Source organism: Bacillus sp. 3G2, from assembly GCF_044324725.1.
In the GTDB taxonomy this organism is placed as follows: domain Bacteria; phylum Bacillota; class Bacilli; order Bacillales; family Bacillaceae_G; genus Bacillus_A; species Bacillus_A mobilis.
Genome location: NZ_CP172246.1, coordinates 1,352,499 through 1,408,706, shown reverse-complemented (window position 1 = coordinate 1,408,706; position 56,208 = coordinate 1,352,499). Strand labels below are relative to the sequence as shown.

The following is a 56,208-nucleotide window of genomic DNA, read 5'->3' as shown; positions in this document are numbered from 1 at the left end:
CTTGCGCAACCGGGTCTTCATTCATTACTGTTTCTTTACTAAACTCTCCTTGATACAGTCTAACGCATCGTCCCTCTTTTAAATCGATAGCTGGGAAGATTTCCATGCTTCTACCACCCCTTTGAAATTTTTCAACATTTGCATCCCCATGTCACCACTTTTTTCAGGATGAAACTGTGCGCCGTATATATTTCCTTTCGCTACAAAACCCGGTACTTTCAATCCATATTCACTTATTCCATATACAATTTCATTAGGACAATCTGCGTAATAAGAATGGACATAATATACGAAAGAACCGTCCTCTACTCCATTCCAAAGTGCTATTTCTCCCTCTTTCTTTAACTCATTCCATCCCATATGTGGAATTTTATAAGGGACTTTTAGCTTTCGAATAACACCTGGCAATAAACTTAATCCGTTACAGTCTTGTAGTTCTTCACTTTTTTCAAATAAAAGCTGCATTCCTAAGCAAATGCCTAGAAGCGGTTTTCCTGAACGCCCGACTTCTTTTAATACACACACTAAATCTTTTTCTTCCAATACATCCATCGCTTTTGGAAATGCACCTACTCCTGGTAAAATCACTCCATCACTTTTAAAAATCTCTTCTTTATCACTCGTTACGATGTACGCTGCTCCAATATATTTTAATGCTTGTTCTACACTACGAATATTTCCCATTCCATAATCTATAATAGCAATCAATTACAACATCCCTTTCGTTGAATTTACACCAGTAATGTTGGCATTTCTTTCGACTGCTTCTCTAAGTGCTCTACCAAACGCCTTAAACAACGCTTCTACTTTGTGATGTGTATTATTTCCATATAAAATGCGGGCATGTAACGTAATATTTGCAGCATGAGCAACTGCTCTAAAAAATTCTTCTGTTAGTTCTGTATCAAAATCCCCTAGCTTTGGATTCGTTAATTCTCCTTGAAACACAATATACGAGCGTCCGCTTATATCAATTGCGACAAAACCTAAAGATTCATCCATCGGTACATAAGCAGAGCCATAACGGTTAATCCCCTCTTTATTTTGCAATGCTTCTTTCAAACAATTTCCAAGCACAATTCCAACATCTTCAACTGTATGATGTGCATCAACAAATACATCGCCTTCCGCCTCCACTTGCAAACCGAATCTTCCATGCCTTGCAAATAAAGTTAGCATATGATCAAAAAATCCAACTCCCGTTTGTACAGAAACATCCTTTCCTTCATCAAGCTGCAAACTTAATTTTATTTTTGTTTCTGTCGTCTCACGTATTTGACTAGACTCTCGCATTATTCTTCCTCCTCAAATCTTATTTGAATTGCTCTTGCATGCGCATGTAACCCTTCTTTATTCGCAAGTTCTACAATGTGATGTTGTACATCTCTTAACGCTTCCTCTGTATAAGACAGAAAGCTTGATTTTTTCACGAAATCATCGACTGATAACGGTGAGAAAAACCTTGCCGTTCCACTTGTCGGTAACACATGATTCGGTCCTGCTACATAATCGCCAAGTGGTTCCGGCGCATATGGTCCAAGAAAGATAGATCCTGCATGTTTCACGTAAGCTAGTGCATTCATCGGTTCTTTTATATGTAACTCTAAATGTTCCGGGGCAATTTCATTCGATAATTGTAGTGCCTCATCTAAAGAAGGAACGATACAAATGGCTCCATTTCTATTTATCGATTCACGTGCAATTTCGCTTCTTGGTAATGTTTCTAACTGTCTTTCTATCTCTTTTTCTACTTCTTTTGCTAACTCTATATTCGTTGTAATACAAATTGCTGTCGCTCTCTCGTCATGCTCTGCCTGTGATAATAAATCAGCAGCAATATATTTTGCATTGCCGGTTTCATCAGCGATAACTACAATTTCTGATGGTCCAGCAATCATATCGATATTTACTATTCCATATACTTCTCGTTTCGCTAGAGCGACGTACAAATTTCCTGGTCCAACTATTTTATCCATTTTCGGAATCGATTCCGTCCCGTATGCTAAGGCAGCAATTGCTTGCGCACCACCTATCATATACATTTCATCTACCCCTGCAAGACTTGCAGCAACTAAAATATGTGGATCAATTCCTCCTTCTCTCGGCGGTGTTACCATTACAATCTTTTTCACACCAGCGAGTTTCGCTGGTAATACATTCATTAATACTGACGAAGGATACGAAGCAGTTCCCCCTGGCACATATACTCCTACATTTTCTAACGGCCGAATAATTTGTCCCCTAATAATGCCTTTACTCTCGCAATCGAATATAGATTGCCTTTTTTGCTTTTCATGATACGATATAATGTTTTTCTTCGCCTCTTGTAACGCTTCTAAAAATGAATTTTCTACGAACATACTCGCTCGTTCTATTTCTTCTTCCCTTACACGAAACTCTTTCATCTTTACACCATCAAACTTGTTTGTATAAAAAGATAGGGCCTCATCCCTATTCTCCCTTACATTTTGAACGATCTCTCTTACACTTCTTTGAACAGTTTCTTCTATTATATTAGCGTTTTCCCGTAGCAATTTTATTTTCGATAACGCCTTTTGAAAATCTTCACAAACGATCTCCATTTCAAGTCCCCCTATTTTCCTGACAAAATTTCTTGCTCCATCACATTTATGATACTGAATATTTCGTCTTTTTTAGTTTTTAATGCAGCCTTATTTACAATCATTCGAGCAGATATAGAATACATTTCCTCAAATACAATGAGTCCATTTTCTTGTAATGTTGTTCCTGTTTCAACAATATCAACAATTGCATCTGCCAATCCAAGAATAGGAGCGATTTCTACAGAACCTTCTATTTTAATAATTTCTACATCCTCTCCTTTATCATGAAAATAGTTAGAAGTAATATGGGGATATTTCGTTGCAATACGTTTCTTCCGGTAGCTCTTCGGATTATAAGTAGGAATAGAAGCTACACAAAACTTACACACGCCTACTCCTAAATCCAACATTTCATAAATATCTTTCTCATTTTCCATTAAAATATCTTTTCCAACGACCCCAATATCCGCTACTCCATGTTCTACATAAGTAGCAACATCTACTGCTTTCACTAAAATAAATGAGATATCTGTATTTTTACTTTGAAAGACAAGCTTTCGCCCTTTATTTTTGAGCTCTGAACAATCAATTCCAATCTGCTCAAAGAGTGGAATCACATGCTTTTCTAATCTCCCTTTCGTTAACGCAATTTGAATGTTACGCATGAGGTTTCTCCTTCTTTCTGGACTACCCATTTCTCTTTCCATACATATTCCAATAATGATTCATTCTTCGCCTCAACAACCGTTACTATTTGATTTTTTCTTGCGAATTGAAAGGTGTCGTTTACATTAGAGAATAAGGATAGCTCTACTTTTTTCCCGTCCTTTTGAAGTAAACTTCGTAATCTTTCCGCTTCTGCTAATCTATTTAACTCATAATGAATGATTATATCTATTCTCTTTCGTTCATATGGTTCTTGCTGCTCTTGCAGCGCCTTCACAATTTGATTGACTTGCACCGCGAGTCCAACAGCCGGCAGCATTTCTCCAAAATTTCCAATTAACTCATCATATCTTCCGCCACTAACAATTTCTTCTCCAATTTCATATATATACCCTTTGAAAATAACTCCCGTATAGTAATCTAGATGTTGGATCATACCTAAATCAATTGATATGTAAGATCCATAGCCTAGTTTTTCAATGGCTACATATATTTCTTTCACTCTTGCGATGGCCATTTTCATTTCATTACTTGAGGCGAGTTTTTCTGCTTCCTCAATCACTTCTAAATTCCCAAATAGCCTTGGTAATTTCTCAAGTAATCTTACTGTTTCATCACATCGATCTAATTTCTTTTCTCTAATAAAATTTGATAGAGCAGCATAATTTTTACTTTCAATATATGTTCTAAGTACTCTCTCTTCTTCCTCATGAATGGAGAGCTTTTTGACAATACATTTATATAACTGCACTTGCCCAATCTCTATTGTAAAAGATTGCACCTTCACCTTTTGAAGTGATTGAATGACACTTATAACACATTCAATTTCAGCTCTTACATTATCAATCCCAATAATTTCAATACCACTTTGTACAATTTCATTATATTTTCCAGTAAGGGACTCATTCGCCCGAAATATATTCCCGCCATACGTCAGTTTTAGCGGCGTATCCCACCTCTGCGTTCCCATCACTCTCGCTAAAGGAATTGTCATATCTGGACGCAAGACGATAATCCGTCCCTTTTCATCAAAAAATTTATACATCTTTTCTTCATCTATCGGTCTATTTTGAAAGGCAAACACATCATAAAATTCTATTGTTGGTGTCCTTATTTCCTCATAACCTCGCTCTAAAAAAGTACGTCTTAATTTTTGTTCCACTTCTTCAATTAACGTACATTCTTCAAATAAATAGTCTCTCGTTCCATTTGGATTTGCCCGTTTCCATTTTGTCATCTAAATTCTCACACCTTTCCCTTTCTAATGTATGCCTATGTCATCCACCTAAACCGAAAATAAAAAGAGCCTTGTAGACAAAATACCTACAAGGCTCTTTAGTAGAGTGTAGGTACAACGGGAATAACCCTTGTGCCTACACGTTTTCACGCTAGGTTCAAGGGCTTTATGTATGATGATGTAGTTGTGTAAGCATTTCAATAGGTTGCACGATATTCATAATACTTACTCCCTTTCTCCTCTGATTTTTTACATAGTATATAATACTTAATTCTGAATGTAAATACATTTCGAACATTCCGTTATTTCTTAATATAAAGCTACTTCCCTTTCATATTCTACAATTTTTTGTTCATATTGCATTGTAATACTAATTTCATCTAGACCATTTAATAATTTCTCTTTCCACATTTTCTCGATTGTAAAATGAAACCTGTTCGTACTCGTTGTAATGACTTCATTCTCTAAATCTACTTCTATTTGTTCTCTCGCATCCGTTTTAGCAAGTTGTTCTCGCATTTCCTTATCCATTACAATTGGTAACATACCATTCTTCATACAATTCATATAAAAAATATCTGCAAACCCACCAGCGATAATAACACGGAAACCATAATCAGCAAGCGCCCACGGAGCATGTTCTCTTGAAGAACCGCAACCAAAATTATCACCTGTAATTAATATACTTGCTCCTTTTCTATCTTGTGCATTAAGTGGAAAATTAGGGTTTTCATGGCGGTTATTATCATAACGCCATTCATCGAATAAATATTTTCCAAATCCCGTCCTTTCAATTCTCTTTAAATATTGCTTCGGAATAATTTGATCTGTATCAATGTTATCATTCATCAGTACTGCGGCAGTACCTTTATGAATACGAAATGACTCCATCATAACTCTCCTTTCTAGTATCAACAAAATGACCATATAATGCAGCTGCTGCCGCCATTGCTGGGCTAACCAAATGTGTTCGTGCTCCTTTTCCTTGTCTTCCTTCAAAATTACGGTTTGAAGTGGAAGCACAATGTTCTCCTTCAGGTACTTGATCTGGATTCATTCCAAGACACATTGAACATCCAGGTTCTCTCCATTCAAATCCTGCTTCTTCAAAGATGTGATGTAGTCCTTTTTGCATCGCAGCTTCTCTTACTCTTTTCGATCCAGGCACAACGAGTGCTCGCACACCTTCTTTTACCTTTCTTCCTTTCACAACAGATGCAGCAATTTCTAAATCAGAGAGCCTGGAATTTGTACAAGATCCAATAAAAACATGCTGAACTGGAATGTCATACGTACTTTGTCCAGGGCTTAATCCCATATAAGAAAATGCTCTTTCGTCATTTGCATCATGCTTTTCTGGCAATTTTTCATCAATACGAACACCCATACTCGGGTTTGTTCCCCACGTAACGTACGGTGCTAAATCCGCCACATCAATTGAAATATGTAAATCATAAATCGCATCTGAATCTGTATACAGTTCAGACCATTTTTTCTCGAAAGTTTCATAGTCTTTCGGTGCATATTGACGTCCTTTTACATAAGCAAATGTTTTTTCATCTGGTGCTATAATACCAGCTTTCGCTCCTCCTTCAATTGCCATATTACAAAGCGTCATTCTCTCTTCCATCTCCATAGCTCCAATTGTCTCTCCATAAAACTCCATTACGTATCCAGTTCCAACTGCTACACCGTACTTTGATAGGAGATGCAAAATAATATCTTTCGCGTAAACACCTTTCTGTAATTTCCCTTTTAACTCAATGCCCATCGCTTTCGGTTTACGTTGCCATAACGTTTGTGTCGCCAATACATGTTCCACTTCACTCGTGCCAATGCCAAATGCTAGCGCGCCAAACGCACCGTGTGTTGCTGTATGACTATCACCACAAACAATTGTTTTTCCTGGCTGCGTGAGCCCAAGTTCTGGTCCGATAACATGAACAATCCCTTGCTCTTCATCTCCAATATCCGCTAACGGTACCTGAAATTGTTTACAATTTTCACGAAGTGTATCTAGTTGCTGTTTCGCAATGCGATCGGTAATATTCCAAACATCTTTCGTTGGAATATTATGATCCATCGTTGCGAATGTTAAATCTGGTCTACGGACCGTTCGATTTGTAAGCCGCAAGCCTTCAAAGGCTTGCGGTGACGTTACTTCATGGACAAGATGAAGATCGATATATAATAAATCCAACCCATTTTCGTTTGTCGTAACTATATGTCTTTCCCATAGTTTATCTAGCAACCTTTTCCCCATTATCTCCCTCTCCCTACTAACGCTTGCTCTTCCATTTCTTGCATAACCGCCTTCGTAAATGAAGTTGTCGTTTCAGTCCCCCCGATATCTGCTGTACATTTCCCTGATGTAAGGACTGCAGAAATTGCTTCTTCAATTGCACACCCTTCTCTCGTTAATCCGAACGATTGCCCAAGCATCATTGCAACAGAGCGCATCATTGCAATTGGATTCGCCTTATTTTTCCCGGCAATATCCGGTGCTGATCCGTGAATAGGCTCGTATAATGAAGGTCCCTTTTCCGCGTGACTTGCTGATGGAAGCATCCCTAATGATCCAGCTAATACGGAAGCCTCGTCACTCAAAATATCTCCAAATAAATTTTCCGTTACAATTACATCAAACCGTCCTGGATTTCGAATTAATTCCATCGCAGCGGCATCTACTAAAATATGTTCTAATTCAACGTCTGGATAACGAAGTGCTACTTCTTCTGTCACAGTCCGCCATAGTTTACTAGACTCTAAAACATTCGCCTTATCAATCGATGTTACTTTCTTCTTCCGCTTGCTCGCTAATTGAAAAGCATACGAAACGATACGTTCAATTTCATGACGATGATACGTAAGTGTATCTGTTGCTACTTCGTCCGTTCGTTCTTTCGGATAAGAAAAATAAATTCCACCTGTTAATTCACGAACGACAACGAAATCAATTTCATCAGCCTTTTTTAATGGCGATAAATGTGCCGTTGCGCTTTCTACCGTTACAGGGCGAACATTCGCAAATACGCCGAGTCCTTTTCTTAAAGCTAATAATCCTTTTTCTGGTCTTTCTTTCGCACTATCCCACCTTGGTCCACCAACTGCTCCTAGTAAAACTGCATCACTTGCTAAACAGGCGGCAAGCGTTCGCTGTGGTAATGGTTGCCCATTTAAATCAATAGCACTCCCGCCAAAGTACTCATCTTGCAAATGAAAACGATGCCCATATAATCTCTCTATCATATGCAATACTTCCTTCGCACTTTCCATAACTTCCGGGCCAACACCATCACCAGCTAAACAAACGATACGTTTTTCCAATTTCAACACTCCTTTTAACTGAATTTTCAGAACTTTAATTTGATAGGTGAGGAAAGCTTCTCTCACCTATCAACCACTTATTTCACAAGCTGGATAAAAGATTTTAATTTCCCCGCCGCATGGACATATGCTCTCGCCGACGCTTCCAATACGTCTTGCGCGACACCAAAACCTGATACTTGATGCGTTCCTTCTTTTAATTCAACATGAACATGAGCTAGTGCGTCTTGACCTTGTGTAATAGATTGTATGCGATAATCCGCCAATTCACATTCTAATCCTAAAATTCTTTGGATTGCATTATAAATCGCTTCAATACTACCAGAGCCAGTAGCTGCATCTTCGTATACATTTCCTTCCTCATCTTTTAGCACAACTGTCGCGCATTGTGTACTATTTGATACGAAATGTACTTGCAGTTGTGTAATGGTATATTGCTGAGCCGCAAATGCTGCTTCACCAAGCATAAGTGCACGTAAATCTTCCTCCGTAATTTCCTTCTTACGATCAGCTAATTTTTTAAACGCTTCAAACACCGCATCTCGTTCTTCCTTTGTAAATTCATAGCCAAGCTCTTTCATTTTTTCTGTAAACGCGTGACGTCCAGAATGTTTTCCAAGTACAAATAGATTTTGAGATTCACCTACTAGCTCTGGTTCAATAATCTCATACGTTGTCACTTCTTTTAATACACCATCTTGATGAATTCCTGATTCATGAGCGAATGCATTTGCTCCAACAATCGCTTTATTTTTCGGTACGACCATACCTGATAATCTGCTTACTAATGTACTCGTCGCTTTAATTTCTTTTAGCGTCATAGAAGACTCCGCTTTATAGAAATCTTTTCTAATATGAAGAGCAACTGCGACCTCTTCTAACGCCGCATTCCCTGCTCTTTCTCCAATTCCATTAATTGTTCCTTCTACTTGCAATGCTCCACCTTCAACCGCAGCTAATGAATTGGCTACAGCCATCCCAAGATCATCGTGACAATGACAAGAGAAAATTGCTTTTTCATATGAAGGAACGGATTCTTGTAAGTATTTAAAAAGAGAATAATACTCTTCTGGATTTGTATATCCAACTGTATCTGGAATATTAATTACATTTGCTCCTGCACGAATCGCAACTTCTACTGCTTCAGCTAAAAAATCTCTTGCTGTTCTTGTCGCATCTTCTGCAGAAAATTGTACTGTCGGAAATAACGATTTCCCAAGTGTAACCGAGCGATGAATACTATCTAACACATCTTCCTTTGACATACAAAGTTTATACTTCATATGAATATCACTCGTAGCTAAAAATACGTGTAGACGGGGAGATACAGCACCTTTCACCGCTTCATATGCTCTTCGAATATCACTTTCTTTCGCTCTAGCTAAACTCATAACTGTAGCATTTTGAATCGTATTTGCGATGCGTTTTACCGATTGAAAATCCCCTTCGGAAGCTGCTGCAAAGCCAGCTTCCATGACATGAATACCCAGTCTCTCTAATTGCCTTGCAATTTGCAATTTCTCTTGTTCATTTAAATTCACTCCTGGTGATTGTTCGCCATCACGTAGCGTCGTATCCATGAACAAAATCTGCTTCATATTATTTGACCCCTGCCTTTACTCGCGGCTGTACGAAAGGCATCATTTCACGTAATTTACGTCCAACTACTTCGATTTCATGTTCATTCTCTTTCTCATTTGTCGCATGGAAATTCGGTTTTCCTGCTTTATGCTCTGCAATCCAGCCTCTTGCAAATGTACCATCTTGAATTTCGGCTAGCACTGCACCCATCGCTTTCTTCGTATCTTCCGTTACAACGCGTGGTCCTGATACGAAGTCGCCCCACTGCGCTGTATCGGAAACTGAATATCTCATATTTTCAAGTCCGCCTTCATACATAAGATCAACGATTAGTTTTAATTCATGTAAACATTCAAAATATGCAAGTTCAGGCTGGTATCCTGCATCAACTAACGTTTCAAATCCAGCTTTTACTAGCGCAGTTACTCCGCCGCAAAGTACAGCTTGCTCTCCAAATAAATCTGTTTCTGTTTCTTCTTTAAACGTCGTTTCTAATACACCAGCTCTCGTCGCTCCAATTCCATCAGCATAAGAAAGTGCCTTTTCAGTCGCAACTCCTGTCGCATCTTGATATACGGCAAATAATGCAGGAACCGCTCCGCCTTCAGCAAACGTACGGCGTACAAGATGCCCTGGACCTTTAGGCGCTACTAGAAATACATCTACATTCGCTGGTGGTGTCACTTGATCAAAGTGAACATTAAATCCGTGTGCAAAAACGAGAGAATTTCCTGCCTGTAAATTTGGTGCAATTTCCGCTTCATATACTTCTGGCTGCAGTTCATCAGGTAGTAAAATCATTACTAAATCAGCCTGCTCTGCTGCTTCTGCTACTGTATATACAGAAAATCCATCTTCTTTCGCTTTATCCCAAGATTTCCCTTTTCTTAAACCTACTACTACATCAAATCCGTTATCACGCAAGTTTTGCGCATGTGCATGACCTTGCGAGCCATATCCGATGATTGCTACTTTCTTTTCCTTTAATACATTTACCGTTACATCTTTCTCATAATAAACTTTTGCCATTTTCATTTCCCCCTATATTTAAATGATTATTGAATTAACATAACTTGCTTATCTTGTTTTTTCATACTACGCGTAAATGCAGTTACGCCTGTTCTAGCAATTTCTTTCAAACCGTATGGACGAAGTAATTCAATTAATGCTTCTACTTTCTCCTGCGTACCAGTTACTTGCACAACTATGGAATCCTTCCCAACATCTATTACAGCGGCTCGAAACGGTTCAATTAAACTATATAATTCTGCTCTTGCTACTGATGTTGCGACTTTAATAAGTGCAAGTTCTCTTGCGATCATCGCTTCTTCTGTAATATCTGATACTTTCAGAACATCAATTTGCTTATGAAGTTGTTTAATTAACTGTTCAACTTGCTGCTTATTTTCAACGTGTACAACAATCGTCATCCGTGATATATCCGATGATTCTGTATGACCTACTGAAATACTTTCAATATTAAAATGCCTTCGTGTCATAACACCTGTAATTCGGTTTAACACACCACTTTGATTTCGAACTGTCGCTGTAACAATTCTCTTCACCCTTTTTCCACTCCCTCCATTTGGTGAACACCTTTCCCTGGCGCAACCATCGGCATTACCTTTTCTGATTGAAGTACACGGCAATCAATTACGACCGGTTCTTGTAATTCAATCGCATGCTGTATTTGCTTCTTTGCAAGAAGTGGATCATCTATGCGAACTCCTTTTATGCCATACGCATTCGCAAGAGCGACGAAATCTGGTTGACACGACAGTAAAGAGTGCGAATATCTTTGATTATAAAATTCATCTTGCCATTGTCTTACCATCCCTAAAGCTTCATTATTTAAAATAAATACTTTAACAGGTAAAGAGTGTTCTTTTAATACACTTAATTCTTGCAGCGTCATTTGAAATCCAGCGTCACCGACAATTGCAATAACTAGTTCCTCAGGCTTTGCAATTTGCGCCCCAATTGCTGCTGGAAATCCGAAGCCCATCGTTCCTAGCCCTCCTGAAGTTACCCATTTATCTGGGTTTTTCAGCGGATAATATTGTGCGGCCCACATTTGATGTTGCCCAACATCTGTTGTTACAATCGCTTCTCCTTTCGTAAGTTCATATAACATATCAATTGCGTATTGAGGCTTAATACTTTCCGAATTCCGTTTATAAGATAGTGGATATTTTTCTTTTCTACTCTTTAATAAGGAGAGCCAATTATGATGATTTTCTTTCCTTCCTTCCGGTTGAAGTAATACTTCCAACGCTTGCTTAGCACTTGCAACAATAGGAATTTCAGTCGGCACATTTTTTCCGATTTCTGCTGGATCAATATCGATATGCGCAACAGTCGCCTCTTTAGCAAAATAAGCTAAATTTCCAGTAAGCCGATCATCGAATCTTGCACCTATATTAATAAGTAAGTCGCATTCATATAACGCCATATTGGCTGTGTATGAACCATGCATTCCTCCCATTCCTAGAAAAAGTTCATCATCTGGCGGAAAGCCTCCAAGACCAAGTAAAGTATGCACAACTGGGATTTCATATTTACGAGCAAAACTTGTTAACTCTTTTGATGCTTTCGCATGCAATACACCTGCCCCAGCTAAAATTAACGGCTTACTTGCAGCACTAATTGCTTGTAATAATTTGTTTATTTGGAGTAGATTCGGTTCATAATTCGGGTTGTATCCTGGTAAATCCATTTGTACGTCATTACATCGTTCCCCTTGCTCTACCACCATATCTTTCGGAAGGTCAATAACGACTGGGCCTGGTCTTCCTGTTCTAGCAATATGAAATGCTTCTTTAATAATTCGAGGTAAATCTGAAGCTTTTCGCACTTGATAGTTATGTTTTGTCACCGGCATCGTAAGCCCCATAATATCCGCTTCTTGGAAAGCATCACTTCCGATTAACGTTGTTGCTACTTGCCCCGTAAATACAACAAGTGGTAACGAATCAATCATGGCATCTGCAAGACCCGTAATAACATTTGTAGCACCTGGTCCACTCGTTGCAATGACAACCCCTGGATTACCAGTAATTCTGGCATACCCTTCAGCGGCGTGAATAGCACCTTGCTCATGCCTTGTTAAAATATGCGGAATTTCACAGTCATAGAGTGCATCATAAAGAGGTAAAACAGCACCACCAGGATAACCGAAAATCACTTCTACTCCTTCCTTTTCTAGCGCTTCTAACAATAGCTGTGCACCAGTTGCCAGTTTCTCTTCCGTTTTTGAAGACATTGTTTTTGTAAGCCCCCTTTTTGAAAACTTTTATCAATAAAAAAAATCCTACGTCCACACTCCAGCTATGTGCTGAAGGGACGAAAGATTTCGCGGTACCACCCTTCTTCGCAAGAATACTCTTGCCTCAGTGACCCATTAATGAGTCTAGCTAATAACGGAGCTACCGTCTAAGCCTAGACAAATGCTTCAGCTTAGCACTCAAGGGCGATGTTCGTCGACGTGAACCATCGGTTTTCAGCAACCACCGACTCTCTGTGAGGCTTCACAATCAACTACTCCTCCCTCTCAACGCTTTCTTATGTTATAAAAAGTTGTTATCCAACTTTATTTTCTTCGTAAATTTTCTCTCCATCTTCTATAACTAACTTTCGGAATTCTTCTAATAAACGATTCGTATGTGGACCTGTTTGCCCTAAACCAATCGTTCTACCATCTACTGTCGTAACAGCAATTACTTCAGCAGCCGTTCCTGTTAAAAATACTTCATCAGCTACATATACATCATGTCTTGTAAATAATTCTTCTCTAACGTCATATCCAAGTTGTTCACCGATTTCTAAAATAGCGTTTCGTGTAATACCTTCTAACGCTCCAGCAGAACTTGGTGGTGTAATTAATTTATTTCCTTTTACGATAAACACGTTATCTCCTGAGCCTTCAGCTACGTATCCTTGATCATTTAACATAAGTGCTTCTTGTACTCCAGCTAATTTCGCTTCAATACGAACTAAAATATTGTTTAAGTAATTTAATGATTTTACTTGAGGCGACAAAACATCTGGACGGTTTCGGCGCGTTGCAACTGTTACAACCGGAATCCCTTTTTCATAATATTCTTGTGGGAATAAAGATAGTTGTTCTGCAATTACGACTACATTCGGTTTCTTACAAGAATCAGGATCTAATCCAAGATTTCCTGCACCTCTCGATACAACAAGGCGAATGTATCCATTAGATAATTTATTTTGTCGAATCGTCTCAACAACAATATTCGTTACCTCATCTAAAGAATATGGAATTTCTAACATGATGGATTTTGCTGATTCATATAACCGGACAAGATGCTCTCTCAAACGGAAAACATTACCGCTATAAACTCTAATTCCTTCAAATACTCCATCTCCATATAAATAACCATGATCATATACTGAAACTTTTGCTTCGTCTTTTGGAACAAATTCTCCATTTAAGAAAATCCATTGCTCATTCACTGGAAAGCGCCTCCTATGTTCTATGAATTTTTTATTGTTTCCTAGTTTACTCTCCTTTTTAAATAAATCAAGTGAATTTTTAGAAAATTTATAATCTTTAATCGTACGTACATCTTTGATTATATTGATTTAACAGCATTGTTAACGTTTACAAAAAGTCAAAAAATTTTTTTCGCCAAATTCCACTAAAAAAATATTTGTTTAAAAGAAGGATTTTCATCAATTGATACGAATCTATTGTATTCAATAAACGGACGTCCGTTTTTATAAATTCGGGAATATACAACGACTTTTGCTGAAAAAGGGGGAAAATAAGAAAACTAACGCTGTCTAAAAATAACATTCATATTTTTCATCTCGCAATCATAATCCTATTTTTAAAAAACAATTTGTCAAAATGAAGGAGGAAATCAATATGGCGTGTGTACAAATTAAAGGAACGAGACAAGAGGTAGTAGAAATGCTTCAACTATTTGATCTAATGGATACGAAAGGTTTTTGTAAATTCGATAATTATGTAGAGGTAGAACCAAATAATAAAGAACATAATAATTTTATTGCTTCAATCGACATTCATTCAAATACTTCTTCCGCCCAAGATACTTTAAACGATCAATTCGTAAGTCAAATGCTTACTGGTGTATATAACGACTAGATAAAGTGATACGTTAATTACGCTATCCGTCAATAGCAGAATAAATATAGGCTTCCTACCGTCTTTGCATAAATATATGCGATGTACTTGAGCATACTAGCAACTAGATGGTAGGAGGTGAGAATTATGGCTAGAATTGGCGTTGAAAACTCATTAACAGATGTTCAACAAGCTCTTAAGCAACAGGGACATGAAGTCGTTACCCTTCACTCCGAACATGATGCACAAGGGTGCGATTGTTGTGTTGTAACTGGGCAAGATTCCAATATGATGGGTATTGCAGATACATCTATTAAGGGATCGGTAATTACAGCTCATGGTTTAACAACAGATGAAATTTGTCAGCAAGTTGAGAGCCGTACTTAAAAAAGAAAGAGGACTCCTTTTGAAAAGGAGTCCTCTTTTTTATATTCACCTAACGGGAAAGTAACATATACTGGATGAAAGCCCTACCTCTCTCTCATCATTACGGTTCCAATGACCGCTCCTTGATTCACTAGTATACCTATAAAGCCTACAATTATAATTTATAGGGTTTGTTCACAAAAGTTGTTGGTAAGACTACCCGATCTTTCGCAAACTTTTCGTATTATATTTATAAGATTTATTTACTTTACACTAGCTGTAACCGAGACACGAATTAAAATTTTAACACCAATACAATAACTTGTCAACATTTTTTGCAAATTAAAAACAGACGGTAACGGTTTGTCTGTTTTAGAATGGAGCTTTTTCTTTTATTACATATACAACAAAACCGCTTACTAACATACATAAGCCAACTACTAAGTTTTTGATATTAATCATAAATTCCTCTCCCTTATTCCACACATCATATATATTTACAGTTCAATTATTCCGATCATCCTAAAGCGCACTTTTTCTAATATATCATAATTCCTAAAAAATGCAAGTTCACTTTTGGCGACCATTTACAAATTTATCTACAGTGCTTGGTACGGTATTTAAAGCCTTTTCAATTAAATGCGTACTACTATTGAGGTGCAATACTTGCACACCGTTAGAACCAACTACTAAAAAAGCAACTGGACTAATAGAAACCCCAGCCCCGCTTCCGCCTCCAAATGGATGACTTTGCTTGTTCTCTTTATGCTGCCCTTGTCCGTTATTATGTTTTTCAGAAATAAAATCACCTTTAAAATCACTTCCGCCGGCACCAAAACCAAAAGCCACTTGAGATACTGTTAATACTACATTTCCATCAGCCGTTGAAACTGGACTTCCGACAATTGTATTTACATCTACCATCTCTTTTAAATTTGTCATTGCTGTTTTCATTAAATTTTCAATTGGATGTTCCATTATGTATTGCACCCTTTCCTTCTTATTCTTTTTTATACTTTCCAAAATAGAGGAAGTCATACTAACTTTTCCTATTTCCAAAAAACATTTTCCACCTTTTAAATGGATATTACTCCCTGTACATACTCGGATAAAGTGAAACTTTAATCAGTGGGGATTTTACTGCCCATTAAAACGGGATAAAAAAGAAAAAGAGAAACATACTACTATTGAACCTTGTTATGAAAGGAGTCATGACTTTGACTGAGAAATTTGATGAGTATAAAAAAAGAGATAGAATAGATAGTGATTATAGTGACTATAACGAAGAATATGCAGCTGAGGTTGCACCACAGCGCATTGATTATGATTACGACGAGAAAGATCATAAAGATGATGTAAGATCGTCAGCCGCTGGATCAACTGCTGGCTTTATCGCTCTTGCTTTATCTATCTTATCACTCTTTACCTTCCCAACATTATTTGGTCTTGTTTCTGTATTACTAGGGATTTACGCTTATAATCGCGGAGCTACTGTAACTGGTGGTATCGCTGCGATTGTCGGCGGAATTGCAGCACTCATTGCAATTTTATTCCGAGTAGCACTTATCGGATTATTGTTCTCCCTTTTTTAAAATAAAAAAGGTATCTCGCTTATGCGGGATACCTTATCCTGTAAATACATCTTCCGATGGATATTTAATTTTTTGTTTTGCTGGTCGCGCTAAAGAAAACACAAGTGTTAACGGTCCAATTAATCCGCAAAACATAACAAACATAATAATACATTTTCCAAACGCTGATAACTTTGCAGTAATCCCCATCGTTAACCCTACTGTACCGAACGCTGAAATTGTTTCAAATAGTAACTGAATAAAGCTGAAGTTTTCTGTAAGCATTAATACAAATACAGCTGCAAAAATGAGGATTTGACTGGCAACAGCAATAGCTAGCGCTCTCGTTACTGTCGACATTTTTATTGTACGCTGAAATAATACGATTTCCTCTTTCTTTCTAAAGAAAGAAAGGACAGATGTAACTAAAATAACAAACGTTGTTAATTTAATCCCTCCACCCGTTGATACACTTCCTGCACCAATAAACATTAAAACCATCGTAAATAGTATAGATGATTCTTCCATACCCCCATAGTCAACTGTATTAAATCCAGCAGTACGAGGAGTAACACCTTGGAAAAAAGAAGCCCATAACTTTTCATTTAAAGGTAAATTCCCTAACGTCTTCACATTATTATATTCCAATACAAAAATCACAATCATCGCTATAACATTTAACGCTACTGTTCCAACAATCATAATTTTGGAATGAAGCGATAGTTTTCGAAAACTTCGGCTATACCATATATCAATTAATACAGTAAAACCGAGACCACCTATTACGATTAAAGAGCAAATCCCTATATTAATAATAGGATCTCCTACATACCTTGTTAAGTTATCCGGCCATAGAGCAAATCCAGCATTATTATAAGATGCAATCACGTGAAAAATACTATAGTATACACCTTTTCCAAAACCAAACTCTGGAATAAAGCGAAATGATAAAAAGATGACTCCAATCAACTCAATACAAATTGAAAATATAAAAACACGTTTTACTAATTTTACAAGACCACCTATATTTGTCTGATTAAATGCCTCTCCAATTAATAATCGATGGCGTAATCCGATTTTTTTACCTAATACCCAAACAATTAAAATGGCAATTGTCATAAGACCTAAACCGCCTGTTTGAATTAAAAACATAATAACAATCTCGCCAAACATCGTAAACGTACTTGCAGTATCTACTACTCCCAATCCCGTTACAGTTGCTGCTGACGTTGCCGTAAAGAAAGCATCTACCCAACTAATATGTACTTTCGTTGCGAATGGTAACTTTAATAACAAACCGCCAACCACAATTAAGCAGAAAAAACCTAATGCTAATATTTGTGGTGGATTTAATCGTATAAAACGATTATATAGCCCTTGTCTTTTTGTTACTTCCATATTCACTAACTCCCTTTTTCCCCTCATAACTAAAGGCTTATAACAAACCTTACATAGCGGGATAAACCTTATATTCTCATAATATAGTTGAGCATAATCCTTTTTTTCATAGTTTTCAACTTTTATTTCATTTTATGACGAGACACTTTCTATTCTATTTATTCTTACTCTATAACTCTCGCAACAATCATGTTATATGTATCATTTCTCAAATCCTCATACCTTTCACTCTATGTTCACGCCAAGGTCACATCTATCTTTTATAGTATATGTATCGAAGTTGTTCCTCCCTAATTTATAAGACATTCCCCAGTGTCTTGAACAACTTCCATCCCTAATTAAATTGACATAAATTGTCCCCTTCCTTGACCATCTCTTATGTGATGGTCTTATTTTTTTGTTTACTCTACTCTTTATGTAAAACTCCCTCTCTCTTTCACTCTATGTTCACACCTTGGTCACATCCACCTTTTATAGTATATGTATCGAAGCTATTCCTCCCTAATTTATAAGACATTCCCCAGTGTCTTTGAATAGCTTCCATCCCTAATTAAATTGACATAAATTGTCCCCTTCCTTGACCATCTCTTATGTGATGGTCTTATTTTTTTGTTTACTTTATCCTTTATGTAAAACTCCCTCTCTCTTTCACCCTATGTTCACATAGGGGTCACATCCACCTTTTATAGTATATGTATCGAAGTTGTTCCTCCCTAATTTATAAGACATTCCCCAGTGTCTTTGAACAACTTCCATCCCTAATTAAATTGACATAAATTGTCCCCTTCCTTGACCATCTCTTATGTGATGGTCTTATTTTTTTGTTTACTTTATCCTTTATGTAAAACTCCCTCTCTCTTTCACCCTATGTTCACATAGGGGTCACATCCACCTTTTATAGTATATGTATCGAAGTTGTTCCTCCCTAATTTATAAGACATTCCCCAGTGTCTTGAACAACTTCCATCCCTAATTAAATTGACATAAATTGTCCCCTTCCTTGACCATCTCTTATGTGATGGTCTTATTTTTTTGTTTACTTTATCCTTTATGTAAAACTCCCTCTCTCTTTCACCCTATGTTCACATAGGGGTCACATCCACCTTTTATAGTATATGTATCGAAGCTATTCCTCCCTAATTTATAAGACATTCCCCAGTGTCTTTGAATGGCTTCCATCCCTAATTAAATTGACATAAATTGTCCCCTTCCCTAGACCATCCTATGTGATGGTCTATTTTGTTTTCTAACTAGATTTCCCGATTTTTTTGCTTACTCTAGCAAAAGCAATCTATATTTAAATAGATATTTTTATACAAAATATTCAGAAAATATTGTCAAAATAGGTAGTTTTTCGGTACAATTAATGTAGAAAGTAATTTCACAAACATAAGGGGGGGTTCTATTGAAACAAACAAAAGCAATCTTAATTGCATTATTTCTCGGTTTAGTTGTCGGACTCACTTTAAATTTAGCTGCACCATCCATTTTTGAACCATTAAATCAATATGTGTTCAATCCACTTGGTCAATTGTTTATTCGACTCATTAAAATGCTAGTTGTTCCTGTTGTGTTCATTTCTATCGTGCTTGGGGCTGCTGGGCTTGGAGACCCGAAACAACTTGGAAGAATCGGCTTAAAATCAATTTCATTCTTTCTTGTCACTACAGCCGTTGCCATTTCTATTGCAGTTACATTTGCACTGATTATACAACCAGGATCTGGTGGTAACTTTAAAACCGAAGGGCTTAAATATGAAGGTGCAAAAAACGAAACATCTTTCGTCGATACACTACTCAATATCGTACCAGATAACCCAGCAAAAGCGATGGCTGATGGAAACATGTTACAAATTATTGCTTTTGCCGTATTAATCGGACTCGGTATCGCTATTTTAGGAAAACGAGTTCAAGGTATCCATTCATTACTTGAACAGGGCAACGAATTAATGATGTATCTTGTTAATCTCGTTATGAAATTAGCTCCAATCGGAACATTTGGATTGCTCGCTTCATCCGTTGGTAAAATGGGTCTTGCAGGCGTCGCTGCGATGTTCAAGTATATGATTGTCGTTATGCTAGTACTTATTATTCACGGCGTCCTCGTCTATGGTGGATTATTAAAGGTATTAGCAAAAGAAAGCATTGTCCGTTTCTTTAAACATTTCGGACCAGTAATGGCAATTGGATTTAGTACATCTAGCTCTAATGCATCTCTTCCATTTGCAATGAAAACAGCACAAGAAAAACTTGGTGTTCCAAAAGCGATAAGTTCTTTTGTACAACCACTAGGTGCAACTATCAATATGGATGGTACTGCCATTATGCAAGGTGTAGCAACTGTGTTTATCGCTCAAGTATATGGAGTTGAGCTTACTATGTCCCAATTAGCTGTCGTCGTATTAACTGCTGTACTAGCTAGTATCGGTACTGCTGGTGTACCAGGCGTTGGACTTGTAATGCTTACGATGGTTTTAAATCAAGTAAATCTACCAGTAGAAGGTATTGCCTTAATTATCGGTATTGACCGTATTCTAGATATGTCACGAACAGCTGTAAATATTTCTGGCGATGCGATTTGCGCAATGATTGTCGCAAAATCAGAAGAAAAATATAATACGGATCAATCTGCAGCATCTTAAATCAAAAAAAGGAGTGAAATGATTCACTCCTTTTTTGATTTACTTCCTTTTTTCGAACGATATTCTTTTCCTTTGTTATCATTACCAGTCTCAAATTCAGTGCTAAACTCTTGCTGAAATTGACCTGATTTCGGTGAGCCTTGATTTCCGCTCCCTTTACTACCATTTCGATTTGTCATATTTCTGCCCCCTTCCTTTACTAGTAGTATGTTACATATTTTCTTTTTTATAATCTTTTACATACGAAAGAAGACCTTCCTCATATAAGGAAGGTCTTCCCTTTTTAAATGTAAGCGTTTTCTTGTTTGTAACGAATTAAATAAGTTTTTTAGAAATAGATATCATGATATTCATTTCTTCTTCTGAAAGGGCGGAGAATCTTTCTTGTAAATATTTCTTTTTCTCACCTTCCATTTTCGCAACCAAATCTTTTCCTTGCTCTGTAATCTCTAAATATACAACTCTGCGATCTGATGTAGAACGTGAACGGGTTACAAAGCCTTTATTAATTAATTTTTCTGTAACAGCTGTAATATGACTATTCGATACATTTAATTCGTTAGCTACACGTGATACCATTTCTTTATTCGTACGGTTCAATATTCTAAGGACGATGAACTCATTCCACGGTATGTAACCACCAAATATTTTTCCAATATCATTACGCAACGTGCGAAACATAGCAAACACATTTGTCGATAGTTCTTCCATTAATTGCTCTCGATTTTGAGACAATTTTGACAGCTCCTTTTATTTCATTTGGTTAAATAAAAACCTTATTAATAATTTTACATGAAATCTTACTTTTTGTCACCTTATTTTCCCATAATTCGTAGTTTTTTAATATACATTTCATGATACAATAAAATCAAATTTCCAGAAAAAGGAGATGATATAGTGAGTGAAGAAGACAAATTTTCTAATCTTAATCTAAAAGATAAGACTTTGATTATTGGTTTTGTTATTCTATTTCTCATTATAATTTTTGCATTTATTTTCTTTGTATATGTAGGAATCTTTCATATGACAGGTATAGAGTATAGATCACGCACTGCTTTACTTCTATTTTTTTTATTAATCACTTTCTTAGACGGTATTACATTCTTTATCTTCGGTTTCCTCAAGGCGTTGCTATACCCAATGACAAGAAACATGCCAAATTGGCTGGCTATTACCCTTTTTGCAATCATTGAAATTACGTTAGATTGGTTCGTCATTCATACTGCCGACGATTGGATAGAGAGCGTACAACTGTCCAACATAGCTGAACTATGTGTCGTACTATTCTTTTTCCTAGTAAATACATTATTAAGCGACAAGAAAGAGTAAGAATACAAGCTTTTCTATATAAAAATTGGTACAATGAAAACAAATCATACTAAAGAGGTGTTACTTATGAACTTACAACAATGGGCTGATAAAGGTATGTCCTTTGATACATATGTGAATGAAATGAAAGTAAATCAATACGAGCTACTACACATTTACAATAACTTTTTAATTCCAAATGAATTACTTCCTGTATTAGAAGAACGCCAAAATGATGGCTGGCGTGTTATCGTATTAACAGCTGATTGGTGTGGTGACGCTCTTTTATGCGTACCTGTTATGAAACGAATTTCTGAAGTTGCAAATATTGATATGAGATTATTAATTCGCGATGAAAACTTAGAATTAATGGATCAATATTTAACAAATGGAACAGCACGTGCCATCCCAATCTTTATTTTCATTGATAAAGATGGAAATGAACAAGCCGTTTGGGGACCACGCGCTCCAAAAGTACAAGAATTAGTAACTTCTATGCGCGCTACATTACCTGAAAAAGAAGATCCAACATTCGAAGAGAAACAAAAAGAAATGTATGCTAATTTCCGTGCTACATTAGCGGATGATACTTCTCTTTGGGAACATGTAATGGAAAGCATGATGGAAAAAGTAGTAAAATAAAAAAACTGCCGAACTCGGCAGTTTTTTTATTACATAATGAAGAAGAAATAGAATACCGCCGCTAAAATGAAACGGTAGTAAGCGAACGGTGTTAGTTTTACACGAGCTAATAATTTTAAGAATGAAACAATTGCAAGCATCGCAACAACGAATGCTGTAATGAATCCTGTTGCAAATAATGGGATATCTGCCGTACTTAATATATCCCAGCTTTTAATTAAATCTAAACCACTTGCAGCTACCATCATTGGTACTGCTAAAATAAATGTATATTCAGCCGCCGCAGTATGTGACACGCGAGCTAATAAACCACCACTTATTGTAGAACCAGAACGAGAAAATCCTGGCCAAAGCGCTAAACATTGGAACATTCCAATTGTAAAAGCTTGCTTATATGTAATTTCATCTAATGTTCTTGCTGTACTTGGTTTCGAGAACTTCTCAGCAACAATCATTAAAATACCACCAGCCACTAAACTGATGACAACTGGGCCTGGCCCAAATAAAACTTCTTTAATCGCACTATGGAACAATACGCCAAGTACGCCGGCAGGAATCATCCCGATAATAATATGTAATAAATTTAACGATGGTCCGTCTGTTACTTTCCCTATACCTACTAAAGACCATAGACGCTTCCAAAATATAACAACAACTGCTAAAATCGATCCCAATTGAATAACAACTTCGAAAACTTTTGCTCTCTCGTCGTCAAATCCAAGTAAATGACCTGTTAAAATCATATGTCCTGTTGATGAAACTGGTAAAAACTCTGTTAAACCTTCAACAGCCCCCATGATTATTCCAATTAACCAATCAGCCACGAGTAGTGCCTCCTTAATAACGAATATGTAATTTTTTCACACCTTATCATAATACCTTATCCCTTTTCAAAGTGCATCCTTTTTTTATCGCTTCCATATGTTCTAAGCGCGTATTTCTTTTCTATTTTTTAATTAAATTGTATGATAGTGAGGGTTTGTTTTTATGCGGAAAGGGGCTTTTATGAAAGAAACTAATTCATTCTCACAAAAATTAAAGCAATTTGTATTACTATTTTTCCCGATTTTCGTAACACAAATGTCATTATTTGCAATGAGCTTTTTTGATACGACAATGTCAGGGCACGCGAGTCCTATTGATTTAGCGGGTGTTGCTATCGGAACGAGTATATGGCTTCCCGTTAGTACCGGATTAACAGGCATTTTGATGGCTACTACTCCAATTGTTGCACAGCTCGTTGGATCAAAGAAAAAAGAGGATGTTCCCCAAGTTGTCATACAAGCAGTATATTTAGCAATTTGTGCTAGTTTCGTGGTCATCCTTATCGGTTTCTTCGCTGTTTCACCTATTTTAAACGGCATGCGCCTGGAAGAACCTGTGGAACGTATTGCTGCACAATTTTTAAGTATTATTGCAATTGGAATTATTCCTTTATTTACTTACACTGTTTTACGCGGGTTTATTGATGCATTAGGAAAAACTCGCACAACGATGATTATTACATTACTATCATTACCAATTAACGTAGTATTAAATTATGTATTAATTTTCGGTCATTTCGGTTTTCCAAAACTCGGTGGTGTCGGAGCAGCAATTGCTTCTGCAGCAACCTATTGGTGCATTTTAATTATTACCGTTATTATTATTCGTACGAAAGAGCCTTTCGCATCTTTCCATATCTTTAAACAATTATACCGTCCTTCTCTTTCAAGTTGGAAAGAGTTCTTAAAACTTGGCGTCCCTATCGGATTTGCTATCTTTTTTGAAACGAGTATTTTCGCTGCAGTGACACTTATGATGAGTAATTTTAGTACGACAACAATCGCAGCTCATCAAGCAGCTATGAACTTCGCTTCCTTGTTATATATGACTCCTTTAAGTTTAGCAATGGCAATGACCATCGCTGTTGGATTCGAAGTTGGAGCAAAGCGATATAATAATGCAAAACAATATGGATTTATCGGGATTGGCTTAGCACTTGCATTTGCCCTATTATACTCAATTCTTCTCTACTTCTTTGATGATGAAATTGCTTCTATTTATACGACAGATATACAAGTACATCATCTAGCAAAAGAATTTCTCATATTTGCGATTTTATTTCAAATTTCAGATGCAATTGCAACTCCTGTACAAGGGGCACTACGTGGTTATAAAGACGTAAATGTTTCCTTAATTATGACATTAATCGCTTATTGGGTAATAGGTCTCCCTCTCGGTTACATATTAGCAACGTATACTGACTGGGCAGCAAAAGGATATTGGATCGGTCTTATTATCGGTCTAGCATTTGGTGCTATCTTCCTTCTTGTCCGTCTCTTTCAAGTTCAAAGAAAATATACAACAGAAAACCGCCGCTCATGATAGAGGGGCGGTTTTTTTATGCATATTTTTTCTTTGAACGTATAACATAATGAAAAAGAAAGGTGGATACATATGGACGAAAAAGAAAAAAAGCAATCATTCGATGAAGAATTCGCCCCTGAAATTTCACCTGGATATCGACAAGATGTACATAAGCCACCTAAAAATAAAAACACTTCTTTTTTAATGGGTATTACCATTTTCGCTGCTGTACTACTTGTGCTTATCATTTTTGTTTATTTTTAAGGAAAGGTGACATATTATATGAAGAAACAAAATTCCAATCATACGAAAAGTACTGTAAAAACAGAAAAAGGGTATGCAGGTGATTCTGTTCTTACTCAGAAACAAGTCGAACAAGGAAATTTATACATTGCGCAAAAAGAACTTGGTCAACAAAATGAAAACCTTTAAAATCCCTCAAAGAACTGGGGGATTTTTTATCGGCTATTTGTGGCACTTTATTGTACATACTGCTTTTGTTCTAACACCTTAAATATATTATTAACCTTTACAATTTTCATTTCATAACTCAATTTCATTTCGCTTCTCTTACCATTTTCAGTACCCGCAACGTACGCTACAGTTTGATAGAGAAAACTTTCATCCGTCACTTCACGTATATCCTCGTTTATAAATTTATACGCTAAATCCTGAAAACGATTTGGATAATAATTTTCTATTAATCGGTCATACCCCATTGCCATCAAGCTAAGATTTTGAATTACCCCCAAAACGAAATTTCTATCTAAGAATTAAAACATTAAATGTAAAATTAAAATAAATGTATTTTATTTAATGTCTTAAATACGCATAACCCCGTTCCAATTTTAGAACGGGGTTAAATTAATTTTTTTTAGTTTTTGATGTGATATACTTCCATATTAAAAATATAATAACACACATTCGTTTAAATATAGTTTGGGTTATTCCACAATCACTCCTGACTGCTATAGATCAATAATTTTTTTGAGGTTCTCAATTTAGCAGGGTAAATAGTGATTTATCGGTAATTGTTATGAATTGGTTGGAACAAATCCTCTCGGCTGGTCCGAACAACAGAAAAATTGTCAACATTGTAATGACCATGAAGTATTTCATTATGATGACTTATTATCTTTTCAGCAGATAGGATTGAAGAATCTGTCGTTGAATGACCATCCCCAACTAAAGTAACATCGAAATGATTCACCGTTGCAGTTCTAACCGCTGTGTCAATACAATGTTCTGTTTTACATCCCATGATAATAAGGTGTTCGATCTCGTTTTCCTTTAAAAAATCCATTAATAGTGTACCATAAAACGCATTTGTAGCTACTTTATCAAATATTTTTGCATTGGTTGGCACTTTTACTGTCTGGTGTATTTGAAAACCTGGACCTTGGCCCTCAGCAACATCTTTATCCCTCACAAAGATAATCAAAGCATGTGATTCTAGTGCTTTATCAATAACTAAATTAACATTATCTAACAATTCTTCTTTGTTAAGCACATTTTTAGTTTCGTTATTACCATCAACTAATTCTTGTTGGACATCAATAATAAGCAAAGCTTGGTTCAATATAAAAACTCCTTTATGCTATAATTTATATATGTTCTCCATATCTTTCTTTATTCTAATAATCATAATATTGCCCTCTTTTATCTTTTGAACCTATTTCGTTACGAACCTAATAAGTAGTATTGTTATATGTTAAGAGAGCAGACACTACTAGATAGGGGTCTAGGTCTTTTGACAAGCTCTCCTTGACAATTAGGACATACATAATTCATTAATTTTGTACACTCCTCACAAAATGTACATTCATGTGTGCAAATAAAAGCCAAAGATTGCTCTTCAACCTTATTATTACATTTCTCACAGCATTTCCTCATCTCAAGTCCCATTTTTATTCCTCCAATAACATTTTTTTCATTATATACATAAAATTATAAATATAATATAATTTTGTTTAAATACAAATTATTAGCTATTTCATCCAAAAGACTTAAAAAATTTATTCATTATAAGCGTTTTGCTTTAAATAAAAAGGGGATGTTTAAAATGGACCATATTGACCGAAAGATTTTACATATTCTTCAAGAAGATGGACGCATATCTATGACTGAACTAGGAAAAATGGTGAACTTATCAACACCTGCTGCAAAAGAAAGAGTAAAAAAATTAGAGGATAAAAATATTATTACAGCCTATAGGGCAGTTATAAACCCAGAGAAATTAAATAAGAATGTAACGGCTTTTGTTTTGTTTGAATCAAAAAAATGCCAACAATTCAGAAATTTTTGCAAAGAAAATCCTATGGTCTTTGAGTGCCACAGATTAGCTGGACAATATAGTTATTTGGTGAAAATAGTCACTGAATCGGTACAAAATTTAGAAGAATTTATAGATGCTTCAATGGAATTTGGCTATCCATCAACTTTAATTAACTTATCATCACCAGTAAAATATAGATGTATTTTTTAGAATAGAGTTCTTCGAAGCTATTTAAGAAATTCTGCCACATGAGACTATCAAAGTAACAAAACAAGAATTCCCTAAAATGAAAAAAATACGTTATTCTTTCTGTAGAATCATAGGAAAGGATGGCGTTTTTGTATGTCTATTTCTGTATCTGACGAATTACAACTATTTGCTCAAGAGATTCAAAGTTTTTTATCTCCAAATACCTTACGGGATTTTGCTAGAGATGTTGGTTTTGTACAACGAACCAGTAAATACCAAGCAAAAGGTTTAGTAGCTTTATGTGTATGGGTGAGCCAAAATGTAGCTATGACTTCTTTAACTCAATTATCTAGCTGTTTAGAAGCATCAACAGAAGTACTCATCAGTCCTGAGGGACTGAATCAACGGTTTAATAAGGCGGCCGTCCAACTTTTACAGCACCTACTAGCCGAACTACTAAGCAAAAAATTGGCCGCACCTATGCTGATTTCTTCTCCATACACTTCTGTTTTCAAGCGTATTCGTATTTTAGATTCAACTGCATTTCAACTCCCCGATGTATTTTCATCGGTTTATCCAGGTGCGGGAGGATGCAGCCATACAGCTGGGATAAAAATTCAACTTGAGTATGATTTGTTAAGTGGACAGTTCCTACATATTCATACAGGCCCAGGCAAACAACATGATCGCACTTACGGCTCTCTGTGTGCCCCAACTGTGACAGCGAATGATTTATGTATCCGAGATTTAGGTTATTTTCATTTAAAAGACCTTCAATATATACAAGATAAAGAGGCCTACTATATCTCTCGTATCAAATCGAATACACGTATTTATCAAAAAAATCCTAACCCTGATTATTTTCAAGACGGAAGAATTAAGAAAGGTACAGAGTATATACAGATAGATATGGAGACGGTAATGAACTCCCTTCAACCAGGACAAACATGTGAAATAGCTGATGCTTATGTAGGAATGATTGATAAAGTGCCAGCTCGTGTAATTGTCCATCGATTAACAAAACAACAACAACAACAAAAACGATTACAAGATCAAGCTGTAAGAGAAAAAAAGAAAGGAATGAAGTATTCTCCTCGTAGTAAACGACTCAGTGGTATCAATGTATATATGACAAACACCCCTATAGATATTGTCCCGATGGGACAGGTACATGACTGGTATTCTTTGCGTTGGCAAATCGAAATTTTATTTAAAACGTGGAAGTCATTCTTTCAAATTCATCATTGTAAAAAGATAAAATCAGACCGATTGAAGTGCCATTTATATGGTCAATTGATTGCCATTCTACTCTGTTCTTCTATCATGTTTCAAATGCGGCAATTACTCCTCATGAAGAAAAAACGAGAACTGAGTGAGTATAAAGCAATATATATGATTAAAGATTATTTTCTTCTTCTATTCCAAACTATTCAAAAAGACACCCAAGAGCTATCAAAGGTGTTACTTCGCTTGTTCAATCTCCTACAGCAAAACGGACGGAAATCTCATCGGTATGAGAAGAAAACAGTCTTTGATATATTAGGTGTCGTCTACAATTGTACCCTGTCTGATAATCAAGCAGCCTAATTCAAAAAATGAAACCCAATAGGGTTTATTTCGCATGCAAATCTTTAAATTCCCTACACTTGGCCTTTAAAAAAAGAAACAAGCTCTACTATAATTGAAGTTGTATTTTCTTAGCTTGATAGCGATGGGGTACTACCCCATACCCATCCAGCTAAGAGTTTGAGGTATCCCCAAAACGAAAATTTTATCTTCTTCATAGTTGTCTATGGAAATCCAGTTCATTTGTTGTTTTAGGAAATAATGAATTTCTTAACTTGATTTTGGTGTGGTGAGATCCCTAAAAGATGATCTCTTTCCTTATTTTATCCTTTTACTTTATTAACTGATAAATTCAAGCGATAATTTCCAAATATAAGAATCTCATTTAACAAATCATTTAACTGTCCCTGTGACTCTAAAAAAACTTTCAATATATAGCAACCTTCTCCACTTATCTTATGAGCCTCTACAATAGAATCTTTTGTTGCAATAAAATCTAAAAACCTAGAATGTTCATTGGTCTTCATAAAAATAGTGATAAAGGCTAAATGAGATTTTCCTAATTTCATCTCATCTAATAAAATTGTATAGGCCCTTATAATTCCTTCTTCCTCCAGTTTTCTAATCCTATTCCTTACAGCTTGTCCAGTCATATGTGTTTCTTTACCAATATCTTTCCACTGTATCCTCGAATTTTCTTTTAACAAATTCAGTATCTTAATATCTGTATAATCAACCATATTATTAATTCCTTTCACGACGAAATTATTTGAAACAAAAGTCTTTCACGATGAAATTATATGAAGCTAAAGTCTTTCATGAGAATATTACTAATTTCACTTCATCTCCCTATAATAGAATTATAAAATAATTTTCAGAATATTGGGGGATGAAAAATGAAACCAGCTTTAGTATTAATTGATATTCAAAATGATTATTTTCCTAATGGAAAAATGGAGTTAAGTAAACCATTAGAAACTGTACAATATGCAAAACAAGTTTTAGATTTCTTCCGAGACGAAAACAGACCTATTATCCATGTCCAACATATTTCAACTAAAGAAAATGCTACTTTTTTTCTTCCAAATACTGAAGGAGCAAAAATTCATCAAGAAGTAAGACCATTGGAAGAAGAATATTTGATACAAAAACATTTTCCAAATAGCTTCCGAGATACTAAGTTATTAAAAGTTCTTCAAAAAGAAAATATTGATACTCTTGTTATATGTGGAATGATGACTCATATGTGTATAGATGCAACTGTAAGAGCTGCTAATGATTTAGGATTTCACTGTATTGTTATAGAAAATGCTTGTACTACAAAAGATTTAGCATTCCAAGAAAACATTATTCCTGCCCAACAGGTACATCGATCTTTTATTAGTGCTTTAAACAATGTGTATGCGGAAATAACCACATCAAACGCCCTAACACAAAAAGCAACTATATAAAACATAACATATCATTATTGGTAACGAGGAAACAGGCGGATCCTTTACTCTCATCAGGGATCTACCTGTTTCTCTTTTTATTCACTTATACATCTTTTTATATATTTCTATCCTAGCGTGGCTTTTGGCCTCCCCACTGTTCCCTATGTCTCCCTGTTTTTTGCATAAAATCTTGTAGGGGTACGGCAAAGATTACTACTTTTGGGGCCACTCATTATTTTAGTTAACAGAATTAAAGTTCCATAAACTTTTTGAAATGAATTTAACAAGGTTTATTTACAGAACACATTTAAATGAAACAATGCTATTCTTTTTGTAGAAATATACAGAAAGGATGGCGTTTTTGATGAATCCTATCATTTCAAATGAACTGAATCTTTTCGCGCAAGAGCTACAATACTTTTTATCTCCAGTAGTACTACAAGATATCGCCAAACAAGTTGGCTTTGTACAGCGTTCTAGTAAGTATCAAGCAAACGAACTCATTGCCCTTTGCGTATGGCTCAGTCAAGAAATTGCTAGCACATCACTTACACAATTGTGCAGTCAGTTAGAAGCTTCCACTGGGGTACTTATGAGCTCAGAAGGACTGAATCAACGCTTTAATCCAGCAGCTGTCGCATTTCTTCGAGAAGTCTTTACTTCTCTTCTCACACAAAAACTCTGCTCAAATCACTCACTTTCTGCACATATAATCTCTACCTTCAATCGTATCCGTATTCTAGATGCAACAGTGTTTCAATTACCTGATCAATTCGCCACTGACTATCAAGGTTTAGGTGGGAGTAGTAATAAGGCAGGCGTGAAAATTCAATTGGAATATGATTTACTTAGTGGTCAATTCCTTAACGTGCAGCTTGGACCAGGAAAGAATAATGATAAAACATATGGTACCATCTGTCTTGAAACCGTAGAAGCAGGGGATTTGTGTTTACGTGATCTTGGTTACTTCGATTTAGGAGATTTACAAACCATTCATGATAAAGGGGCTTACTATATCTCACGGCTGAAGTTGAATACACGTATTTATATCAAGAACCCTGAACCAGAATTCTTCAACAATGGCACGTTAAAAAAGCAAACAGAATACATTCAGCTTGATATGACACAAATGATGTCTGGTCTAACCCCTGGTGAAACGATGGAAATCTCCGAGGCATACATTGGTCAGAATCAGAAACTTCCAGCACGTGTCATTATCCATCGTTTAACCGATGATCAAACGCAAACACGTCTGAAAAATCAAGCGATACGTGAAAAGAAGAAAGGCATTGTCATGAAGGATAAAAGTAAACGTTTAATGGGCATGAATGTATATATCACGAATACGTCGCTAGAAGAAGTAGAGACAAACTACGTGCATTCATTATATTCACTTCGGTGGCAAATTGAAATTTTGTTTAAAACGTGGAAGTCATTCTTTGAAATCGATGAATGCAAAAGTATAAAAAGAGAACGCCTAGAGTGCCATTTATATGGGCAACTCATCAGCATTCTCCTTTGTTCTTCTACAATGTTTCAAATGCGGCAGTTTCTGCTTGAAAAGAAAAAGCAGGAGCTGAGTGAATACAAAGCAATTTATATGATTAAAGATTACTTTCCGTTACTGTTTCAAGCGATAGCTTTTGGTACAGAAGAACTTTTAAAAATTCTGCATCGCCTTTATCAACTACTCAAAAAGAACGGTCGTAAATGTCATAGGCATAAGAAGATGACCGTCTTTGATATTCTAGGGATTGTGTATAAAACGACATTGAAGCATAGACAAGCTGCCTAGCGAAAAAATCGCGTTTTAATAGGCTTCTTTAGCATGCCTACTTTTTTATTACTTGCTAGTTTTGAAACAAGGATCGCTTCATATCTAGTAAGTTACTTAGTTAGCTTGATGGGCATGCGGTCATACCCTCTATTTAAAAATATTTCTTCACCTTTTCGTTTCACATCTTCTTTATTATTAAACTCAAACACAGATAATTGCTCTGTCACAAAATGTTCTCCTACCTTTTTCATTTCATTATGAGTTAAAGTTTCTATACTTTTGTTTTTTAATTCCTTACTTAATTCGTACTGATTAATCGATTTATAGTTAGCAAAAATCTCCTCTTTATATGACCAAAACAATCCAAAAGCGATACATAAAGAAGTAATTAATATTCTTTTCTTCATAACAATCCCGCTCCCTCTTCATAATGATAGTTATATTTTAATATATAGAAAGAAAATTCTGATATCATAAACTAGGATAACTTAACTTAGAAACGAGGAACAATTATGCACTCTTACAAACAATATATAAAAGAAGCTTTGCCTAATCTTTCTATACATTCCTATAGACAAAATGAAGAAGGGTGGGATAATGTAGCGGTTATCGTAAATGATGAGCTACTGTTTCGTTTCCCTCGAAAACAGGAATATGCAATGCGAATTCCGTTAGAAAAAGAACTATGCACACTTCTCTCTTGTTCACTACATGAAATTGAGGTTCCAAAGTATCACCTATTATATAAAAATGATGCTGATACTACTCCGCTTTGTAGTTACTATACCCTCATTCATGGTGAACCGTTAAAAACAAAAATAGTTACTACACTAGAAAAACAAGAACGGAAAGCACTTATTGCACAATTAGCTACCTTCCTTGCGACTCTACATAGTATTCCTTTAAAATATGTGAAAACGTTAGGATTCCTTGTTGAAAAAACACTTACCTACTGGAAAGAGCTACAAACTAAGTTAAATCAGTATGTTACTAATAGTCTTACTTCGTTACAGAAATCATCTTTAAATCGGTTATTCGAAAATTTCTTTACTTTTATCGATACAACCACTTTTCAAAATACAATTATTCACGCTGATTTTACACATCATCACATTTTATTTAATAAGCAGAACAAAAATATTTCAGGGATTATCGATTTTGGTGATGCTCAAATTGGCGATCCTGCTTTTGATTTTGCTGGGCTATATTATGATTTCGGACGTGAATTTACTACATCTGTATATGAACAATACAGTACGCTTATTTCACACGATGACCCACTACTCATTCACCGCATCACGAGTTTTTATCAATACAGTCCTTTACTACATAATATTATTTATAGCTTTGAAACAAAGAATGAACTTGCATTCCTAGCGGGTACAGAACAACTGAAAGTAATACTACAGGGATGAGATTACATTCTCTCCCTATACTCTCTCTCCTCATACATCATTAACTTTTTATCCATTTCAACAATGACTTGATACAGTTGAAATGCTTGTAAAATTTGCAGTTGAATTCCAAAAGGAGCGTTCTGTTCTTTTAACCATTGAAATACTTTCGTTTCATCTTTCATTGATTATTCCTCCCTTTATTAAAATCTGCTACAAATATACGGTAAATGATGAAAAGCTTTTCATGTCAATAACAAAAAAGGATGCAAATTTGCATCCTTTAATGTACGATATTTTTCTTCTGCTTCGCTTCTTTCTTTACTTCTTCCCCTTGGCATTCCCTACGAAACGCACAACTCAGACACTCAGAACGAAAATGACGCTCTGTATAATGCTCAGGTTGTTGCAACATTGCTTTCATTCTAGATAAATCAGCCATTCCAGTTATAATATCTTCCTGTTTCGGAACGTACTCGTACTTAGTTCCTTCTATTAAATTAATAACTTCAATTTTTCCGGGAAGAATGCCGAAAGCTTTATAACTGAATACTGTTATTAACTTTTGACAAAGAACAAGCATTTCCTCATCCGCATCGACAACATACTTTTTAATTACAAACGACTCAGTACTCCACTCACCAACTTCTAATGTCAATGACATGTGGACACCTAACTCTTCCATATATGTTTGAAATTTTTCATATAAAAATAACGGTGGTGTTTGACTATCATCTCTTTCAACAAACTGTAATACATGATCCGTTAACTTCGCTAACACAATATAATACTCCGTCTTTGAAGTAAACATATCTATCCTTACTTTTTTCCAATACTTTTCTATTAATATTAAAAGTACGATTTTCGTTTGTTGGCCCGCAGGTAGTGTGTAATATTCGTTAATAATTCGATTCACAATCATTTGTGCGATTTGTTGCCATTCAAACGAAGAAGGTTCTCTTCTTTTTATATGACGGAAATAAAATTTATGCGGACAACGCATAAAATCATACAAATGATAATCTGTCATCGTTTTGATTGCGATTTTCTCATGCACTTGCTCTTCATCTCCCTTCTGCCATTAAGAAAGGTGTTTTACAAATTCAGCTCCAAACTGTAAACATTTTTCTACATCTTCATCTTCTGGCGTTAATTCTACTTTTAGTCCTTCTAACACAACTGCCGCTCCGCGCTCTTGTAGCTTTTCTATTAAAATATCAACCGCCACGCCGTATTTCGGATAAGCTGAATCACATGATCCGAATACTGCTGCTTTTTTCCCAGTTAAATCAATAGAATCCATTGCGTCATAAAAATCTAAGAAATCATCAGGAAGGTCACCATCTCCCCAAGTGTAAGCACCTAAAATAATTCCATCATACTGTTCTAGTATAGAAGCTTCTGGTGAATCCATAATATCGATAACTTCAATTTCATTTTCTGTTTCACGAATGGCACCTGCAATATGATCAGCCATTTCCTCTGTATTTCCACTCATACTTGCAAAAATCATTACTAACTTACTCAACTGTATCTCTCCTTTTACCTTGTATCTCTTTTTCTGTTGGAAGTGTACCCTTCTCATCTACATATTCAGAACGAATTACATTTCTTTGCCATTCCATATGCTGATCAACATCTTTATTTTTATCTTTTAATCCCCTCCGCAGAAGGTGAAATTTTTTTCTCATTAACATGTCGCACCCATCCTATTGATAATAATTATCAATTTCAACTACCCTTAGATTAATTGACAGTGATTATCAATGTCAATAAATATTTTTAAAAAAATGATGAAAATGTACAAGCTTGTCCGTTAGCTATTCATATACTATAAATGAGCATAGTTCTTTCTCAGCCCTCTCTGACGGAAAGAAATAAAAGCAACTGCGATAGAGCGCAGTTGCCTTTTTTTATACTTTTTATGATTTTAGTAGTCTTATCGCTGTCTCTAGAAATAATTCCACTCCATAAATTAAAGCTGATTCATCCACATCAAATTTTGGATGATGATGCGGATAACAAGTACCTATCTTTTCATTACCGGTTCCTAACTTAATGAAGCAACCCGGTGCCTTTCTTAAATATGCTGAAAAATCTTCTCCTCCCATAGAAGGTTCAAGCTTCACGACACTTTCATTTCCAAACAAATGTAGTGCACTTTCTTCTACTACTTTCGTAATATATTCATCATTAATAACAGGATCATATCCATATCGATACGTATATGTATACTCCCCTCCATGTGCCTTTATAATGCCTTTTACGATTTTCTCAATTTTCTCTTCTGCTTCCACCCTTAACGCTTGATTAAATGAACGAACAGTTCCCATTAAAGTTGCTGCACTAGGAATAATATTATCAGCCATTCCCCCATGAAACTGCGTAACTGAAACAACTCTTTGCATGAAAGCACTTGTATTTCTTGATACGATATGTTGTAAATTTGTAATAATCTGTGCTCCGATAGCAATAGGATCTATCGTTTCTTCTGGCCTCGCCGCATGCCCTCCTTTCCCTTGAATTTCAACTGTAAATACGTCTGGTGCTGCCATCATCGGTCCATACGCAATCCCTATCTTCCCGCTCTCAAGTCCAGACATAACATGTAAACCTATTACATAATCCACACCATCCATCACACCTGCCTCAACCATTTCTTGTCCGCCGCCAGGATACACCTCTTCTGCGTGCTGAAAGAAGAGACGAATCTCACCTGCAAAATCTTCCTTTATATGTGATAGCACTTCTGCTGTACTTAACAAAATAGCTGCGTGAGCATCATGCCCACATGCATGCATCATTCCTTTATTCACAGACGTATAAGATTTCCTTGTCTCCTCTTGAATTGGTAAAGCATCTATATCAGCTCGAATCGCAATCACTTTCCCTTGTTCCGTTCCTCTTTTAATTGCTAGTACACTATACTTCGTCGGTCTCGTTACTTCAAAAGAAGAAAATGAACATAATGTATCATATATAAATTGCGAAGTTTCTTTTTCATGAAATGATAATTCCGGATACTTATGGAAATGCCTTCTCCATTTCACGATATTTTCTTCCGAAATAAGACTCTTCCACACTCTATTCATGATAATTTCCTCCTTTTAAAAAGATTTAGAAACTTAAAGTTTGTTCACTCTCTACCGATTAATAAGTAACAAATCTTATATTTTCACGTATTCTTTTAGTCCACTTTTATGTATTCACACAATCCACTTTCTTTTTACATGTCAAACCCGTTACAAATTGATGCTGAATGTAATATAATTGCTAAGTTAGGGATTTTCTTTTTTAGTATTTAGTGCTAATATCAGAAAAGAGCCTTTTGACTTATTTTTACCTAAAATGTGGAATTTTGTGTTTTTCACAATAATGTAGGACATGATACCTACAAAGAGCTATTATTTCATTAAGAGAGGGAAAGACATGGAAAGATTAAAAGAGATATGGTCTCGACCACTCACACAATGGGTTGCAAAGACGGTTTATTACCTTGCAATTTTATTTGCATTACTTTGGTTGTATGGATTCCATGATACAAACACAAGTACATTTATTTACAATGAATTCTAGGGTGGGAACGTTATGAAGTTATTAGAACAAATTGAAAAGTGGGCTATTGAAACGCCTGATCAAACTGCTTTTGTTTGGCGAGATGCGAAAATTACGTACAAACAATTAAAGGAAGATTCTGATGCGTTAGCACATTGGATTTCTTCTGAGTATCCAGATGATCGTTCACCAATTATGGTGTATGGCCATATGCAACCTGAAATGATTATTAACTTTTTAGGATGTGTAAAAGCTGGACATGCTTATATTCCTGTAGATTTATCTATCCCAGCTGATCGTGTACAACGTATCGCTGAAAATTCTGGTGCGAAACTACTTTTATCAGGAACAGAAGTAACTGTAACTGATTTACCAGTTCGCATTGTAAGTGAAGACAACTTAAAAGATATTTTCTTTACTCATAAAGGGAAAACTCCAAATCCTGAACATGCGGTAAAAGGTGATGAGAACTTCTACATTATTTACACATCAGGAAGCACAGGTAATCCGAAAGGGGTTCAGATTACTTATAACTGCCTTGTAAGCTTTACAAAATGGGCTGTAGAAGATTTCAACTTACAAACAGGGCAAGTATTCTTAAACCAAGCACCTTTCTCATTCGATTTATCTGTCATGGATATTTACCCATCATTAGTAACAGGTGGTACACTTTGGGCAATCGATAAAGATATGATTGCACGTCCAAAAGACTTGTTTGCTTCTTTAGAGCAATCGGATATACAAGTATGGACTTCAACACCATCTTTCGCAGAAATGTGTTTAATGGAAGCATCTTTCTCTGAGAGTATGCTTCCAAACATGAAAACATTCTTATTCTGCGGTGAAGTGTTACCAAACGAAGTGGCTAGAAAATTAATTGAGCGTTTCCCGAAAGCGACAATTATGAATACGTACGGTCCAACAGAAGCTACTGTCGCTGTAACAGGTATTCACGTTACAGAAGAAGTGCTTGATCAATACAAATCACTTCCAGTTGGCTACTGTAAATCAGACTGCCGCCTTCTTATTATGAAAGAAGATGGCACGATCGCACCTGATGGTGAAAAAGGTGAAATCGTAATTGTCGGTCCAAGCGTAAGTGTTGGATATTTAGGAAGCCCTGAATTAACAGAAAAAGCATTTACTATGATTGACGGTGAGCGCGCCTATAAAACGGGCGATGCTGGCTATGTTGAAAATGGTCTTCTATTCTATAATGGTCGTCTTGATTTCCAAATTAAGCTGCATGGTTATCGAATGGAATTAGAAGAAATTGAGCATCACCTTCGTGCGTGTTCTTACGTAGAAGGAGCAGTTATCGTTCCAATTAAAAAAGGTGAGAAATACGATTATTTATTAGCGGTTGTTGTTCCTGGAGAACATTCATTTGAAAAAGAATTCAAATTAACATCTGCAATCAAAAAAGAACTCAATGAGCGATTACCAAACTACATGATTCCACGTAAATTCATGTATCAATCTTCTATTCCAATGACACCAAATGGAAAGGTAGATCGCAAAAAATTATTGAGTGAGGTTACAGCATGACCGCATATGGATCATTTTATTTTTTCGCTATAGTGGGCATTTTATTAATACCTACTATCATAGCTGGATTAAAAGGTAAAATGTTGCGTAAATATAATGCCGTTTTAACATTAGTCATGCTTGCTATTATCTTCTCGGATAAACCGAAGCAAGCAATTATGTTAGCCGCATTTATTATTTGGCAATATGCCTTGATTAAAGGCTATTTATTATTAAGAAAACAAAAGAATAGTACACTCACTTTTTGTGTAGCTGTTATTTTATCGATTTTACCACTTATTTTAGCAAAAATCGCACCGTTTGCACCTGATCTAAAGTTTATTGTATTTCTAGGAATGTCCTATGTAACATTTAGAGCAGTACAAATGGTATTTGAAGTTCGCGATGGCTTAATTAAAGAACTTTCCTTCTTTAATTTTTGGGAATTCGTTTTATTCTTCCCAGCAATTTCAACGGGACCTATCGATCGTTACCGCAGATTCCAAAAAGATATTCAAAAGCCACCTAGCGCTGAGGAGTATCAAAACTTACTATATACAGGATTAAACCGTATTTTCCAAGGTTTCTTGTATAAATTTATTATCGCTTACTTAATAAAACAATATTTTATGGATCCGGCATTTGCTCAGCAAGATACAATCCTATCCAATATGATTTACATGTATAGCTATAGCTTATATTTATTCTTCGACTTTGCTGGTTATAGCTCATTTGTAATTGGTGTGAGTTATATGATGGGTATTAAAACGCCAGAAAACTTTAATAAACCGTTCATTAGTCGTAATATTAAAGACTTCTGGAACCGCTGGCACATGAGTTTATCATTCTGGTTCCGTGATTTTATTTACATGCGTTTCGTCTTTTTTGCAACGAAGAAAAAGTTAATTAAAAACCGTTACACAATTTCTTATATCGGTGCATTTTTGAACTTTTTCATCATGGGAATTTGGCATATTACTGGTGAGCATGTGTATCAATACATTATTTATGGTCTTTATCATGCCGCACTGTTTATTTTATTCGATATTTTTGAACGAAAAAACAAGAAGCATAAGTTTTGGCCAAACAATAAATTTACACACATCCTTGCGATTGTAATTACGTTCCACGTTGTATGTTTCGGTTTCCTAATTTTCTCTGGACACCTTAACAGATACTTTTAATGCACCCTTCTTATACTAATAAGAAGTTGCACATATAATATATTTCGGATATAAAGGAGATTTTAAAAATGGCAGAATTCAAAGAGCAAGTATTAGATATTTTAGAAGAAGTATGTGAAAACGATATTGTGAAAGAAAACTTAGATGTTCAATTATTTGAAGAAGGTATTCTTGATTCTTTCGCTGTAGTATCTTTATTAGTTGAATTCCAAGAGCGTTTAGATATTGAAGTTTCTATTTCTGATTTTGACCGTGACGAGTGGGCTACACCAAACATGGTTATTAAGAAGTTGGAAGAAATCCGATGAACAAAGCAAAATTTGGTCCGATGCTTTTAGCATTGGCCCTTTTTGCTGTATTCTTACTTATTCCAACGCGCTTCCTACTTCCACTTTTAAGTGATGAAAAAGTAGAACAAGCTGCCACTTCTTTAAAAGAAGAAAAGATTCAAAGTATGATTTTACAGCAAAAGATGTTAGCAGACCCGAAATACCTTCCGATGTACGGTTCATCGGAATTTGCACGTATGGATGCTTTCCATCCATCAAATTATTTCAAAGTAAAGCCTGAAGGGTTCACACCATTCCTTCTTGGACGCGGAGGAACACAAGACCTTGTACATGTGTTAAACTTTGCATCTACAATGGATCAATTGAAGGATAAGAAAATGGTATTCGTTCTTTCTCCTCAATGGTTTGTACCACAAGGTATTGATGAAACACACTTTGCACCTAACTTTTCGAAACAACAAGGCTATCACTTGCTTTTCAATAATGACTTAAAGCCTGAAATGAAAAAGCAAATTGCAAAACGTTTATTAAACTTTGAGATTGTTAAGAAAGAAACTTTACTAAAAATTTCGCTTGAAGGTATCGTTTATGATGATACAAAGCATAAAGTAAAAGCACTTGCTGCTAAACCTTTCGCTTATATTTATCGTAACATTTTAGATCGTAAAGATTTATTTACAGCAATGTTTGATATTAAACCGCATAAAGAAAAACTTGACCCTTCATTAAAACAAATGAATTGGGAAGAAGCTCGTAAACATGCAGATCAAACTGGTGCAGTAGAATCAGGTTCTAACGAATACGGTATCGAAGATGATTACTTCAACAGCAAGATTAAGAAGAAGTTAAAGCAACGTGAAGGCTACTTAAAAAATGATGCTTATGATCAATCGCCAGAATATGAAGATTTACAAATTGTACTTGATTTATTAAAACAATCTGGTGCAAAACCACTCTTCATTTCTGTTCCTGTAAAAGGTCCTTGGTACGATTACGCTGGCTTCCCGAAAGAACGTCGCGAATTATACTACAAGAAAGTTCATGAGCAAATTGAGAAAGCTGGCTATCCAATTGCCGACTTCTCAAATCATGAGTATGATAAATACTTCTTAAAAGATCATATGCACTTAGGTTGGAAAGGCTGGGTTTATATCGATGAAGCCATCCAACAATTTTATAAAGCAAACTAATGAAAAGACCGCTTGAATTATTCAAGTGGTCTTTTTCTATATATATTTTGCAATTGTTCGATTACGTTATCTGCTTCTTTCATCACTCGCTCCACTACATGCTGAGCTGATTCTATTCGTGCTAATGATGACGCTTGCCCTGCCCAAAGCGACATGTATTCTCCTTTATTATGCTTTGCTGCTTCTTGCCGTATTTTAGAAGTTAATACATTTTGCACTGGATACATCGGAAGCCCTTCTTCTTTCCCTTCATGTCTCTCTATAAATTCATTACGAATCCCCCGTGCATATTTCCCGGAAAACGCACGGGTCACAGTTGTACTCGTATCTGTACTATGTAAAACTGCTTCTTTATACACATCATGCGTAATACTTTCTTCACTCGTTAAAAAGGCTGATCCCATTTGAACAGCTTCTGCCCCCAGTGTAAATGCCGCAACAAGCCCTTGTCCGTTCATTACACCACCAGCTGCAACAATTGGTATATGCGGGACTGCTGCTACTAACTGTGGAATTAATGCGAACGTCCCAATCATAGCATCCTGTTCTTTCCCGATAAACGTTCCTCTATGTCCTCCTGCCTCGCTACCTTGACCGACAATAATGTCTACTCCTAATTCAGCAAGTACTTTTGCCTCTGCCACATGAGTAGCTGTTCCGATGACTTTTATTCCTCTTCTTTTTAAGTCATCTATTTCTTCTTTTTCTAACGTTTGAAATGCAAAGCTAACGACTGGCACGTTTTCTTCTACTAACACTTGTAATTGTTCTTTATAGCTTTTCGGAAGCTTTATCGTCTCTTCTTCCTCTATACCGAATTCTTTATTTACTCCGCTAAGTAATCCCTTTGCCAAGGTTACCTTCTCTTCTTCTATCTGTATCTCTTTCGTTAACAGTAAATTAACACCGAAAGGCTTATCCGTTCGTTCTCTTATTTTATAAATTGCGTCACGAATTTGTTCAGGGCTCATATAGCCTGCTCCAAGCGTTCCTAGTCCTCCGCTATTACTTACAGCTGCAACCAGCTCAGGCGTCGTAATTGCACCTGCCATACCTGCTTGAATGATTGGATACTTAATTTGTAATGTATCTATAACTCGACTTGTAAACATCCTTTCTCCTCCTATTCTCCTTATATCTTCTTTATTTGACAAACTTTCCCCTTCTTTTACAAGGGTTGAACTTCCTATGAAGCGAATATATTGAAAGTGAAGGAGGCTGAAAACAATGATATATCCAAATGCGTTACAACAAGGTGATACAGTAATGGTTATTGCACCGTCCGGTCCACCAGCAATTGAAAATGTATTAAAAGGTGTAAACGTATTACAAGAAATGGGCTTATCTGTAGTAATCGGGAAGAGTGTTTATGAGAAATATGGATATTTAGCTGGAAGTGATCAAGTTCGCCTTGATGATATACATGAAGCATTTTCAAATCATGAAGTAAAGGCCATTTTCTGTGCACGAGGTGGTTACGGAAGTGCTCGTCTCCTCCCTCACATTCAATATGAAATCATTCGGCAAAATCCAAAAATCTTTTGGGGATATAGCGATATTACAGCTTTACATACTGCTTTTTCACGTTATGCAAAGCTCGTTACTTTTCACGGTCCAATGGTGGAAGAGTTAGGAAAAGGTGTAGATTCTCTCTCTTTATCTTCTTTCAATCAACTATTCCATCCGTATTCCACCATCTTATCTGCTTCAGAATGTATCGTACCTACTTCTTCCTGTACAGTTACAGGCACATTAGCGGGAGGCAATTTAGCTGTGTTAACGAGTATAATTGGCTCACCTTATGAGATAAATACGGCGAATAAACTTTTGTTACTTGAAGACATTGGGGAAGAACCGTATCGCATTGATCGTATGTTAAATCAGCTACTTTTATCTGGAAAATTTAATGAATGTAGTGGTGTTATTTTTACAAGTTGTCACGACTGCACCCCTTCTAAACCGTCTCAATCATTACAAACAATACTATATGAATATTTCGCACCCTATCATATACCTGTTCTATTCGGTTTATCGATTGGACATATAAGCCCAAATATCGGGATTCCTCTTGGAGCTACAGCGACCATAAGTACAAATAATAAAACACTCTCTATTTCTTCTGGCGTAGCCACTCCGTTCTCAAATTAAAAAGGAAAAGCGATTCCGCTTTTCCTTTTTATTTATAATAATTAAAAATTCGTCCAGATGCGATATCTGCAATTTCTTCTGGAATAAATGTTTTACTTATCTCAGTTCCAACATTTAATACTGCTGTAGCATCTTTCTCAATGCTACCAAATAACTCTTTCCCACGTATCGTAATAAGGGGCGTTCCTTCTGGCAACACGTCTTTTACAAATTCCATTTGTGTAAAGAACGGAACGATCCATCTACCCTCTCCTTGGAAATGACGCAAGCGAAGTATTCCTTCTGTTGCCCCGTCCTCTGCTTCTATTGAACCAGCAACATAAAACTCAGTAGATAAGAGCAATTCATAAAATTCCTTTTGCTTCTGTTTATCGTCCCCTGCTATAACAAGTACTTCTTCTATTCTCTTTACCGGAATTTGCTCCATATGATGCCACCCCTATTTCAAAATGATTGTACTTAGATTATACGAAATATTCTTATTTTTTTCTACATAATTCGCAATTATTTTCTTAAAATAATTTTAACACTTCTTTTGTCGTCACAATCGCAGCAAACTCTTCATGTAAATTTACAAGTGTCATATTGTGAATATCCTCTGCATTATACTCTTTACCATCTAGACCTTTACGGTTAAAAGTCGCCGTTGCATCACTCACTAAATACGTTGTAAACCCTAAATTCCCTGCCATTCGTGTGGTAGTCTCCACACAATGATTTGTCGTTAATCCTACAACCACTACTGCATTGCATTTGTTCTCTCTTAATTGCTCTTCTAAATTTGTCCCAATGAACGCGCTGTTAACAGATTTCTGAATAATCACTTCACCTGGTAGTGGCTGCACTTCTTCTTTAAAGTTTACCGTTTCCGCTCCCTCATAAAACATCGACTGAGCATTTTCTTTATTTACATGTTGAATATGAAAAACTGGTCGTTTCCATTCTCTCCACTCTTCTAATAACATTCTCATGTTTTCTTCAGCCAATAGATTATTTCTCTGGCCCCAATGTGGTAACTGAAACGCTTTTTGTACATCAATTATAATAAGTGCTATTTGATTCATCATCATTTTCTCCTTCATTCGGCTGTAATTGAAACAGAAAACCAAGTTGTTGCGATGCAGTAATAAAACAAATATAAGCGCAAAGCTCTACAATTTCTTTTTCCGTCCAGTATTGTTTCAATACATGAAACATATTATCATCTATCGCCTTTTTGTCATGAACAAATGTATGTGCAAAAGTAACGGCTACACTCATTTCTTCTACCTTTTGCATATCATCAGGCCTTCCCTTTGCCATACAGTACGGACATTCATTCCCATACGCTAACGTTCTTCTTACTTGCTCCTTCAACTCTGCCGAAAGAGTTCCTTTACTATACAATGTATTCTCTACCATACTCCATGAATGTAATAGATCCGGATTATGCCCTAATAACTTTTGAAACTTTGTATCTCCTACATTTGATAATGAAATTCTCTCCATCATTTTCCCTCCTATTTCCTTCTGTTTTATTGTAAAATAAATAAAGTTCACTTCACATTTCATATGAATCTTAATTTATATTTTTACTTTACAAAAATTATTATTTTACTGGAGGTATATTTACAAATGCAACTAGACCGTGTTGATCGAAAAATTTTAAATGAATTATATAATGATAGTCGCCTTTCGATGCGCGAATTGGCGAAACGAGTAAACTTATCTGCTCCGTCTACTGCAGAACGTGTTCGCAAACTCGAAAGTGAGGGCGTGATTCAAAAATACACAATCGATATCGATTATAAAAAAGCAGGACTTGTTTTAGATTGTATTTTAGAAATCACTTTAAAAAATGGTGATACAACACGTATGCAACAGTTTATTCAGTCTTATCCATCTGCAAGCTTTTGTTACCGAGTAACAGGGAGCTTATGCTACATTGTAAAAATTTCTGTTCCTTCACTCGTTGAACTTGAAGAATTTATCAATGATGTTTCTTCATATGCAACGACTGTTTCTCATATCGTATTATCAGAAGTATCTCTTACTCCTGATATTGAACATATCTTCCCAGAAGATTAATTTATTTTTATTCATAAAATATATAAAAACCCCTTACAATAAGAATAAAAATAATATATTATGTATTAAAATACATAAAGTTCGAGAAAGGGGCTTTACATTGAAAATCTGGTTTTATGAAAAAACGGCACAATTAGATGACTTGCTTGGCATTTGGGACAACGTTCCGACTATCCCTCGCATTGGTGAAAAAGTGGAGATTTTAAAAACAGTCCGTATCGTTACAGATATTAAATATGTAAAGAACGGTAATAATTTTCGTGTAGAAATTATTACAAATTAAAAAGTAGCTCCAAGGAGCTACTTTTTAATTATCTATCATGCGCTTTCTTTATAACGATTTTATCTTCTTCTACAGATACTGTTACATAATCATTTTCTTCTAACCGAAGCTTATTGACTGCTTCATCCGGTAACTCTACAGCCATCAGTCTATCTGTTACGATCACTTGACTATACACTTCGTTTTCTTGTAATGCATTCACTACTTTTTCCTCATTTATAAAGCGTATCGGCGGCACACCTACTTCTTTTACTGTACGCCATTGTTTCCAAACATAAGGAATTAGCCAAAGTAACCCAACAACTGTAAGACCAATACCGATCCATAAATTACTTTGCGCTTGTAATTCAGGAATTGAAATTGCGCTACTCTCTTCTCCACCGACAAATTGCATACTTGTTGCAATCAAATTATTTAGAGAATGCACAGCGATATTCGTCCATATATTTTTCGTCTTTATGTATAAAAGACACATTACAACACCAAACATGAACGCACCAATAACATCAAAATGTCCTAAACCAAAAATAAGTGAAGATATGATTACAGCTTTTTTAATTCCCCATTTATAAGCCATTCGCTGTAAAAAGAACCCCCTAAAAATAACCTCTTCCATAATAGGTGCTAACACACATGCTGAAATGAAAGTAAATATCGTCATATATATGTTACTTGTATTAATAACGGTTCCGTCTTCTAACATAGTAACTAAGAAATTCGGTAACGTATGTGCTAATATGTAAAATTGAATATGAGATATACCGACTGAAAAAATCATTCCCATTATCGTTGCTAATATAATTAATCCCCACGGTAAACGTCCTGGCTTATCAAAAAAACTGTTAAATACAACATTATTTGTATTTGTTTTTACGTATAACCAAAATAACGGAAATACAAAAAATATAGTTATTTGTGAAATAACTTCCAGCGTATTCTCAGAAACATCTGCTAGTTCTAATGGGATCATCGTAAGGAACAATCCTATAATCATCCATCCAAAAAAACTGCGTAGTCTTATACGTGAAAATGCATAGTGCATATAGAACACCCCCAAAGATAGTAAAAATACATGATCTGATAATGAAATTATAATATGAATATAGTTGGAAATCTTCCTATTTTTCTCAAATTCTTTCAAACAACATATAGTAATCATTTTTTTCTTTCCATTGAAATCTACGAGAAAGTTATGTAATAAAAATCCCCGTTTTTACAAGCGGGGATTTCTTTTATTATAATACGTCACGTTTTTGGAATAATGCACTTGATGCTACAAGTAATACAACAAAGTATGCAGCTACAAGTAATAATGAAGTTGTAAATGTAAACTCTGTAAATGTTGGTTCCATTCCGCCACTTACTAATTTATTGCTATCGTAAACACTTAAATTTAAATGGAAAAACACTACAAACTTCGCTACACCTTTTGCAAACATCATTAGTACCATATTAATTGCTCCTTGTAAGAAGAAGAGGAACATCGTAATAATTAATGGTAATACAGATTTTCTAAATACGTTTGCTAAGAAAAATGCAAGCGTCGCAAAGAAGAAAGGCGAAAGTACTTGATACAAAGTAGATTTCATTACGATTCCTATCGTTAATTCTGTTTTACTACCATCCATTACGATTCCGCCAATAATCATTGCAATGAACGTGCTAGCAAATATGATAAATACTATAGTAAGTAATACTGTAATATATTTAGAGAATAACACTGTAATTCGTTTTCTTGGACGGATTAATAACTGCTTAATTGTACCTTTTTGGAACTCATCCGTAATCATACGGGCAGCAATCGTAATGCCAAAAATTGTTGCAAACAAAGTAATTAAACCAATCTCTGAACTTGCAAAATCTAAATATGATCCTTTAAATTCACTTCCGTCTCCCCATTTCAGCATCGCTAAAACTCCCAAAATCTCCAATACCGCAATGACACCAATTAAAATATACATACCTTTTTTCGCATGCAACTTTAAAAATTCATTTTGAAGTAATTTAAACATTATGCTTTCACTCCCCCTGTAATTGCTAAGAACTCATCCTCTAACGTTTTATTTTGAACAGTAACTCCGTATACAAGCACATCGTCATTTACTAATTTCTTTACAAGTTGTGGAATTTCTTCTTTCGTTATAGATACTACAATGACATTTCCTTGCGCCTTACCTGTAATGATTTCATTTGCTTTCTGTACTTGGTCTACTTCAAACGCTACCACTACTGTCTCATCATGTTTCGCTTGTTCATGTAAGTTATACTCTTGTACAAACTCCCCTTGCTTAATAATAACGACGCGATCACACATGAGCTCAATTTCACTTAATAAGTGACTTGATACGATTACGGCAATATTCTCTTCTTTCGCTAAACGTTGTAAATAATCTCGAATTTGGCGAATACCCGCTGGATCTAATCCATTTGTTGGCTCATCTAAAATTAAGATTTTCGGCTGATGCAGTAATGCCTGTGCAATTCCTAAACGTTGTTTCATACCAAGTGAATATGTTTTCACTTTTTTATGAATCGCATGCTCTAATTCAACAAGCTTTACAATTTCAGCAATACGCTCTTTACTAATCGGTGTAATGGCCATGTTCGCAAAATGCTTTAAGTTTTGCATTCCTGTCATATAATCATATAGTTCAGGATTTTCTACAATCGCTCCAATTTGCTCTAGCGCCTTTTCACGCTCCGTGCGAATACTATGACCACAAATTGTAATATCGCCCTCTGTCATTGAAATAAGACCTGTCATCATACGGATCGTCGTTGTCTTACCGCTACCGTTTGGTCCAAGGAACCCGTATACTTCCCCTTCACGAACTTCAAATGATAAACCACGGATAATTTCCGTTCCACCAATTTTTTTTCGAACATTCTCTAACTTTACTACTACGTTTCCCAATGCCGATTCCTCCTTTAGACTTCTAATTTTTTATCGATTATGCGACCTGTTATATAAACAAGTAAAACAAATATACTGATTGAAAAAGTAATACTATATAAATTCATAAGACTTTCTGGATATAGTATGAGATTTATATCCACCGATTCATCTATATAAACTGATTTTTTAATAAAAGTAGGTGTAGGCGCAAGTCGGCCCAGCATTTCATATATTAGATTGATTACTTTCGTTACTAGTAAAAATAGGAAGAAAATAATTACATACTCCATTTTTTTCTTTTTCAAAGAAAATACTTTCACACCAGCTACTGTAAAAAGTAAAACTAACAATATACTTGATAAATTAAATACATATAACACACTACTAAATAATTGTTTTACTATATCTAGCTCAATTGTACTTTCCGTAAATAACATTCCATAGAGTTCTGTACCTTTTATTACTTTCATCGAAATACTATAGACAAACATAGTACCTATTACTTCAAAACACATAAAGCTAATTGCCGCATATGACAATATTGCTAAAACAATTTTTTTACCAGATATCGGTGTTAATCGAAATAATGTACTTTCGGTCATTTTCCCGAACGCAGATATCGCCTGCAGAAATACTAATACTGCAAAAATCATATAAACTAAGAATACTACAGCAATAATAATCATTTGCCTTACTTCTCCTGATTCTTGTTTAATATAATTCCCCATACTTACAAAAGCGACAGCTACAATAAATATGAATGACAATAACGAAATAAAAATTTGTTTTTTATTCGCATTGTACATATATATTAAACTGGCCTTCATCTACTAAACACCTCCTTAAACAAATCTGTAACAGCTTTTCCTCGTTGGAAACGTAATTCCTCTACATTTTCATGCAGTACACTTTCACCATCTTTTAAAAAGATTACTTCGTCAAAAATATTTTCCACTTCTCCAATTAAATGTGTTGCAATTAAAATGGTACAGTCTTCGCGATAAAACTGTAAAATAAGCTCTAATACGTGTTCTCTAGAAACAAGATCAATTCCGCCAAGCGGTTCATCTAGTACGTATAACTTCGCTTTCCTCGAAAATGTTAAAATAATTTGTAGCTTTTCAACCATACCTTTTGATAAAGCTGTAATTTTTTCTTCTAACGGTATTTTAAATTCCGCAATCGTATCTACCGCTTTTTGAATGTCGAAGTCTTTATAAAAATCTCGATAGAAAAATAAAGAATCTTTTACCGTCATCCAATCATCAAATACTGGTTTATCCGACATAAAAGAAACAATTTCTTTCGTTTCTAATCCGACCTTTTTACCAGCGATTGTAATACTCCCTTCAGAAGGATGCTGCAGACCGGCAATCATTTTCAATAACGTCGTTTTCCCGCTCCCGTTATCTCCAACGAGTCCTATAATTTTCCCTTCCGTAATCTCTATGTTTAATTCACGGATTACTGCTTTTAATCCGTATCTCTTCCATAAGTTTTCTATTTTTATTAACTCTGTCATTCGCGCTCCTCCTTCTTCTCATATAATGAAGAACGAAGGATTGTAAGAATTTCTTCTTCTGAAAAACCTAAATTGTCCATTCCATCTATAAAAGAATGAAGTAATTCTTTCGCCATCTCTTTTCGCAGCTCCATAATTTTCTCCCCTTCATTCGTTACATATCGTCCCATTCCTCTACGCGTTACAACAACTCCATCCCGTTCTAGCTCTTGAAATGTACGCTGAATCGTATTTGGATTTACTTGTAATTCACTCGCTAATTCACGTACAGAGGGAATTTTATCACCAGGCAATAAATGTCCTGTTACGATTTCTTTTTTTATGTATTCCATTACCTGAATGTAAATTGGTGTATTTGGAGAAAACTCTATTTTCATTTCTTCCCTCCTTTTGTATCGGTGTACTAGTTAAATAATACACTGATACAAAAGGATTGTAAATACCCATTTAATTACAAAAAAGTGCTATCCATTAGCTGGATAGCACTTTTTAAACAGAAATTGTTATACAAAAATAATAGTGTTATGTAAACAAACTCATAAAGAAAAGCTGTCTTATCAACGAATAAGACAGCTTTTCTTTATGAGCATATATTAAAAATTAAACACGAAGTCATCGTCAGATAACTTTTCAACGTTCGTTGCTTTTACGTAACCATTTCCTTTTACAGAGAAGAAGTCATGGTTTTTCGTATCTGTACGTAAACCATTTAAAACGATTGGGTTAATTTCTTCTTCTTCAAACTTCGGCTCAAGTCCTAAGTTCATAAGTCCTTTATTCGCATTGTAACGAACGAAACGATTTACATCCTCTACAAGACCGATAGAAGTGTAAATTTCTTCTGTGTATGCCATTTCGATTTCATATAGTTCCATTAATAACTCTTGCGTTTCTTTTTGCACTTCTTGTTGATCTTCTGCAGAAAGTTCTGCGAAGAGTTGCTGTGCTAAAATACCGACGAATACGCCGTGAATTGACTCATCACGAATTATTAAGTTAATAATTTCACCACTTGCCGTCAATTTACCTTGACCTGCTAAGTAAAGTGGATAGAAGAATCCACTATAGAATAAGTAACTTTCTAAGAACACACTGGCTACCATTGCCATGTATAATTCTTTTTTCGTTACTTCAGGCTTTAATAAACGACGATAGTAACTAGTAACAATACCAGCTTTTTTCTCAAGTAATGGATGATTGTCTACCCATTCAAAAATATCATCAATTTCTTCTTCAGTAGCTAACGTTGTGAAAATATGACTGTAACTCTTCGCATGTACTTCTTCCATAGCTCCCATGAAAGCTAATACACTTTTCGCTTGTAAATTTTCAAGATGAACAAGTACAAGTGGCATCCCTTCGCCACCTTGCTTCGTATCTAAAAGTGTTAAACCACCTAATACACGCTTATAAGCAACCTGCTCTTCTTTTGATAATTGTGCCCAAGTATTTTTGTCAGAAGATACCGCGATTTCTTCTTCTGTCCAAAACTGAGCGATGTTTTGCTTCCAAAACATTAAACTAAAATCATCTTCTTTTTTGTTCCAGTTTACCGCACGCATTCAATCGCCCCTTCTCTAAATAAACATGAAAAATTGATAACTAAGCATGAGCAGGGTTCAGAAAACCCTGCTCATGCTGTCTCACTTTTTATATTAAACGGTACAAGCTACGCACTCTTCCACGCTTAACTTACGTGTTCTCGTATAATAAAGACTCTTTAAGCCTTTTTTATGTGCATAGATGTAGTAACGTGCTAATTCACGTGTTGAAATATCACTATTAACGTAAAGAATTGTACTAATTCCTTGGTCAATATGTTCTTGAATTTCTGCGATTAAATCAATTAATTTAAACTGATTCATATCGTAAGAAGATTTATAGTACCAGAACGTATCTTTTGATAAATACGGCATTGGATAATATGTTGTCGCATTCGCATACGTTCTTGACTCAATTTGACTTACAATCGGCATTACGCTTGAAGTTGCATTTTGAACGTAACTGATAGATTGTGTTGGAGCGATAGCAAGACGGTATGAATTATATAATCCATTCTTCTTCACTTGCTCTTTTAAACTTGTCCAATCTTCTTTTGTTGGAATATGAATTCCATCAAATAGTTGCTGAACTTTTTCAGTTACTGGGCTGTAATCTGTCGTTTCGTATTTTTCAAAGTATGTGCCATTTGCATAATCAGACTTATCGAAGTCTTTAAATGTTTCGCCTTTTTCTTTAGCGATTTCCATACTTTTCTCAATAGAGTAGTAATTTAACATCATAAAGAATGTACGAGCGAACTCTTTCGCTTCAGCACTTTCATATGCGATTTTGTTTTTTGATAAATATCCGTGTAAGTTCATGGCACCAAGTCCAACTGAATGAAGCTCATCATTAGCTTTTTTCACAGTTGGTGCATTCGGAATGATCGTCATATCAGAAACAGCTGTTAAAGCTTCCATTCCCGCATGAACCGCTTCACGAATTTCTTTATTTTCCATTACATTTACGATATTTAACGATCCTAAGTTACAGTTAATATCACGGCGGATAATGTCATCTGTACCGTAATCATTTATTTCAGAAGTTTCTTGAAGCTGGAAGATTTCTGTCTCGAATGTTCAACCGAGTTCGCTATTCCTCAGTCCGTTGCTCAAGCAACTGCTGTATGTCACCATACAGGACAGACTATATCATCACCTACAGCATTACCTGATTAGGTGCTCCGCTTTTCGAACGCCAATCGCTTGCGCTCTACTCCCATAAGGGATAGTCGTTAGGCTTTTACTTATCTTAATACTTCAGAAAGTCTCTTATTACTTTATGTTGTCCCTTAACTCTGCTATACAAAATAATAAGATACATTCTGAACTTTTATATTTTCATTCTAAGATAAGATTTAGCACGGTAGGTTACCTCAAATCTGAGGCTTTCCCCGTTTAACGGAGTTTTCGACTAGCATTTCTACTAGAAGGTGCTACATATTTAACACAAGTTCGACATCTTCACAGTTCCAATATCCTTCAGTGGATGTTGGTTATTTGCATTTGATTTAAACATTAAGTATGGGTAACCAGACTCAAGCTGAATCATAGCAATTTTAATAAGCATATCACGTGCACTAATATCTAGCGGCTTCTTCTTCACTTTCGGATTGCTCATTAATTCATCGTACATTTCATCGATATCAATATCATCTAAATGCTTGCCATATTCTTTATACACCGTATAAGGCGCGAAAACATGGAAAGGTTCGTTTTTCTCAGCAAGCTCAAAGAACTTACTTGGAACGATAATTCCGATTGATAGAGACTGAATACGACTCTTCTCATCGGCATTTATTTTCTTTGTATCAAGGAACTCAATAATATCCCAATGGAAAATGTTTAAGTATACTGCGCCGGCACCTTTTCGTTGGCCAAGCTGATTCGCATATGAAAACGAATCTTCAAGTAATTTCATAACAGGTACTACACCACTTGCAGCATTATCGATACCTTTAATTTGCTCACCACGTGCGCGTAGCTTAGATAAGTTTAAAGCTACTCCCCCGCCGATTTTCGATAATTGCATTGCAGTATTAATGTTAAAGCCGATTGAATTTAAGCTATCATCCATCTCTAACAAGAAACAAGACACCATTTCTCCTCTTCTGCTTCGTCCCGCATTTAAAAAGGTTGGTGTCGCTGGTTGGTAGTTTTGTTTTACAATCATGCTTGCGAAGTGTTTTGCCTTCGCAACATCACCGCGTCCTAAGTATAATGAAACAATTGCTACACGATCTTCATAGCTTTCTAAGTATTGTTTTTGATCATTTGTTTTTAACGCATAATCTTTGTAGAACTTAGATGCTGCCATATAAGATTGGAACTCGAAGTTTTCACCATAAGCGATGTTATATACCTCTTCTACTTCCTCCAAGCTATACTCGTCCAGAACGTTGTAATAGTAATCATGTTCTTTCATATATTCCATTCGCTCTGCCACGCTATTAAAATGAACGGTATTCTCTCTAGCTTCTTCCATAAAGACTTCTAATGCCTCTTTATCTTTATGAAGCTGATAAAAACCGTCCTGCATTTGCGTGATTTCATTATTCAGTTCAATGTGTCGCAATCTCCCGCACCCTTTCCTTAAAATATTCTACATCGTTATTTGTTCCTGATAACTCAAATTTTGATACAATAGGCACTTCATATTTAGCAGAAATTTTGTCAGCACTTGCACCGAACATGTCTCCCCAGTTACGATTGCCGCTTGCAGATACGCCTTTTAATTTTTCATTATTGCGCTCTAAAAATTCTAAAACACGTTCTGGTACATTGCCAAAACCTGTTGTATACGTAATTAAAACAAAGTCTTCATCTATTACTAGATCTTCACCAATTTGAACGGCCGGCATATTTAATTTGTGAATGAAACGCTTCACGTTTCCTGTCATAGAATCATATGCAACTATCATTTCCGACCCTCCCTCTCCAATCTATACTCTCTGTATGTTGATTCTTGTTTTCTCTATATATTGTATTACGTTTCAAAATAAGACACAAGATATATGTATAAATTCTTTCTTTTTTTAAATTTCACTTTTCGACAAGACAGTCGATTTTTTTTAATACAATGACTATGAAACAACATTCTAAAACTCATGTCAATAAAGTGCTTTTCAAAAAAGTTGTCAACGAATTTAACCTTATTTTTAAAAAAGTGACCAATATATTTTGTCATAAAACGGCAAATGCTGGAGGAATATATTTCTCCAGCATCACGCAAAAAAGAACAGACATGAAACGATAATCTGTTCTAACAAACGATTACATTTATCAATTTTACTTTATTAAATATTATACATATACTTTTGGCTCGCGTTACATACTAAAAGATAATTATTATAGAAAAAGATTATTATTATGGAAATGCAACTTATTTATGAAAAGATTATTCAGAGTGCTCAATACGCAAAATATCTTTTACAAATATATGATGTGGATTTTCATCTTTATCAATCATTGTACACACAGGAGCTTCTTCATCAAAGTACACAATCATTCCTTCTACGTACTGATATGTATGTTGAACTTGTACAGTTACTTTAATTTCTATAGCCTCTTCATATGCTCTTTTTATTTTTCGAAGCATTTTTTCCGAACACTTTCGTTTCTCTGGGTACATAACCATCCCCATAAACCTATTGCCGGCTCTGTCTTTCCACATATAATCCCAATGCGGTAATATGCCTTGTTTAAAATCGCCCATAATTCGCCTCCCCTATATTCTTCTAGTTACGAACGTGGCGTTTCTGAATATGTATAAATTACTTGTCCGCCGCGCTGCGCGTTCCCAATAATATGTTTAAAATCTTCACGCCCTACTACAACTTTCCTAAACGTATAAAATACATCTTTCGTTACAACATACTCCTTTATTTCACCATTTTTCAGCTGATCCAAAATTGTATTTGCTAATTGCTCATCCATGTATTTCACCTCTATGCAATATTTTATTTTATCGTATATTCTTTAGGTCAACAACTGTAAAATTATCCAGATGCTATACCTTCATTTCATTTTCATTATTTGCAAACGATATCATTTTACTATATGTCCACTAAATATCATATACTAACATAGCTACTTCTCTATATCAAACATTTCGACATTCAATTATGCAAAGTTCCATACCACTATGCTACAATATACAAATAGAACTAGGAGGGATACTATGATTCGGAAAGCAAAAAAGACAGATGCAAAGGCAATTGCGCCTTTATTGTATAACGCTCTGCACGAAATTGCTGAAAAAATCACTGGTAGCACAGTTGAGACAGAAGTATTACTAGGACTTGAAACATGGTTCTCAAAAGAGAGAAATCGACTGAGCTACGAAAACTGTTTTGTATATGAACAAGACGGGGATGCAGTTGGGGTTATTGTCGCTTATCACGGTAGTGAAGCAACAACGCTTGATGCACCAATCGTACATTACTTAAGAGAATTACATAAAGATGAATCAATTACGTTAGAAAAAGAAGCTGAACTTGATGAATATTACATTGATACATTATCAGTTTCAAGTGCATATGGCGGAAAAGGCATTGGTTCTAAATTAATTGAAGCTGCTGAAATCCATGCAACTGAAAAAGCGTATGAAAA

Annotated in this window: 66 protein-coding genes, 4 pseudogenes and 1 other annotated feature (2 of these 71 running past the window's edge); of the genes and pseudogenes, 23 read left to right on the top strand and 47 right to left on the bottom strand. The window is 35.6% G+C overall.

All coding sequences use genetic code 11. From position 1 onward, the window contains the following. From hisA to ACHZK0_RS07150, 15 genes and pseudogenes are all read right to left on the bottom strand, one after another. Positions 1–106, bottom strand: partial view of a 1-(5-phosphoribosyl)-5-[(5-phosphoribosylamino)methylideneamino]imidazole-4-carboxamide isomerase gene (gene hisA / locus ACHZK0_RS07220; protein WP_262741093.1) — the beginning only. It extends 614 nt beyond the left edge of the window; the window shows 106 of its 720 coding nt (coding positions 1–106); it begins with the start codon at positions 104–106; its stop codon lies beyond the left edge, outside the window. After that, positions 79–708 carry an imidazole glycerol phosphate synthase subunit HisH gene (gene hisH, locus ACHZK0_RS07215; RefSeq protein ID WP_395761375.1) on the bottom strand — a complete coding sequence of 210 codons (630 nt, stop codon included), beginning with the start codon at positions 706–708 and terminating at the stop codon, positions 79–81. The genes hisA and hisH overlap by 28 nt, the downstream gene beginning before the upstream one ends. Further along, positions 709–1,293 carry an imidazoleglycerol-phosphate dehydratase HisB gene (hisB, locus tag ACHZK0_RS07210; RefSeq protein ID WP_395761374.1) on the bottom strand — a complete coding sequence of 195 codons (585 nt, stop codon included), beginning with the start codon at positions 1,291–1,293 and terminating at the stop codon, positions 709–711. Beyond that, the gene (gene hisD / locus ACHZK0_RS07205) at positions 1,293–2,582 is read right to left on the bottom strand and encodes a histidinol dehydrogenase (protein ID WP_270606072.1); all 1,290 of its coding nucleotides are present in this window, start codon (positions 2,580–2,582) and stop codon (positions 1,293–1,295) included. The genes hisB and hisD overlap by 1 nt, the downstream gene beginning before the upstream one ends. Before the next feature lie 11 nt (positions 2,583–2,593). Then, positions 2,594–3,229, bottom strand: coding sequence for an ATP phosphoribosyltransferase (hisG, locus tag ACHZK0_RS07200; RefSeq protein ID WP_395761373.1), 636 nt, complete (start codon positions 3,227–3,229; stop codon positions 2,594–2,596). Next, the gene (gene hisZ, locus ACHZK0_RS07195) at positions 3,205–4,467 is read right to left on the bottom strand and encodes an ATP phosphoribosyltransferase regulatory subunit (protein ID WP_262741089.1); all 1,263 of its coding nucleotides are present in this window, start codon (positions 4,465–4,467) and stop codon (positions 3,205–3,207) included. The genes hisG and hisZ overlap by 25 nt, the downstream gene beginning before the upstream one ends. A gap of 309 nt (positions 4,468–4,776) precedes the next feature. Further along, the gene (leuD, locus tag ACHZK0_RS07190; RefSeq protein WP_262741088.1) at positions 4,777–5,358 is read right to left on the bottom strand and encodes a 3-isopropylmalate dehydratase small subunit; all 582 of its coding nucleotides are present in this window, start codon (positions 5,356–5,358) and stop codon (positions 4,777–4,779) included. Then, positions 5,336–6,730: a 3-isopropylmalate dehydratase large subunit gene (leuC, locus tag ACHZK0_RS07185; RefSeq protein ID WP_262741087.1), complete on the bottom strand. Its 1,395-nt coding sequence runs from the start codon at positions 6,728–6,730 to the stop codon at positions 5,336–5,338. Before leuC ends, leuD begins: the two co-directional genes overlap by 23 nt. After that, positions 6,730–7,794: a 3-isopropylmalate dehydrogenase gene (leuB, locus tag ACHZK0_RS07180; protein ID WP_270342201.1), complete on the bottom strand. Its 1,065-nt coding sequence runs from the start codon at positions 7,792–7,794 to the stop codon at positions 6,730–6,732. The genes leuC and leuB overlap by 1 nt, the downstream gene beginning before the upstream one ends. 77 nt (positions 7,795–7,871) lie before the next feature. After that, complete coding sequence (gene leuA, locus ACHZK0_RS07175; RefSeq protein ID WP_262741085.1) at positions 7,872–9,392, bottom strand: 2-isopropylmalate synthase; 1,521 nt, start codon at positions 9,390–9,392, stop codon at positions 7,872–7,874. Between the two features lies 1 nt (position 9,393). After that, positions 9,394–10,404, bottom strand: a complete 1,011-nt coding sequence (gene ilvC / locus ACHZK0_RS07170; RefSeq protein WP_395761372.1) for a ketol-acid reductoisomerase — start codon at positions 10,402–10,404, stop codon at positions 9,394–9,396. 26 nt (positions 10,405–10,430) lie between these two features. After that, positions 10,431–10,940: an acetolactate synthase small subunit gene (ilvN, locus tag ACHZK0_RS07165; protein ID WP_395761371.1), complete on the bottom strand. Its 510-nt coding sequence runs from the start codon at positions 10,938–10,940 to the stop codon at positions 10,431–10,433. After that, positions 10,937–12,637, bottom strand: coding sequence for an acetolactate synthase large subunit (ilvB, locus tag ACHZK0_RS07160; RefSeq protein WP_270342204.1), 1,701 nt, complete (start codon positions 12,635–12,637; stop codon positions 10,937–10,939). The genes ilvN and ilvB overlap by 4 nt, the downstream gene beginning before the upstream one ends. Before the next feature lie 73 nt (positions 12,638–12,710). Further along, positions 12,711–12,938 (bottom strand) — a binding site (T-box leader). A gap of 16 nt (positions 12,939–12,954) precedes the next feature. Next, a complete protein-coding gene (ilvE, locus tag ACHZK0_RS07155; protein WP_262741083.1) occupies positions 12,955–13,851 on the bottom strand; it encodes a branched-chain-amino-acid transaminase in 897 nt (298 codons plus the stop codon). Between the two features lie 141 nt (positions 13,852–13,992). Continuing rightward, positions 13,993–14,207: pseudogene (locus tag ACHZK0_RS07150) on the bottom strand (hypothetical protein). A gap of 59 nt (positions 14,208–14,266) precedes the next feature. Between ACHZK0_RS07150 and ACHZK0_RS07145 the strand changes: the two are divergent. Together ACHZK0_RS07145 and ACHZK0_RS07140 are read left to right on the top strand one after the other, a co-directional pair. Beyond that, positions 14,267–14,506, top strand: coding sequence for a DUF3911 family protein (locus ACHZK0_RS07145; protein ID WP_000752504.1), 240 nt, complete (start codon positions 14,267–14,269; stop codon positions 14,504–14,506). 126 nt (positions 14,507–14,632) lie between these two features. Continuing rightward, on the top strand, positions 14,633–14,872 hold the full coding sequence (locus tag ACHZK0_RS07140; RefSeq protein ID WP_061678665.1) for a YkuS family protein: 240 nt from the start codon (positions 14,633–14,635) through the stop codon (positions 14,870–14,872). A gap of 351 nt (positions 14,873–15,223) precedes the next feature. Here the strand turns inward: ACHZK0_RS07140 and ACHZK0_RS07135 are convergent, their stop codons facing one another. Beyond that, complete coding sequence (locus ACHZK0_RS07135; protein ID WP_000608225.1) at positions 15,224–15,313, bottom strand: hypothetical protein; 90 nt, start codon at positions 15,311–15,313, stop codon at positions 15,224–15,226. Between the two features lie 108 nt (positions 15,314–15,421). Continuing rightward, positions 15,422–15,889 carry a GerW family sporulation protein gene (gene ytfJ, locus ACHZK0_RS07130; RefSeq protein WP_061678666.1) on the bottom strand — a complete coding sequence of 156 codons (468 nt, stop codon included), beginning with the start codon at positions 15,887–15,889 and terminating at the stop codon, positions 15,422–15,424. Between the two features lie 161 nt (positions 15,890–16,050). Between ytfJ and ACHZK0_RS07125 the strand changes: the two genes are divergently transcribed. Then, positions 16,051–16,443: an imidazole glycerol phosphate synthase gene (locus ACHZK0_RS07125; RefSeq protein ID WP_132131489.1), complete on the top strand. Its 393-nt coding sequence runs from the start codon at positions 16,051–16,053 to the stop codon at positions 16,441–16,443. A 33-nt stretch (positions 16,444–16,476) separates the two neighbouring features. Here ACHZK0_RS07125 and ACHZK0_RS07120 read toward each other — a convergent pair whose 3' ends face one another. Further along, on the bottom strand, positions 16,477–17,820 hold the full coding sequence (locus tag ACHZK0_RS07120) for a TrkH family potassium uptake protein (RefSeq protein WP_262741082.1): 1,344 nt from the start codon (positions 17,818–17,820) through the stop codon (positions 16,477–16,479). A gap of 1,405 nt (positions 17,821–19,225) precedes the next feature. Here ACHZK0_RS07120 and ACHZK0_RS07115 point away from each other — a divergent pair. Further along, the gene (locus tag ACHZK0_RS07115) at positions 19,226–20,461 is read left to right on the top strand and encodes a dicarboxylate/amino acid:cation symporter (RefSeq protein WP_395761370.1); all 1,236 of its coding nucleotides are present in this window, start codon (positions 19,226–19,228) and stop codon (positions 20,459–20,461) included. A 23-nt stretch (positions 20,462–20,484) separates the two neighbouring features. On the opposite strand, the gene ACHZK0_RS07110 is transcribed toward ACHZK0_RS07115, so the two are convergent. Together ACHZK0_RS07110 and ACHZK0_RS07105 are read right to left on the bottom strand one after the other, a co-directional pair. Continuing rightward, the gene (locus tag ACHZK0_RS07110) at positions 20,485–20,640 is read right to left on the bottom strand and encodes a hypothetical protein (RefSeq protein WP_000184933.1); all 156 of its coding nucleotides are present in this window, start codon (positions 20,638–20,640) and stop codon (positions 20,485–20,487) included. A 136-nt stretch (positions 20,641–20,776) separates the two neighbouring features. Next, positions 20,777–21,196, bottom strand: a complete 420-nt coding sequence (locus tag ACHZK0_RS07105; protein ID WP_000081442.1) for a MarR family winged helix-turn-helix transcriptional regulator — start codon at positions 21,194–21,196, stop codon at positions 20,777–20,779. A 162-nt stretch (positions 21,197–21,358) separates the two neighbouring features. On the opposite strand from ACHZK0_RS07105, the gene ACHZK0_RS07100 reads away from it, so the two are divergent. Both ACHZK0_RS07100 and ACHZK0_RS07095 read left to right on the top strand, forming a co-directional pair. Next, on the top strand, positions 21,359–21,790 hold the full coding sequence (locus ACHZK0_RS07100) for a regulatory YrvL family protein (RefSeq protein WP_262741080.1): 432 nt from the start codon (positions 21,359–21,361) through the stop codon (positions 21,788–21,790). A gap of 33 nt (positions 21,791–21,823) precedes the next feature. Further along, complete coding sequence (locus tag ACHZK0_RS07095) at positions 21,824–22,411, top strand: thioredoxin family protein (protein ID WP_002070995.1); 588 nt, start codon at positions 21,824–21,826, stop codon at positions 22,409–22,411. A 29-nt stretch (positions 22,412–22,440) separates the two neighbouring features. Here the strand turns inward: ACHZK0_RS07095 and uppP are convergent, their stop codons facing one another. Next, positions 22,441–23,235 carry a bacitracin resistance undecaprenyl-diphosphatase gene (uppP, locus tag ACHZK0_RS07090; RefSeq protein ID WP_087979915.1) on the bottom strand — a complete coding sequence of 265 codons (795 nt, stop codon included), beginning with the start codon at positions 23,233–23,235 and terminating at the stop codon, positions 22,441–22,443. Between the two features lie 181 nt (positions 23,236–23,416). Here uppP and ACHZK0_RS07085 point away from each other — a divergent pair, with 181 nt between their 5' ends. The 3 genes from ACHZK0_RS07085 to ACHZK0_RS07075 all read left to right on the top strand — a co-directional run bounded on the left by ACHZK0_RS07085 (position 23,417) and on the right by ACHZK0_RS07075 (position 25,192). After that, the gene (locus ACHZK0_RS07085) at positions 23,417–24,778 is read left to right on the top strand and encodes an MATE family efflux transporter (protein ID WP_061678896.1); all 1,362 of its coding nucleotides are present in this window, start codon (positions 23,417–23,419) and stop codon (positions 24,776–24,778) included. Positions 24,779–24,850: 72 nt separating this feature from the next. Next, positions 24,851–25,024, top strand: coding sequence for a hypothetical protein (locus ACHZK0_RS07080; protein WP_000343557.1), 174 nt, complete (start codon positions 24,851–24,853; stop codon positions 25,022–25,024). An 18-nt stretch (positions 25,025–25,042) separates the two neighbouring features. After that, complete coding sequence (locus ACHZK0_RS07075) at positions 25,043–25,192, top strand: hypothetical protein (protein ID WP_063261924.1); 150 nt, start codon at positions 25,043–25,045, stop codon at positions 25,190–25,192. A 47-nt stretch (positions 25,193–25,239) separates the two neighbouring features. On the opposite strand, the pseudogene ACHZK0_RS07070 reads toward ACHZK0_RS07075, so the two are convergent. The 3 genes and pseudogenes from ACHZK0_RS07070 to ACHZK0_RS07060 all read right to left on the bottom strand — a co-directional run. Beyond that, positions 25,240–25,476 (bottom strand): annotated as a pseudogene (locus tag ACHZK0_RS07070) (biotin transporter BioY); the annotation flags it as partial. Positions 25,477–25,781: 305 nt separating this feature from the next. Then, the gene (locus ACHZK0_RS07065) at positions 25,782–26,339 is read right to left on the bottom strand and encodes an isochorismatase family protein (protein WP_199640703.1); all 558 of its coding nucleotides are present in this window, start codon (positions 26,337–26,339) and stop codon (positions 25,782–25,784) included. A gap of 125 nt (positions 26,340–26,464) precedes the next feature. Continuing rightward, positions 26,465–26,665 carry a DUF1272 domain-containing protein gene (locus ACHZK0_RS07060; protein WP_035434724.1) on the bottom strand — a complete coding sequence of 67 codons (201 nt, stop codon included), beginning with the start codon at positions 26,663–26,665 and terminating at the stop codon, positions 26,465–26,467. A 157-nt stretch (positions 26,666–26,822) separates the two neighbouring features. Between ACHZK0_RS07060 and ACHZK0_RS07055 the strand changes: the two genes are divergently transcribed. Both ACHZK0_RS07055 and ACHZK0_RS07050 read left to right on the top strand, forming a co-directional pair. Further along, positions 26,823–27,245, top strand: a complete 423-nt coding sequence (locus tag ACHZK0_RS07055; RefSeq protein ID WP_377818850.1) for an Lrp/AsnC family transcriptional regulator — start codon at positions 26,823–26,825, stop codon at positions 27,243–27,245. A 132-nt stretch (positions 27,246–27,377) separates the two neighbouring features. Next, positions 27,378–28,811: an IS4 family transposase gene (locus ACHZK0_RS07050; protein WP_395761369.1), complete on the top strand. Its 1,434-nt coding sequence runs from the start codon at positions 27,378–27,380 to the stop codon at positions 28,809–28,811. Positions 28,812–29,113: 302 nt separating this feature from the next. Here the strand turns inward: ACHZK0_RS07050 and ACHZK0_RS07045 are convergent, their stop codons facing one another. Continuing rightward, the gene (locus ACHZK0_RS07045; RefSeq protein ID WP_395761368.1) at positions 29,114–29,530 is read right to left on the bottom strand and encodes an Lrp/AsnC family transcriptional regulator; all 417 of its coding nucleotides are present in this window, start codon (positions 29,528–29,530) and stop codon (positions 29,114–29,116) included. Positions 29,531–29,686: 156 nt separating this feature from the next. Here ACHZK0_RS07045 and ACHZK0_RS07040 point away from each other — a divergent pair, with 156 nt between their 5' ends. Both ACHZK0_RS07040 and ACHZK0_RS07035 read left to right on the top strand, forming a co-directional pair. Then, positions 29,687–30,241, top strand: coding sequence for a cysteine hydrolase family protein (locus ACHZK0_RS07040; RefSeq protein WP_377818853.1), 555 nt, complete (start codon positions 29,687–29,689; stop codon positions 30,239–30,241). 346 nt (positions 30,242–30,587) lie between these two features. After that, on the top strand, positions 30,588–32,018 hold the full coding sequence (locus ACHZK0_RS07035; protein ID WP_395761698.1) for an IS4 family transposase: 1,431 nt from the start codon (positions 30,588–30,590) through the stop codon (positions 32,016–32,018). A 113-nt stretch (positions 32,019–32,131) separates the two neighbouring features. On the opposite strand, the pseudogene ACHZK0_RS07030 reads toward ACHZK0_RS07035, so the two are convergent. Then, positions 32,132–32,407 (bottom strand): annotated as a pseudogene (locus ACHZK0_RS07030) (biotin transporter BioY); the annotation flags it as partial. Positions 32,408–32,512: 105 nt separating this feature from the next. Between ACHZK0_RS07030 and ACHZK0_RS07025 the strand changes: the two are divergent. Continuing rightward, complete coding sequence (locus tag ACHZK0_RS07025) at positions 32,513–33,415, top strand: aminoglycoside phosphotransferase family protein (protein WP_262741078.1); 903 nt, start codon at positions 32,513–32,515, stop codon at positions 33,413–33,415. Between the two features lie 2 nt (positions 33,416–33,417). Here ACHZK0_RS07025 and ACHZK0_RS07020 read toward each other — a convergent pair whose 3' ends face one another. From ACHZK0_RS07020 to amaA, 5 genes are all read right to left on the bottom strand, one after another. Next, positions 33,418–33,579, bottom strand: a complete 162-nt coding sequence (locus tag ACHZK0_RS07020; protein ID WP_016088745.1) for a hypothetical protein — start codon at positions 33,577–33,579, stop codon at positions 33,418–33,420. 98 nt (positions 33,580–33,677) lie between these two features. Further along, entirely contained in the window at positions 33,678–34,451 is a 774-nt protein-coding gene (locus tag ACHZK0_RS07015) for a hypothetical protein (RefSeq protein ID WP_395761367.1), read from the bottom strand. Positions 34,452–34,475: 24 nt separating this feature from the next. Continuing rightward, entirely contained in the window at positions 34,476–34,922 is a 447-nt protein-coding gene (locus ACHZK0_RS07010; protein ID WP_000041146.1) for a flavodoxin, read from the bottom strand. After that, the gene (locus ACHZK0_RS07005; protein WP_262741075.1) at positions 34,915–35,091 is read right to left on the bottom strand and encodes a hypothetical protein; all 177 of its coding nucleotides are present in this window, start codon (positions 35,089–35,091) and stop codon (positions 34,915–34,917) included. Before ACHZK0_RS07005 ends, ACHZK0_RS07010 begins: the two co-directional genes overlap by 8 nt. Before the next feature lie 225 nt (positions 35,092–35,316). Then, complete coding sequence (gene amaA, locus ACHZK0_RS07000) at positions 35,317–36,486, bottom strand: N-acyl-aliphatic-L-amino acid amidohydrolase (protein WP_262741074.1); 1,170 nt, start codon at positions 36,484–36,486, stop codon at positions 35,317–35,319. Positions 36,487–36,823: 337 nt separating this feature from the next. Here amaA and ACHZK0_RS06995 point away from each other — a divergent pair, with 337 nt between their 5' ends. From ACHZK0_RS06995 to dltD, 5 genes are all read left to right on the top strand, one after another. After that, positions 36,824–36,970 carry a teichoic acid D-Ala incorporation-associated protein DltX gene (locus ACHZK0_RS06995; RefSeq protein ID WP_000440293.1) on the top strand — a complete coding sequence of 49 codons (147 nt, stop codon included), beginning with the start codon at positions 36,824–36,826 and terminating at the stop codon, positions 36,968–36,970. 12 nt (positions 36,971–36,982) lie between these two features. Further along, on the top strand, positions 36,983–38,497 hold the full coding sequence (gene dltA, locus ACHZK0_RS06990) for a D-alanine--poly(phosphoribitol) ligase subunit DltA (protein WP_000770523.1): 1,515 nt from the start codon (positions 36,983–36,985) through the stop codon (positions 38,495–38,497). Further along, a complete protein-coding gene (gene dltB / locus ACHZK0_RS06985; RefSeq protein ID WP_262741072.1) occupies positions 38,494–39,660 on the top strand; it encodes a D-alanyl-lipoteichoic acid biosynthesis protein DltB in 1,167 nt (388 codons plus the stop codon). The genes dltA and dltB overlap by 4 nt, the downstream gene beginning before the upstream one ends. A gap of 68 nt (positions 39,661–39,728) precedes the next feature. After that, positions 39,729–39,968 carry a D-alanine--poly(phosphoribitol) ligase subunit DltC gene (gene dltC, locus ACHZK0_RS06980; RefSeq protein WP_000807310.1) on the top strand — a complete coding sequence of 80 codons (240 nt, stop codon included), beginning with the start codon at positions 39,729–39,731 and terminating at the stop codon, positions 39,966–39,968. Continuing rightward, positions 39,965–41,140 (top strand): D-alanyl-lipoteichoic acid biosynthesis protein DltD, encoded by a 1,176-nt coding sequence (dltD, locus tag ACHZK0_RS06975; protein WP_262741071.1) that lies wholly within the window; start codon positions 39,965–39,967, stop codon positions 41,138–41,140. The genes dltC and dltD overlap by 4 nt, the downstream gene beginning before the upstream one ends. A 17-nt stretch (positions 41,141–41,157) precedes the next feature. Here the strand turns inward: dltD and ACHZK0_RS06970 are convergent, their stop codons facing one another. Continuing rightward, positions 41,158–42,252, bottom strand: coding sequence for an NAD(P)H-dependent flavin oxidoreductase (locus ACHZK0_RS06970; protein WP_395761366.1), 1,095 nt, complete (start codon positions 42,250–42,252; stop codon positions 41,158–41,160). Between the two features lie 115 nt (positions 42,253–42,367). Here ACHZK0_RS06970 and ACHZK0_RS06965 point away from each other — a divergent pair, with 115 nt between their 5' ends. Then, a complete protein-coding gene (locus ACHZK0_RS06965) occupies positions 42,368–43,288 on the top strand; it encodes a S66 peptidase family protein (protein WP_395761365.1) in 921 nt (306 codons plus the stop codon). 28 nt (positions 43,289–43,316) lie between these two features. Here the strand turns inward: ACHZK0_RS06965 and ACHZK0_RS06960 are convergent, their stop codons facing one another. From ACHZK0_RS06960 to ACHZK0_RS06950, 3 genes are all read right to left on the bottom strand, one after another. Beyond that, entirely contained in the window at positions 43,317–43,715 is a 399-nt protein-coding gene (locus ACHZK0_RS06960; RefSeq protein WP_262741068.1) for an SseB family protein, read from the bottom strand. Between the two features lie 85 nt (positions 43,716–43,800). After that, a complete protein-coding gene (locus ACHZK0_RS06955; protein ID WP_262741067.1) occupies positions 43,801–44,355 on the bottom strand; it encodes a cysteine hydrolase family protein in 555 nt (184 codons plus the stop codon). After that, entirely contained in the window at positions 44,324–44,839 is a 516-nt protein-coding gene (locus ACHZK0_RS06950) for a carboxymuconolactone decarboxylase family protein (protein ID WP_262741066.1), read from the bottom strand. Before ACHZK0_RS06950 ends, ACHZK0_RS06955 begins: the two co-directional genes overlap by 32 nt. Positions 44,840–44,902: 63 nt before the next feature. Here ACHZK0_RS06950 and ACHZK0_RS06945 point away from each other — a divergent pair, with 63 nt between their 5' ends. After that, on the top strand, positions 44,903–45,355 hold the full coding sequence (locus ACHZK0_RS06945; protein ID WP_001175498.1) for an Lrp/AsnC family transcriptional regulator: 453 nt from the start codon (positions 44,903–44,905) through the stop codon (positions 45,353–45,355). 100 nt (positions 45,356–45,455) lie between these two features. Beyond that, entirely contained in the window at positions 45,456–45,638 is a 183-nt protein-coding gene (locus ACHZK0_RS06940; protein WP_000707104.1) for a DUF3913 family protein, read from the top strand. A 28-nt stretch (positions 45,639–45,666) separates the two neighbouring features. Here the strand turns inward: ACHZK0_RS06940 and ACHZK0_RS06935 are convergent, their stop codons facing one another. The 12 genes and pseudogenes from ACHZK0_RS06935 to ACHZK0_RS06880 all read right to left on the bottom strand — a co-directional run bounded on the left by ACHZK0_RS06935 (position 45,667) and on the right by ACHZK0_RS06880 (position 55,533). Next, complete coding sequence (locus ACHZK0_RS06935; RefSeq protein ID WP_262741065.1) at positions 45,667–46,680, bottom strand: CPBP family intramembrane glutamic endopeptidase; 1,014 nt, start codon at positions 46,678–46,680, stop codon at positions 45,667–45,669. Between the two features lie 193 nt (positions 46,681–46,873). Next, on the bottom strand, positions 46,874–47,650 hold the full coding sequence (locus tag ACHZK0_RS06930; protein ID WP_262741064.1) for an ABC transporter permease: 777 nt from the start codon (positions 47,648–47,650) through the stop codon (positions 46,874–46,876). Beyond that, positions 47,650–48,552, bottom strand: coding sequence for an ABC transporter ATP-binding protein (locus tag ACHZK0_RS06925; protein WP_262741063.1), 903 nt, complete (start codon positions 48,550–48,552; stop codon positions 47,650–47,652). Before ACHZK0_RS06925 ends, ACHZK0_RS06930 begins: the two co-directional genes overlap by 1 nt. A gap of 14 nt (positions 48,553–48,566) precedes the next feature. Beyond that, positions 48,567–49,361 carry an ABC transporter permease gene (locus ACHZK0_RS06920; RefSeq protein ID WP_270342308.1) on the bottom strand — a complete coding sequence of 265 codons (795 nt, stop codon included), beginning with the start codon at positions 49,359–49,361 and terminating at the stop codon, positions 48,567–48,569. Beyond that, the gene (locus tag ACHZK0_RS06915; protein ID WP_262741061.1) at positions 49,358–50,056 is read right to left on the bottom strand and encodes an ABC transporter ATP-binding protein; all 699 of its coding nucleotides are present in this window, start codon (positions 50,054–50,056) and stop codon (positions 49,358–49,360) included. Before ACHZK0_RS06915 ends, ACHZK0_RS06920 begins: the two co-directional genes overlap by 4 nt. Beyond that, the gene (locus ACHZK0_RS06910) at positions 50,053–50,433 is read right to left on the bottom strand and encodes a GntR family transcriptional regulator (RefSeq protein ID WP_262741060.1); all 381 of its coding nucleotides are present in this window, start codon (positions 50,431–50,433) and stop codon (positions 50,053–50,055) included. Before ACHZK0_RS06910 ends, ACHZK0_RS06915 begins: the two co-directional genes overlap by 4 nt. Positions 50,434–50,649: 216 nt before the next feature. Then, positions 50,650–51,618 carry a class 1b ribonucleoside-diphosphate reductase subunit beta gene (nrdF, locus tag ACHZK0_RS06905; protein WP_001203019.1) on the bottom strand — a complete coding sequence of 323 codons (969 nt, stop codon included), beginning with the start codon at positions 51,616–51,618 and terminating at the stop codon, positions 50,650–50,652. A gap of 93 nt (positions 51,619–51,711) precedes the next feature. Continuing rightward, positions 51,712–52,662 (bottom strand): ribonucleotide reductase, encoded by a 951-nt coding sequence (locus ACHZK0_RS06900; RefSeq protein WP_306472068.1) that lies wholly within the window; start codon positions 52,660–52,662, stop codon positions 51,712–51,714. Between the two features lie 382 nt (positions 52,663–53,044). Further along, positions 53,045–54,172 (bottom strand): annotated as a pseudogene (locus tag ACHZK0_RS06895) (ribonucleotide reductase N-terminal alpha domain-containing protein); the annotation flags it as partial. Next, the gene (gene nrdI / locus ACHZK0_RS06890; RefSeq protein ID WP_000634376.1) at positions 54,159–54,518 is read right to left on the bottom strand and encodes a class Ib ribonucleoside-diphosphate reductase assembly flavoprotein NrdI; all 360 of its coding nucleotides are present in this window, start codon (positions 54,516–54,518) and stop codon (positions 54,159–54,161) included. The gene nrdI and the pseudogene ACHZK0_RS06895, both read right to left, overlap by 14 nt. A gap of 476 nt (positions 54,519–54,994) precedes the next feature. Further along, positions 54,995–55,312: a hypothetical protein gene (locus ACHZK0_RS06885; protein WP_088029065.1), complete on the bottom strand. Its 318-nt coding sequence runs from the start codon at positions 55,310–55,312 to the stop codon at positions 54,995–54,997. A 26-nt stretch (positions 55,313–55,338) separates the two neighbouring features. Beyond that, complete coding sequence (locus ACHZK0_RS06880) at positions 55,339–55,533, bottom strand: abortive phage infection protein (protein ID WP_073517441.1); 195 nt, start codon at positions 55,531–55,533, stop codon at positions 55,339–55,341. A 244-nt stretch (positions 55,534–55,777) separates the two neighbouring features. Here ACHZK0_RS06880 and ACHZK0_RS06875 point away from each other — a divergent pair, with 244 nt between their 5' ends. Continuing rightward, positions 55,778–56,208 carry the 5' portion of a GNAT family N-acetyltransferase gene (locus ACHZK0_RS06875; RefSeq protein WP_395761364.1) on the top strand. Its footprint extends 148 nt past the window's final position, so 431 of the gene's 579 nt are visible here — the first part of the coding sequence; it begins with the start codon at positions 55,778–55,780; its stop codon lies off the right edge, out of view.

What these genes read in the sequence shown, in the direction of transcription:
- hisB (WP_395761374.1), bottom strand. Translation starts at nt 1,293, where the DNA reads ATGCGAGAGTCTAGTCAAATACGTGAGACGACAGAAACAAAAATAAAA.
- hisD (WP_270606072.1), bottom strand. Translation starts at nt 2,582, where the DNA reads ATGGAGATCGTTTGTGAAGATTTTCAAAAGGCGTTATCGAAAATAAAA.
- hisG (WP_395761373.1), bottom strand. Translation starts at nt 3,229, where the DNA reads ATGCGTAACATTCAAATTGCGTTAACGAAAGGGAGATTAGAAAAGCAT.
- hisZ (WP_262741089.1), bottom strand. Translation starts at nt 4,467, where the DNA reads ATGACAAAATGGAAACGGGCAAATCCAAATGGAACGAGAGACTATTTA.
- leuD (WP_262741088.1), bottom strand. Translation starts at nt 5,358, where the DNA reads ATGGAGTCATTTCGTATTCATAAAGGTACTGCCGCAGTACTGATGAAT.
- leuC (WP_262741087.1), bottom strand. Translation starts at nt 6,730, where the DNA reads ATGGGGAAAAGGTTGCTAGATAAACTATGGGAAAGACATATAGTTACG.
- leuA (WP_262741085.1), bottom strand. Translation starts at nt 9,392, where the DNA reads ATGAAGCAGATTTTGTTCATGGATACGACGCTACGTGATGGCGAACAA.
- ilvC (WP_395761372.1), bottom strand. Translation starts at nt 10,404, where the DNA reads ATGGCAAAAGTTTATTATGAGAAAGATGTAACGGTAAATGTATTAAAG.
- ilvB (WP_270342204.1), bottom strand. Translation starts at nt 12,637, where the DNA reads ATGTCTTCAAAAACGGAAGAGAAACTGGCAACTGGTGCACAGCTATTG.
- ACHZK0_RS07145 (WP_000752504.1), top strand. Translation starts at nt 14,267, where the DNA reads ATGGCGTGTGTACAAATTAAAGGAACGAGACAAGAGGTAGTAGAAATG.
- ACHZK0_RS07140 (WP_061678665.1), top strand. Translation starts at nt 14,633, where the DNA reads ATGGCTAGAATTGGCGTTGAAAACTCATTAACAGATGTTCAACAAGCT.
- ACHZK0_RS07135 (WP_000608225.1), bottom strand. Translation starts at nt 15,313, where the DNA reads ATGATTAATATCAAAAACTTAGTAGTTGGCTTATGTATGTTAGTAAGC.
- ytfJ (WP_061678666.1), bottom strand. Translation starts at nt 15,889, where the DNA reads ATGACTTCCTCTATTTTGGAAAGTATAAAAAAGAATAAGAAGGAAAGG.
- ACHZK0_RS07125 (WP_132131489.1), top strand. Translation starts at nt 16,051, where the DNA reads ATGAAAGGAGTCATGACTTTGACTGAGAAATTTGATGAGTATAAAAAA.
- ACHZK0_RS07120 (WP_262741082.1), bottom strand. Translation starts at nt 17,820, where the DNA reads ATGGAAGTAACAAAAAGACAAGGGCTATATAATCGTTTTATACGATTA.
- ACHZK0_RS07110 (WP_000184933.1), bottom strand. Translation starts at nt 20,640, where the DNA reads ATGACAAATCGAAATGGTAGTAAAGGGAGCGGAAATCAAGGCTCACCG.
- ACHZK0_RS07095 (WP_002070995.1), top strand. Translation starts at nt 21,824, where the DNA reads ATGAAAACAAATCATACTAAAGAGGTGTTACTTATGAACTTACAACAA.
- ACHZK0_RS07085 (WP_061678896.1), top strand. Translation starts at nt 23,417, where the DNA reads ATGAAAGAAACTAATTCATTCTCACAAAAATTAAAGCAATTTGTATTA.
- ACHZK0_RS07080 (WP_000343557.1), top strand. Translation starts at nt 24,851, where the DNA reads ATGGACGAAAAAGAAAAAAAGCAATCATTCGATGAAGAATTCGCCCCT.
- ACHZK0_RS07075 (WP_063261924.1), top strand. Translation starts at nt 25,043, where the DNA reads ATGAAGAAACAAAATTCCAATCATACGAAAAGTACTGTAAAAACAGAA.
- ACHZK0_RS07060 (WP_035434724.1), bottom strand. Translation starts at nt 26,665, where the DNA reads ATGGGACTTGAGATGAGGAAATGCTGTGAGAAATGTAATAATAAGGTT.
- ACHZK0_RS07055 (WP_377818850.1), top strand. Translation starts at nt 26,823, where the DNA reads ATGGACCATATTGACCGAAAGATTTTACATATTCTTCAAGAAGATGGA.
- ACHZK0_RS07050 (WP_395761369.1), top strand. Translation starts at nt 27,378, where the DNA reads ATGTCTATTTCTGTATCTGACGAATTACAACTATTTGCTCAAGAGATT.
- ACHZK0_RS07045 (WP_395761368.1), bottom strand. Translation starts at nt 29,530, where the DNA reads ATGGTTGATTATACAGATATTAAGATACTGAATTTGTTAAAAGAAAAT.
- ACHZK0_RS07040 (WP_377818853.1), top strand. Translation starts at nt 29,687, where the DNA reads ATGAAACCAGCTTTAGTATTAATTGATATTCAAAATGATTATTTTCCT.
- ACHZK0_RS07035 (WP_395761698.1), top strand. Translation starts at nt 30,588, where the DNA reads ATGAATCCTATCATTTCAAATGAACTGAATCTTTTCGCGCAAGAGCTA.
- ACHZK0_RS07025 (WP_262741078.1), top strand. Translation starts at nt 32,513, where the DNA reads ATGCACTCTTACAAACAATATATAAAAGAAGCTTTGCCTAATCTTTCT.
- ACHZK0_RS07020 (WP_016088745.1), bottom strand. Translation starts at nt 33,579, where the DNA reads ATGAAAGATGAAACGAAAGTATTTCAATGGTTAAAAGAACAGAACGCT.
- ACHZK0_RS07005 (WP_262741075.1), bottom strand. Translation starts at nt 35,091, where the DNA reads ATGTTAATGAGAAAAAAATTTCACCTTCTGCGGAGGGGATTAAAAGAT.
- amaA (WP_262741074.1), bottom strand. Translation starts at nt 36,486, where the DNA reads ATGAATAGAGTGTGGAAGAGTCTTATTTCGGAAGAAAATATCGTGAAA.
- ACHZK0_RS06995 (WP_000440293.1), top strand. Translation starts at nt 36,824, where the DNA reads ATGGAAAGATTAAAAGAGATATGGTCTCGACCACTCACACAATGGGTT.
- dltA (WP_000770523.1), top strand. Translation starts at nt 36,983, where the DNA reads ATGAAGTTATTAGAACAAATTGAAAAGTGGGCTATTGAAACGCCTGAT.
- dltB (WP_262741072.1), top strand. Translation starts at nt 38,494, where the DNA reads ATGACCGCATATGGATCATTTTATTTTTTCGCTATAGTGGGCATTTTA.
- dltC (WP_000807310.1), top strand. Translation starts at nt 39,729, where the DNA reads ATGGCAGAATTCAAAGAGCAAGTATTAGATATTTTAGAAGAAGTATGT.
- dltD (WP_262741071.1), top strand. Translation starts at nt 39,965, where the DNA reads ATGAACAAAGCAAAATTTGGTCCGATGCTTTTAGCATTGGCCCTTTTT.
- ACHZK0_RS06970 (WP_395761366.1), bottom strand. Translation starts at nt 42,252, where the DNA reads ATGTTTACAAGTCGAGTTATAGATACATTACAAATTAAGTATCCAATC.
- ACHZK0_RS06965 (WP_395761365.1), top strand. Translation starts at nt 42,368, where the DNA reads ATGATATATCCAAATGCGTTACAACAAGGTGATACAGTAATGGTTATT.
- ACHZK0_RS06960 (WP_262741068.1), bottom strand. Translation starts at nt 43,715, where the DNA reads ATGGAGCAAATTCCGGTAAAGAGAATAGAAGAAGTACTTGTTATAGCA.
- ACHZK0_RS06955 (WP_262741067.1), bottom strand. Translation starts at nt 44,355, where the DNA reads ATGATGAATCAAATAGCACTTATTATAATTGATGTACAAAAAGCGTTT.
- ACHZK0_RS06950 (WP_262741066.1), bottom strand. Translation starts at nt 44,839, where the DNA reads ATGAAATGTGAAGTGAACTTTATTTATTTTACAATAAAACAGAAGGAA.
- ACHZK0_RS06945 (WP_001175498.1), top strand. Translation starts at nt 44,903, where the DNA reads ATGCAACTAGACCGTGTTGATCGAAAAATTTTAAATGAATTATATAAT.
- ACHZK0_RS06935 (WP_262741065.1), bottom strand. Translation starts at nt 46,680, where the DNA reads ATGCACTATGCATTTTCACGTATAAGACTACGCAGTTTTTTTGGATGG.
- ACHZK0_RS06930 (WP_262741064.1), bottom strand. Translation starts at nt 47,650, where the DNA reads ATGTTTAAATTACTTCAAAATGAATTTTTAAAGTTGCATGCGAAAAAA.
- ACHZK0_RS06920 (WP_270342308.1), bottom strand. Translation starts at nt 49,361, where the DNA reads ATGAAGGCCAGTTTAATATATATGTACAATGCGAATAAAAAACAAATT.
- ACHZK0_RS06915 (WP_262741061.1), bottom strand. Translation starts at nt 50,056, where the DNA reads ATGACAGAGTTAATAAAAATAGAAAACTTATGGAAGAGATACGGATTA.
- ACHZK0_RS06910 (WP_262741060.1), bottom strand. Translation starts at nt 50,433, where the DNA reads ATGAAAATAGAGTTTTCTCCAAATACACCAATTTACATTCAGGTAATG.
- nrdF (WP_001203019.1), bottom strand. Translation starts at nt 51,618, where the DNA reads ATGCGTGCGGTAAACTGGAACAAAAAAGAAGATGATTTTAGTTTAATG.
- nrdI (WP_000634376.1), bottom strand. Translation starts at nt 54,518, where the DNA reads ATGATAGTTGCATATGATTCTATGACAGGAAACGTGAAGCGTTTCATT.
- ACHZK0_RS06885 (WP_088029065.1), bottom strand. Translation starts at nt 55,312, where the DNA reads ATGGGCGATTTTAAACAAGGCATATTACCGCATTGGGATTATATGTGG.
- ACHZK0_RS06880 (WP_073517441.1), bottom strand. Translation starts at nt 55,533, where the DNA reads ATGGATGAGCAATTAGCAAATACAATTTTGGATCAGCTGAAAAATGGT.